Source organism: Leuconostoc pseudomesenteroides KCTC 3652, assembly GCF_014634745.1.
GTDB lineage: Bacteria > Bacillota > Bacilli > Lactobacillales > Lactobacillaceae > Leuconostoc > Leuconostoc pseudomesenteroides.
Window position 1 is genome coordinate 1 of sequence record NZ_BMBP01000004.1, and the last position, 57,368, is coordinate 57,368.

The following is a 57,368-nucleotide window of genomic DNA, read 5'->3' on the forward strand; positions in this document are numbered from 1 at the left end:
TACAGGCAAGGTATCAACGATAGTGTTGTCCATATCAATGAATAATTTAGTTTTGATGATAGTATTCTCCTTTATTGAAAACGCTTACATTTTCGGAATAGACAAAATTATACAGCGTCGGAATAAAAAAATCAAATGTATACCAATTTTATACATTTGATTTTTTGTGAATGCGTTGTGTGATAGTTTCAGAGGTTGAAGTAGGATGATAAAAATGTTGCGACACCATTTTCCTCATTGCTACTGGTGATATCCGTGGCTGCCGATTTAATTAGTGGAATAGCGTTAGCCATGGCTACTGATACAGTGGCGAGTTTAAACATAGATAGATCGTTAGCCTCATCCCCAAAAACAATCAAATCTTTTGAAGTTAGGGACAATTTTTTTAGTAACACTTTGAGTGCAGCGCCTTTACTGACGTTGCTAGGCACAAATTCTAGCAGTGTTCGCCGAGATCTTGTAAATGAAATATTCTTGGTTAACACGGGTGTGTGATTAAGAATATTTTCGAGATAGTTCAATTTGTCTTCTGTTTCGCAGACGACAAATTTGTTAAATGTCAACGTTGTTGGCAAATCAGTGATACTGACTTGCTGATAATGCAGCAGTTTACCAATTAAGTTAACATAGTTAGACTGCCCAAAGTCTGCAATAGAATAGACAATTTCTGGACAAACAATATCAATGGGCAAATTAAGATTATGGATTAAATTGAAAATCTCAGACATATCACTAAGCGTGAAACGTTTGTTTAAAAGCGTTTCATTTGTATTAATATTTTTAACCACACCACCATTGAACAAGATGACATAGTCATCATTTTTGTTTAGCTCTAGTTGTGTTAAGAAGGGTTGTACGTTTGGGAATGGGCGACCGGTTGTTAAAACAATATGATGGTTATCAGCATGTAATTTTTTCAAAATCGTAGCATTTTGGTGGGATAGCGTACGGTCTGATTTGAGTAATGTATTGTCCATATCCAAGGCAATTAATTTTGGCGTCATGTTAGGCTTTCCTCTTTCTTGGTAACGTTAATTTGTGATATTACCATTTTTAGTCGGTCAAACTCACTATCCGACAGCTCACTGTCTATCAGAAAAGTAGGTTGTTTCGTCGCAATTTCAGTCGATTCCGTAATAATCAAATCAAACTGATTGGGTTCATTTGACGAGTTTTCAAAATCATTAAGTGAGACAATTGATAATTCGCATGGTGCAGAACTACTACGTTTGATTAATGTTTCAAAAAGATTTTGACTATAAATCGGAAGTGACGTCACCATTAAAATGTGTAATTTATGCATTTTTTCGTGGGACAAGCTAAAATTGTAAAAAATCATTGCTAGAATGCTAATCTGATCGGTTAGTAGTCCAAAAGGGAACAAACGTTGATACAGTGATCGATTAGTGATTTGACTCAGTGCGTCGGTGACGTATTTTTCAAAGGTTTCGTTGTGATATAAGTAGTCATATACGGTAATACTTTGGTACTTAGATGAATACCAAAAGGGCTTGAGCTGTGTTTGTATTTTGCGTGTTAAAACTTCTTGCTCAGCTTGACTGATCTTAATATCTGAAGTGAGGACAAAGGCTTTAACGATTTCATGACTGACAACTAAAAGATCTTGAAAGGCACGTGCACTGAAATGGTTATCCTGTTCTTTCGTCACACTCAGTAGTTGCAAGGTTAGAAATAATTTGACGGCGTCTGGCATCTCTAATGAAAAATTTGTTTTGGTAATCATTGAGAAGTCATTGATAATATCGTTTTCTTTGCGTTTGGTAAAAGAAACCACGTCAGCGGATGTAAATAAACTTTCCTGTGCAATAGGATCTAGCTCACTATACAGCGAAGCAAGCGTTGAAAAAATAGTTAACGTTAAAGCATTGGAAATTGATATCTTTTTGCCTAGAGAATCTTGATACATATTTTTTAATTTTTCGCTGATTAATAAAAATTTTGAGTAAGGTATGTGTTTATCCAGTGACCGTATAAAATACGATAGTGCATTCTTGTGACTCTGCAGTAAGGCTAGGCCGTTATAGGCATGCACGAATGAGTCGTACAACGGTTCTGCAAACTCAAAACCTGATTTTTTCGAAAAAACGGGTTTAAATGTCTCTCGCTTTTTGAGATCTGATATATCACGGAGAACTGTATTTCTAGAGACAGAAAATAATGTTTGAAAAGCAGATAATGTCCATTTTTTAAGTGGTAGTGCCAAACAAATATCAATAATCAGTTGCCGTTCATAGGAATTAATATAATCATCTGAAGGAACATGAGACAATTTTGCTTTCAAAACGGTAATTTGGTTTTGTGTGATTCTGGTGTTTGGCGCCAAAAAAGGGAGATTTGATGAACGCAAATCAGAATTGGCGCTTTGTAATAAGTAATAGATTTTACGACTAGATAAATTGAGCCGGTTAGACATCGTTTGAACATTTGGGAGCAGATCTTGATTGGCTATGTAGTTAATGAATGTGGTGTAATTCATATTTGGTACGCTCATAATTAGTGTTCCTTTCCAAAACGTGTATTCACTTTGATTTTACAATGAGCAAGTGATTGATTACAGTCTCATTCAAGCATTTTCATTGTGAGGTAATGGGACTGTTTATTTTTTTAATTCTCAACCATAATGTAATTGTACCAGCAAATGTAAGCGCATACATTTTAAAAAAGTTTGGAAGAAGGTTTAAAGAAATGGCAAAAGCAACAACAATTCAAGAGGCAACACGAGAAAATTGGATTCAGAATACATTCCCAGAGTGGGGCACTTGGTTAAATGAAGAAATTGAACAATCAAAAGTACCCGAAAAGAATTTCCGGATGTGGTGGTTAGCCAATAATGGTATTTGGTTGAAGACACATGAGGACACCAATATTTTAGTTGATCTCTGGAATGGTACTGGTAAACAAACACATGGTTCAGGTTTGATGAAGCAAGGACATCAAATGATGAGGATGAGTGGCGTGCAAAAGATGCAACCGAACTTGCGTCTACAACCATTCGTTATTGATCCCTATGCTGTTAAAAATGTCGATGCCTTATTGGTGACACATATCCATTCAGATCACCTAGATATCAATACAGCAGCGGCTGTGTTACAAAATAGTGGCCCAGAAACGAAGTTTATTGGTCCTCAAGCGGTTGTTGACATTTGGAAAGGTTGGGGAGTTCCTGAAGAACGCACAATTGTTGTTCACCCAGGAGATGAAGTGACCGTGAAGTCGGTTACGATCAAGGCTTTGGAAGCTTTTGATCGGACAGCGCTATTAACTGTCGATAACGATGTCACAATCAAAGATTCGCTACCACAAGACATGGATGAAATTGCTGTCAATTATCTATTTAAAACATCTGGTGGAAATCTATATCACGCCGCCGATTCGCACATGTCAAATATGTTTGCTAAACATGGGAATGAGAATCATGTTGATGTTGAAATTATTAACTATGGTGAAAATCCGCGAGGCATAACAGATAAAGTTACATCAATTGATGTTTTGCGATCAGCTGAGGACCTGAAAGCCAAAGTTGTGATTCCTGTACATTATGATATTTGGTCAAATTTCGATGCTGATCCGCAAGAAATCGTTAAGTTATGGGAAATGAAAAAAGACACACTTAACTATCAATTCCACCCATTTGTATGGCGTGTTGGTGGTAGTTACACTTTCCCAGAAGATCAAAACAAGATTCAATATCATTATGACCGTGGCTTCTCAGATGTCTTTTCAAAAGATAATGATGTGCCATTCCCTTCATTCTTATAAGGAGTAATCAAAATGACAATGCTTAATTACTTTTACGACAACGACTTGGTAAGAATTTACCATGACACGCCATCAAGTTGGCGGGAGTCGTTGCGTGTTGCGGGTGAAAATCTCAAAGAAAAGGGAATTATTACCGAGCAATATATTAATGAAATTATTAAAAATGTTGAAGACAATGGCGCCTATATTGTCATTGTACCTGGTGTGGTGATGCCACACGCATTAGCTACGGGACCAGGTGTTTTAGGAACAGGTATTAGTTTCACCAAATTTAATGAAGCTGTTTCGTTTGAAGATGGCAATGTTGAAAAACAAGGGAAGCTATTTTTCACGCTAGCAGCTAAGGATGAAAAGCAACACCTAGAGAATATTCAAAATTTAATGTCGTTATTGATGACAGATGGTGTGATTGAAGCGTTGTCAGATGTTGAATCAATGGACGATTTCGTTCAAGTGATGAATCAATTTGATAAAATCCCTGCTGAGCAATGAGGAGAGCATGATGAATAATATATTCGCAGGAATATTAGCTATTTGGGAATTTTTTGCCAATAACATTTTGACCCAACCAGCCTACATGATTGGTTTCATTGTCTTGATTGGTTACATGTTAGAGAAAAAGCCATGGTATGAAAGTTTGGCTGGTTTTCTAAAAGCCACGATTGGTTACATGATCTTAATTGTTGGCTCAAACGGACTGGTAACAAGTTTCCGACCGATACTAACAGGACTGAAAGACCGCTTTCATTTAACGGCAACTGTGATTGATCCTTACTTTGGTCAAAATGCTGTGACAGATGGATTAGAAAAAACGTTTGGCCGTTCATTTGGCGACGTCATGATTTTATTGCTAATTGCCTTTGTCTTTAATATTTTATTGGTAAGATTTTCTAAATATACAAAATTACGTGCAGTATTTACTACTGGAAATGTTCAGGTACAGCAAGCAGCAACAGCATTTTGGATTTTACTATTTGCGATTCCGAGTCTTGGACGAATTGAAGTTTTGCTTGTTATGGGTGTGTTACTTGGCTTATATTGGGCTGTTGGATCTAACATGACAATCAAGCCAATTCAAAGGCTTACTGATGGTGGCGGTTTCGCAATTGCCCATCAGCAAATGTTTGGGATTGCATTGGTTGCATGGTTAGCAGATAAGATGAGTTCTTCTGAAAAAAAGAAGAACAAGCCAGCTTCTAAGCGCTTGGAAGATATTACTTTACCTGGTTTTTTGAAAATATTTAATGAGAATATGGTGGCCACCGCGATATTAATGTTTCTATTCTTTGGCATCATTATGTTCGTATTAGGAGAAAATTATTTCCATCAACTATTCATTACTAGTAAAGGGACCTCTGGTTTAGCTCAGGGTGCGAGCTTCTTCTTCTACATTCTCACAACATCCCTTGGCTTCGCTGTTAACTTAGCAATTTTGCAACTGGGTGTTCGAACATTCGTTGGGGAACTAACTGAAAGTTTCACTGGTATTAGTGATACGATCCTACCAAATTCTGTGCCTGGTATTGATGTTGCGGCGACATTTGCCTTTGGTGAACAAAATGCCGTGACAATTGGTTTCTTGTTTGGCGCATTAGGACAATTTTTAGCCATAGGGGCACTGATGATTTTCCACTCGCCAACTATTATTATTGCCGGATTCATTCCGTTGTTCTTCGACAATGCCGTGTTTGGTGTTATTGCCAACAATCGAGCTGGCGCTAAAGCAGCCATGATTTTGCCATTTTTCTCAGGCATTATACAAGTTGTCGGCGCAGCCCTAATCTCAACTTGGATTGGTATGTCAAAGTTCGGTGGTTACTTGGGTATGTTTGACTGGGATACTGTTTGGCCAGGATTCACAGTTATCTTGAAGTATCTAGGTTACTTCGGTGTTGTCGTGGTAGCTGCAATTCTACTGCTAATTCCACAACTGGAATATCGTAAGGATCCTAAAAATTATTTCTTGATGGTTGAAGATTATGATGCCTATAAAGAAAATAAGGGTCTTGAATAAAAATTAATTTGTTTTAATAAAGGAGAATAATAATGAATATTTTAGTTTCTTGCGCTAATGGTTCGGGTACAAGCTTGATGATGATGAAAAGTGTTGAAAAATCAATGAAAAAGCTTGGCATTCCGGTATCAAAAATTAACCACACAAGTATTGCCGAAGGAAAGTCAACGGCAAGCCAGTATGATGCCGTTTTCACACCACTTAACTTTGTGGACATGTTTGAAGATGCCGCAAAAAAAGGCGTGACAGTGGTCGGTGTCAAAAATGTTATGAGTGACAAAGAAATCACCCAACGAATTGTTGACGAAACTGATTTTGAAGAGAAATACAAGAAGTGAGGATAAAAAAATGACGAAGCCTAATCTACAAATTGCTTTAGATCAAAATACATTAGCTGATGCTGCAAGAATTGCGCATTTAGCAGGACCGATTGTTGACATTGTTGAAGTTGGTACGATTCTTGAATTGCAGGCGGGACAACAGGCCATTAGTGTTTTGCGAGAGATGTTTCCCGATAAAATTATTGCATCTGATACCAAGTGTGCGGATGCTGGCTCAACGGTGGCTCAAAATTCAAAAGACGCTGGAGCTGATTTGATGACAGTTATTGATTCAGCAACAATTGCTACAATGAAATCTGCAAAGTCGGTTCTTGATGGGATACAGGTTGAATTGTACTCAGCATGGAATTGGGATTTGGCGGAGAAATGGCAACAAATCGGTATTGAACAAGTCATTTATCACCAAAGCAGAGACGCCTTATTGGCTGGTGAAGTGTGGGGTGAAAAAGACCTCAACATTGTCAAAAAGTTTATTTCAATGGGATTCAAAGTTTCTGTTACCGGGGGACTTAATTTAGACACGATTAAATTGTTTAAAGATGTGCCAGTGTATACATTCATTGCTGGTAGAGCCATTACGGGTCAAGATGATCCCGCAGCAGCTGCACAAGCCTTCCAAGATGAAATTGGAAAGTACTGGGCATAACGATGGCGCGATTGGGCATTAATGAAAAATCCTTACCGTTCCAACTGTCATGGCGGGAAAAATTGGTATTTGCTAAGCAGCAAGGTTTCTCTTTTATTGAATTATCAATCGACGAAAGTGATGAGCGTATTGCGCGCCTAGATTGGTCGGACAATGACATATTTAGCCTACTAAAAAATTCGTATGAATCGGGTGTTTCAATCGACACAATGATGCTATCAGCATTACGTAAATTCCCTCTAGGTTCACAAGATCCTGTCCTTTATGATGCTGCATACCGTATGTGTCAAAAAGCAATTATCTTAGCTAAAAAATTGGGAATAAGAAATATTCAAATTGCTGGATATGATGAATATTATCATGCCAAAACAGCACTCACCCGTGAGAATTTTATTGAAAATTTACAGCGAGTAGTTGATTTTGCAGCGGCGAATCAGGTTATGATTGCGATTGAAACGATGGACGATGACTTTATTAATTCAATTAACAAGATCAGAAAAATCAAACAAAATATTTCGTCACCGTGGCTGCAAGCTTACCCTGACATTGGTAATATTTCAGCATGGCCACAGGTAAACCCTGGGGAAGATTTGACTGATGGATTTGAAAATATCGTTTCGGTGCATGTCAAAGATACCTTAGTTGTGACAGAAAATACATCCGGTAAGTTTAAAAATGTGCCTTTTGGAACAGGTAATGTTGAATTTTTAGGATTATTTAAAACATTGAAGCGGCTTGGTTATCAAGGCACATTTACGATAGAAATGTGGTCAGAACGAGACAAAGATTGTGTTGACCAAGTCAAAAAAGCACACGATTTCATTCTTGAATTATTGACCCAAGCAGGTATTTTAATAGAGGTAGTATGATGTTAGAAGAACTAAAAAATGAAGTATATCAAGCAAATATGTCTTTGCCTAAATTGGGATTGGTAACATTTACTTGGGGTAACGTGTCGGGAATTGATCGTGAAAAAGGATTATTTGTGATTAAGCCATCTGGTGTTGCCTATGAAGATTTGAAGCCTGATGATATGGTAGTGGTTGATTTAGATGGTAACGTTGTGGAAGGTGATTTAAACCCTTCTAGTGATACACCAACACATGCCTATCTGTATCGGCATTTCAAAAATATTGGTGGTATTACGCATACACACTCACCATGGGGTGTTTCCTTTGCGGCTGCTCAAATGGATATTCCTGCTGTTAGCACGACACACGCAGACACTTTCTATGGTGATATTCCGTGCACGCCAGCTTTGAGTCAAGAAGAAATTCAATCAGCTTATGAGTTAAATACAGGAAAAGTCATTGTGTCAGAATTTGAGCAAAGGCAGATTGATCCTGATGCGACCCCTGCTGTGCTAGTCAGCCAACATGGACCATTTACGTGGGGCGTCGATGCCTCAAAGTCTGTATATAATGCTAAAGTATTAGAAGTTTCAGCAGAAATCAGTTATCATGCGCTACAGTCGACACGTTCGGATATTCATGTGCCCCAATATTTACTTGATAAGCATTATTATCGCAAGCACGGTGTAAATGCTTACTATGGGCAAAAAGAAGCAGTTTCTGTTAATCATAGTTAATTCATGTCGCAAAATACCCCAAAAGCTATTATGCTTTTGGGGTATTTTGTATGCAACCGTGTTTGTCAAAATCTCAAAAGTCAATATAGAATAAAATCTTATCAATGATGTCTATCATGATAAGACAAATGGTAAAAAACACCTAGTTTTCAATTGATAATAGGGTGCAACTAACGGTTGCGACCTCCGCAAAAAAGTCTATACAGCACTTTTGTGAGAAAATGTTTATTGATTAAATTGTTCATGTATAATCATTTTTATCAGCTGATGAATTAAGATCACGGAGAATAATATTAAGTATGGAAAACATTTTCAAATCGCAGTTAAGCGCTTTGCGGCAAAAAAAGCACTTGTCACAAGAATTGTTAGCACAAAAATTATTTGTCTCTAGGCAATCAATCTCTAAGTGGGAGAACGGCGAATCCGAACCTAACATTGATAAGCTTATTTCTATTTCAGAAATATTTTCGGTCAACTTAGATTTTTTACTTGCTGGTCATACACATGGCGATGCTTTAATATTGGAGCTGAAAAATTTAAACAAATCATTCAAAAATCCTGTTTTAAAGGATGTCAATTTATCTATTTATGGTAGAGATCGTATCGCTTTGTTAGGCAGCAATGGATCAGGTAAAACAACAATTGTTAATACGATTTTGGGCAATATCATTCCGGATAAAGGTAGTGTCGTTAAACATTTTAATGCACAAGATGACCTCAGCGTTATGACGCAAGAAAATTGTTTGATTGCCTCTTTAAAGGTTCGCGAACAAATTGCTTTATCTTTGAAAATATATGATGCCTACTCAAAGATCAACATAGATGATTTGCTCAAAAAATTTAGATTGACTGAGCAATCTGAAGTGATCGTTGATCAACTTTCCGGCGGACAAAAACGGCGTTTAGCATTACTTTTGACGTTAATTAAACCATCAAAACTATTGATACTAGATGAACCAACAGTGGGCATGGATTTAGAATCAATTGATTTATTTTGGGATTATTTGGATCATGTGGGTGGCAGTGTCGTCACTATCACACATGATTTCAATCAAATTGATAACTACTTTACACGTGTCGTGTTACTAAAAGATGGTGTGATTAAGTCAGATGAATCAGTTGCCAATATTCACTCTAATAATCAGACGATTGAACATTGGTATCGTCTCATGAATCAATAATTAAAGGAGCTATTTAATGATTACTTGGATAGAAATTAAAGATACATTCAGAAATAAACGTTTTATTTTGTTTACAGTCGTTTTCCCATTAGCGTGGTATTTAATGATGCTAAGTGTTTTTAACGGCATGACACACAATCCTGTTAATCGTTATTTGTGGTTTACAATTGCTGCGATAATCGGTATTTCGGGTAATTCTGTTGTGACGTTTTCTAAAAAAATATGTGATACCTATCAGTTTTATAAATTACAATCTCAAACTTCGCATTATAGTATCAAACGTTGGATAACAGATCAGTTTATCGTGCAAGTTATTTTGAATGCCTGTATCGTTTTTGTTATTTTAGTTGCTGGCGCCTTATTTGGATCTTTGCCGATTAATTTGAGTTTAGGCATGTTAGTTATCTTGCTACTCATAATGGGACTGTATTTAAACGCAATCGGTTTTTTAATTGGTATTTATATGGATCAAAAGACAATTGCTGCGCTCAGCATGCCGTTGAGTATGGGATTTGGCGTTTTGATGATTCGCTGGGATACCGTAACGGCCGCTGACGGTATCTTAATAAAAATAATCTCGATTGTGCAACAATTTTTCCCTGGTTACTATATTTTTGACTATATTAAAAAAATTGGACAAAGCCAGTCAGTCAATCAATCTTTATTTAAATTTTTGTTGAGTGTTTTATTGATTGCCATTCCGTTTATTGTTATTTATTTGAAAAAACAGCAATTGGTATCACGATACCACGTGAAAAACTAAGCCCTTCTATTGAATAGGGTAGCCTCGAAAGTGAAAAAACTTGCGAGGTGTTTTTTATTTTATAAGTCTAAAGCGTTGTCCTCATCAAGTTCTCGTCATAAATTAAGGGGATATATTTTCAATAGAGACAAGTAAAGACCGTACTTTGAAAATAACCGGTTAAACCATTATAATAGTGAGTGACTAATAATAAATCAGTATTGAAACCTTAGTTAGGTTGATTTGATACGCTGGGGAGAATATAAATGCAAGTAGCAATCATTGGTGCCGGTCCGCGTGGTTTAGCGGTAGCTGAGCGCCTTATTAATTTGGATGACAGTGATAATCAACTTGATGTACAAATCTTTGATCCATACGCCATTGGTGGTCGTGTTTGGGACCCCACAATCAAACAAAACAACTTATTCTTGATGAATACAGTCATTGACCAAGTGACACTATTCAATGATGATTCAATTGAAAACGGAGGCAAACCTTTTTCAGGACCAAGTCTCTTTCAATGGTTAACCACCGAAGCGCCTAATTTTATTGCACAACACCCAGAATTTGATAGTGCCTATGCGAGTGAAATTTTGCAGCTGACACATACTGGTGATTTCGCAACGCGTGGTATCATGGGCATCTATGCGGCTTGGTTTTTTGAATGGTTAAAAAGACGTGTCAAAGGCAATCAAACGCTTAATTATACGAAACAAACTGTGGCCGATTTAGTTAAAATTGGGACAAAATTTCAAGTGACACTTGGTGATGGTACACAGATATTAGCAGACCAAGTTGTCATGGCACTTGGGCACGCTGATGATGAATTGACATCTGAAGAAGCTGATTTTAAGGCATTTGCCGATGAACACCACTTGCCTTATATTGGACCAACTCACCCATCAGAAGCTGATTTGTCAGGCTTGACAGAAAATAATCGCGTGATTATACGTGGCTTGGGATTGAGCTTTTTCGATTATTTAGCGGCACTTTCAATTGGCAAAGGTGGAACTTTTGTCCGTGATGATTCCGGAGAGTTAATTTATCAACCCTCTGGTCACGAACCACATATTATTGCAGGTTCGCGCGGTGGCTTCCCGCTACATGCGCGCGGTGTCAATGAAAAAGACACTAGTGAGTTATACCAGCCAACTTTCTTTACGTTACCTGCTCTTGAGGCGCTACGTGCTGCTGGAGACGGTAAAATGTCTTATGAGGCTTTTGAAAGTTTAGTGGTTAAGGAATTGACCTATAAACACTTGCTAAATCGTATTAATAGTGGGCAAAGTAATCTGACGTATGATCAATCCGAAGCGCTTAAAGTGGCATTACTCACGAGTGGTGACTTGAATGCCACAGCTGCCGAATTTGGTTTGAGTGATATACCATCATTAGATATTGATTTGGTACGTAATCCAGCTCGTGATTTGCCAAATGATGCCGATTATCGCACTTGGGTATTATCGTATTTAGCTGCGGATATTGCTGATGCACGGCTGGGGAACAAATCAGCACCATTTGCTGGCGCGTTTGATATTCTGCGAGATATGCGTGACCGTGTGCGCTATGTTGTGGAACATGATTATTTCTCAGTTGATGATTATGAAAAGTTTTTGACCAAATTCCGTCCGCTGGACGTTTTGGTATCAGTTGGACCACCATTATTACGTGTCGAACAGCTTCGTGCGTTGATAAAAGCCGGTATTGTTGATATTACCGCGTCACAAATCAAGGTGACAACCGAGGACGGTCAGTTTGTTGCACGAGACAGCCGACAACAAGAATACCGCGGCAATGCCTTAGTGGAAGCAAGGTTAGGTGCAACTAACATGGCAATCGCGGTCAATCCTATTTTAGTTAATTTGCGCGATAAAGGAACACTGGTATCGCCAACTTTGATGCGTCAAGATGGGACAAGTTGGACATTGGGTGCTGCTAATATTGATCGCCAAACATTAGAAGTTATTGATGCAAATGGGGATCACATTCCCAATTTGTACTTGTATGGCATTCCTGTTGAAGGGAAAAAATGGTTTGGCACAGTGATTCCTCGTCCGGGTGTTAACACGGTGATTTTGCGAGAAGGTGCTGTCATTGCACAACGTATTTTGGAGAACTTGTGATGGCAAAATTATTTACAAATGCGCGACTATACCAAGAAGATGAACAGGTTTTTAGACCAAACGCATGGTTCGTGGTAGCAAATGATCATATTGTTTCACGTGGAACAAATGATGTGCCAAGTGATTTTTCAAGCTTAGAAACGACTGATTTGCAAGATCACTATGTCATGCCAAGTCTGATTAATACGCATGTTCACATTGCTAATCGTGTATTTCCTGTTGGTGCTAATCAGTTGATCAAAACTGATGAAGAACGAATTCAAAATGGTTTGGCAAATCTTCAAACGTTGCAACAAAATGGTGTAGCGTTTGCTCGAGCATTAGCAACGACAAATGATTTAGATATTGACATTGCCAAGCGGGCTGAACAACAAAACTTGATTGGCTTACAAACTGCTGGGCGTGCAATTACAACAGTTGGTGGTCATGGTTCAAAGCAAGGGATCGTGGTTGCAACCCCTGCCGAGATGCGGGCTGCCGTGCGTGGTCATTTTCTAGCAGGTGTTGATAACATCAAATTGTTTGCCAGTGGGGGCATTGCTTTTAGTCCTAATGAGCAACCTGATGATGTGCAAATGTCATTTGAGTTAATACAAGCAGCTGCTCAAGCAGTTCATGAAAAATCTCATGCTCGTTTGGCAGTCCACGAAGAAGCGCTTGAAGGCGTTAAAATTGCTTTGCGTGCTGGCGCTGATGGCATTGAACATGCTTTTGATGCTGATGATGAAGCGATTAATTTGTTTCTTAAAACGAGCGCAACACTGACGCCAACGCTGACAGCACCCTATGTAATTGTCAAACGTGGGGATGGCATTTTACCAGAATGGATGGTTAAAACAGCTTATAAGTGGGCACCGCGACACATGCGTGCTTTGGGTCAATATGCAAAAGCCGGTGTTAAATTAACACTTGGGACAGATGCCGGATCACCGCTCAACGGCTTCAATGATACGGCATTAGAGGCACAATTGATGGTGATGGCAGGTGCAACACCGGCACAAGTGTTGCAAGCTGCGACGATTAATGGTGCTGAATTGCTACATATTGAATCAGAGTATGGGCACTTGAAGACGGGTGCGATGGCTAACTTTATCGTCATGGACCAGTCTCCGCTTGAAAATATAACGGCAGTAAATTTGCCAACCGTTTATTATAAAGGTAAACTAGTGTCAGAGGCACCAGACCGTTCTGGTGAATTACAATACCCATTGAATAAAGGAAGCTTGGACTATTGACAATTCAGCTTATTGCAACTGATTTAGATGGTACGTTTTTGACAGATGACAAGAAGTTTGACCAAACGTTATTTCGGCGTGTTTTGAGTCAATTAAAACGTCAAAATATTGCTTTTGCCATTGCAACTGGCGTTCATCAAGAGCGAATCAACGTTATTTTTAAAGACTTTTTGAATGAGCCGATTAATTTTGTGACCAATAATGGTGCGCGTGTCATTAAAAGCGATGGTTCAGTGCTGTTTTCAAAGGCTTTATCGTTGAAAACATTAGCACATATTCAAGATTTTTTAGTTAATTATGATGTTCAACCTGATCGTGGTTTGGTCTTTTCGACTGATGAGACGGCTTATTTGCCACGGTACGCTAACATTAAAAATAGTGAACGGTACTTCAAGCTTTTTAAAAATATTGTTCGGTTTGAAAATGTTTCAGATATTCCGGAGCCAATATATAAAGTAACAATGAGTTGGCAAAACTTTGACGAGTCTCAATTTTATCGTGACGCGCGGCTGGCATTAGGTGATGCTGTCCACATTACTGAAACAGGGACTGGAGCGATTGATATTATCGCGGCCGGTGTTAATAAAGCGTCTGCTCTCAATATGTTAGCGTCGAGCTATGGTGTTAATATGGTGGATGTTGTCGCTTTTGGTGACGGTGGCAATGATGTTGAAATGTTGTGCGCGGTTGGGCAACCGTTCAAAATGCCAAACGCACGCATCACGGGTGATTATCAAACAGCAGTTGATGATAATAACAACAGCGGTGTGTTGAAAACAATTCAGAAGATAACGCATTTATCATAAAAAAAGCATTGCAGGTGTGCAGTGCTTTTATAATACTTGTCAGGAGGTATTATTATGGCATTAGGATTTATTGGTACTGGTGTGATGGGAACGGGTATTATTAATAATTTACTCAAAGCTGGACATCATGTCACGGTTTATAATCGCACCCAATCAAAGGCAGATGAAGTGATTAGTCATGGCGCCGTGTGGGCGGATACACCAGCAGAAGTTGCTCAACAAGCCGATATTGTTTTTAGCATGGTCGGCTATCCCCAAGATGTTGAAGATGTTTGGACCCGAGATGATGGGATTTTTGCCGGTGCTAAACCAGGTAGTATTTTAGTGGATATGACCACTTCGACGCCACATTTAGCTGAGCAACTGGCACAAACTGGCGCGGATTTAGGCTTTAAAGTCTTAGACGCACCAGTATCTGGTGGTGATATTGGTGCAAAGTCTGGTACTTTAACTATCATGGTCGGTGGTGAGGCTGATGTGTTTGAAGCCGTTAAACCAGTTTTTGAAAGCATTGGGCAACAAATTGTGCATGTGGGTTCGGCCGGTAAAGGGCAACACATGAAAATGAGCAATAACATTGGCGTCGCAGCAACAGTCATAACGATGGCAGAATCTTTGGTGTATGCCAAAGCGGCTGGCTTAGATTTAGAAATGGCTTATAATGTTTGGCGTAAAGGGGCTGCTGGCTCTTGGTCAATTGATAACTATACGCCGCGTGTTTTAAAGGGTGATTTTGCTGCCGGATTTTATGCCAAACATTTGCTAAAAGACTTAAGAATTGCACTTGATGCCGCCAAGGAAATGGACATTGACCTCCCTAACACAGCCTTAGCGGAAAAATTGTTTGCAAAATTAAGTGTCGATCACGGGGATGAGGGCGTACAAGCAATTGTGAAATTGTGGGCGGTATTTTCGTCATAATTTGTTGCATTTTTAGTCAATAGTTGTTAATATGGTAGACAGTGTGTCAACACAAAATTTTCTATGTATACCGAGAGATACATAGTCGGAGGATATGATATGAAACGTTCTACCTTAGTCGGCGCAGTTGTCGCCGCTGTTGCAGTTATTGGCATTGGTGCCGCGGTTATCACCAACAATCAGGCTAGTAAAAAGGGCGCGTATAGTGTAGCGCTAGTGACTAGTACTGGTGGTGTTGATGATAAGTCTTTTAACCAATCCGCTTGGGCTGGTATTAAAAAATACGGTCAACAAAATGCACTCAAACAAGGCGTTAATGGCTATTCTTATTTTGTGTCAAACGATAGTTCAGAAATTAAGTCTAACTTGCAACAAGCTGTCAAAGCCAACTACAAATTAGTTGTTGGTATTAGTTTCATGGGTGGTCCGGCAATGAAACAAGTTGCCAAGGCAAACCCTAAAACGCAATTTGCCATGGTTGAAGCAGAAGTACCATATAAAAATGCTGTTTCAATTATGTTCAAATCAGAACAGTCATCTTATCTAGCCGGTGTCGCTGCCGCAACAGCCTCAAAGACAGGTAAAATCGGGTTTGTTGGTGGGGTCAAAGGTGAAGTGTTAGATCATTTTGAAGCCGGCTTTAAAGCAGGTGTCCTAGCCACTAACCCTAAGGCAACGTTCGTGTCACAGTATGCCAATACATTTACGGATGCAGCTAAAGGTAAGACAATTGCTGCTGCAATGTATGCGAGTGGTGTTGATGTGATATTCCAAGCTGCTGGTGCAACTGGTAACGGTGTTTTTGCTGAAGCTAAGGCTGAAAATCAAGCCACTACGGCAGACAAGAAGGTCTGGGTCGTTGGGGTTGATATGGACCAAAAAGCTGATGGTAACTACACAACCAAAGACGGTGAAAAGAGCAACTTTACACTAGCTTCAGCTATCAAACGTGTTGATAATGCAGTCGTTTTGGTGGCTAACCAAGGTAAAAAGGGTAACTTCCCTGGTGGCAAAACAGTCACTTACGGTTTGAAAGAAAAAGGTGTCGATATCGCACGTGACAGTATGCCAGATAACGCTTGGCAAGCAGCACAAAAGGCAAAACAACAAATTTTAGCTGGCAAAATTTCAGTGCCAACTGATCCAACAAAAGTTAAACAATAATTAAGGCTAAGTCAAAAACTTTGATTTACTTGTGCTTGGCTTGAATTCATGGTATGATTATTAGCGAATTGCAAAGTTTTTGCAGGTAAAAATCGCGATTGGAGGTGAACACACATGAAGCGTACATACCAACCAAAGAAGCGTCATCGTGAACGCGTACACGGATTCCGTAAGCGTATGAGCACGAGCAACGGTCGTAAAGTTTTGGCTCGCCGTCGTGCAAAGGGCCGCAAGGTTCTATCTGCCTAACAAGGTCGCTGCTCAGCAGTGGCTTTTTTATTTACAAGTTGAAGCTGATACCTGTATTCAGGCAGCTTTGGCAAATCTAATTTTGAATGCGGGTCAACCGCGTACATAATAGGGAGCCGCGTCACGTTATGAGAAAAACATTCCGTATCAAAAAACCAGAAGAGTTTCAACAGGTTTTTAATAAGCATCATTCGATAGCTAATAAGTATTTTATTGTCTATCAAATGACTAAAACTGATCAAAAGCACTTCCGTGTCGGTTTATCTGTTAGCAAAAAAGTCGGTAAGGCCCATGACCGAGTGTGGGTAAAACGTCGCATACGACAGAGTTTATTAGAATTAAAACCACAAATGCCTCAAGAATTGGATTTATTAGTGATTGCGCGACCAGCTGCCGCACATCAAAGTCAAAAGTTCTTAAAAGAGCAGATGATTCATGTGTTAAAATTGGCTAAGATATTGAAAGAAGAGAATGCATGAAACGTTTTGAGAATATTTTAAAGAGTATTGGCCCTATGCCATTAGTGATGTCAGCCGTGGCATTGGTTTTGATTATTGTTTCTGGTTTATCTTATGAAGGACAGGTTGCGTCCCATAGCTTCTGGAGTGCCATTGTTGCCGTCTTCACCCGTGCCATTTTAGGGGCATCGAGTTGGTTCGGTAATAATTATGGTATGGGTATTATCCTGTTCACGATTTTCATTCGCTTCTTGATTTTGCCATTGATGGTCTATCAAGTTCGTTCAATGATGAAAATGCAAGTGGTCCAGCCAGCATTGAAGGCCTTGCAAGCTAAATATCCGGGTAAGGATACGGAAAGTCGTCAATTAATGATGGCTGAACAACAAGCATTATATAAAAATGCTGGTGTTAATCCATTCGCCTCAATGCTACCATTGATTGTACAAATGCCAATTTTGATTGCGTTGTACCAATCAATCTGGAATTCACCCGTGTTGCGTTCAGGTAAGTTTTTGTGGTTGGAATTAGGTAGCAATGATCCATACTACATTTTGCCAGTGTTGGCGGCACTATTCACCTTTGCCTCATCATGGTTATCAATGCAATCCAATCCAGACCAAAATGGGATAACTAAGGCAATGCCTTACTTATTCCCAGTGATTATCTTTTTCTCAGCCTTGGCAGTGCCTAGTGCATTGTCACTTTACTGGGTGGTGGGTAATGCGTTCCAAACTGTACAAACGTTCTTCTTACAAAATCCATTCAAGATTCGTCGTGAACGTGAAGCAGCTGAAGCACTTGAAAAAGAAAAGCAACGTAAAATTAAAAAGGCACGTCGCGGTAAGCGTAAGTAATACTCAAAAGGGCAATCGGTTGGTTGCCCTTTTTGTATACAATCATGTTTGGAACCGATATATGATATAATATTGTGTAATATTGAAGAGGTAGAGTAAGTGAAAAATTTTATCAAAAATTGGGTTGTACCAATTGTTATTGGATTAGCCATTGCGATGTTAATTCGGACTTTTTGGTTCACATTGGTTAAGGTTGATGGTCCCTCAATGTTGCCTAATTTAGAAAATAGTGAACTTGTTATTGAAAATAAATTAGCAACGATTAAGCGCGGAGATGTGATTGTGTTTGATGCAACACATGAAGATCCGCAAATCAAGTCGGGACACAAAGACTATGTGAAGCGTGTTATTGCAGTGGCTGGTGACACAGTGGAACATCGCGGTGCTAACCTATATGTCAACGGTAAAAAGGTTAATCAGGACTATATTAGCAACGACCAGCGTACCAGTGGCACGTGGGGTGATTGGTCATTGAAGACATTATCATCTCGTGAGGATCTATGGCAAAAGAAAGATCGGAACAAAAGTGTGGTACCTAAAAATATGTATTTTGTCTTAGGTGATCATCGTTCCGTATCAAATGATAGCCGCATGTTTGGCTTTATTGAAAAGAAGCATATATTAGGTAAGGTTTACGTACCATTTTGGAATTCAGATACCAAAGCAAAAGAGAACGTTAATGGCCAATCAAAAGAGTTTTTTGTCAAATAAATTAGCGACCGAACTTGTACTACGCGCAATGCGACCTGAAGATTCAGACGCAGTTGCGCGTATTTATTTGGAGAGCCGACAACATCATTTTTCATGGGTGAAGCACCCTAAATTAGCTGACTTTGTGACCGATTCTCATGGTGAACGGGTGATGGTAGCTGTTTTTGGAAATGAGATTGTTGGCTTTGCGTCGTTATCTGAATGGGATCATTTTTTGCATTTGTTGTTTGTTAAAGAGGGCTGGCAAGGCTATGGTATTGGGGCACGTTTGTTAGAGTGGGCGCGTCAGGCTGTGAATGAACCTTTGGAATTAAAAGTGGTTGTGGCTAACCTTGATGCACAACGATTCTATGACCGCGAGGGTTTTGTCCCAGTCAGAAAATCTCAGCTGGCTAGACCACAAAATGTGACGTACAGGGATGGTAGAAAATGATTGACACAGTTAAAGCAGTTAAAAATTTTAAATGGTATCACGTGTCAAATTTGACGCCGGCGGAGCATCAACGATTGATATCAGAGCATCATTTGACCAATGAAATGATTAATTATGCGGTCGACCATAACGAAAGTGTCCGTATGGAGTATGACCATGCGGCTGATGAAGCCTTAATGGTGATTGATGTGATTTCTTATCATCCTAAAAATGTGGAAACGCGACCAATTGGCATTTTGTTTGCACATGGGGATGTTTATACTTTTACGCACGAGCCAACTGATTACATTAAAACGGTGCTTCTAGAACCACAAAATCAGCAAGTTCGTGCTGCTGATGACGATATCAGTGCTTTTGATTTCATTATGACGGGGCTTTATTCATTAATGACACGCTACGTTGATGAAATTACGGATATTAATCGCAAGAGACGTGTCATTCAAGCGCAATTTGCCGATAAAAAGCGGACAACACAGCAAATGAATGATTTGTTACATTTGCAAACGCAAATGATTTATATTCAAAATTCATTGGCTAATAACCATGCCATGCTGGATAATTATCGGACTGACTTCAAAAAAACGTTGCAAGATTTCGAGTTAGAACATATTGATGATGTTCGTGTCGAAGTTGGGCAAGCTGAGCACATGGCTAATTTGGCAATGGAAGTGATTAATTCAGTGAGTGATGCACTGGGAAATTTGAGTAATCGTGACCTGAACTGGACGATGAAAGTCTTAACAGTCTATTCTATTGTGTTGACTGTACCGACAATTGTCAGTGGCTTTTATGGTGAGAACGTCAAGTGGCTGCCATTTGCTGCGGCACAAAGTGGCTGGTGGGTCACATTAGTCATTACCGCTGCCTTGATGGCGATTGTGAGCCTGCTGTTGATGTTGAGTGGGTTCTTTAGGAAGTGAGTGATAAGGCGCATTGTGAACCAAGTGTGATAAAAAAGAGACTTCCGCGCAGTGGGCGGAAGTCTCTTTTTTATTGTTATTCAGGGCGTTGTTTCAAAAGACCATTCAATTGTTGATGTGAGTGTTTTTCCCAGTGCAGTAGATAAATTACTACCATTATCTAAGTTAATTGCAAATGACTTATTGCTATCATGATTATACTTGACTTTGAGTCGATCCGCGATTGAGTTTCCAGAAGCAAATGTAACGCGGCCGGAACTCAAATTCTGACCACCATAGGTTATTGGTAGATCACTGGCGTCTATTGTGACATCGCCGTCGCCAACCCATGGCTCCGCTTGAGTAACAGTTACATTATAGTTACCGTATAAATAATCTAACGTGATGCCATCGTTCACATCGTTGTTTAAACCTAATTGAAAAGAGGATAGACTGCCTAGGTTAGCCGTCGAAAAAGATAAATTATCAGCCTCATCAATGCGAGATTCTGGTTCTTGAGCCCAAACATAAGTTACGGGGCGTGAAATAAACGCTGATGACCACATATCAGATGTGGATACTAAATTACCCATTGGGTGGTGAACCGAACCGTTCCCAACAATTTGCCAACTTTGCAAACTAGTAGTAAAAGTAGTGTTTGGAATTGGTGTCGAGGCAGGAGGGGCTTCAGTAAAATCAGGAGAGGATTGGAACACAGTAGATACACCTAATTTAATCTGCCACAGGTTATTAGTATTCAGAAACATTTTTTTAACAGTTGCATCAGGTCTGATTATAAAAGGCGTTAAATCAAGTGTTTCTAATTTTTGGGTGAATTGAAACATACTATTATAATTACTGACCTTTTGTGTATTAAAAGACGATAAATTAATTGATTTTAAAGCCTGACAATCAAAAAACATGTTACTCATATCTTTTACGTTGCCTGTGTTAAATGACGTGAGATCAAGAGAAGTTATGTGTGAGCCAGAAAACATGTAAGTCATAGTAGTAGCTGAACTAGTATTCAAGTTTAGAGTTAATGATGTTAAAGCCTTCAATTCAGCAAACATGTATGACATGTCAGTTACTTTTTCTGTGTCTAAAAATGAGGTATTCAAGGTGGTCAAGGATGTGCAGAATCCGAACAAGCCAAACATATTAGTGGCTGATCGGGTGTTAAGAGACCCTGAAGTAAAGGACGTTAGGTTTTCATTTTTGGAAAAAGTTTGTGTCCAATTTTCGGTCTTGTCGCTGTCAACATTGGTACCATTAAAGGTGGTCAAAGAATCTAGACTCGAAAAAAGTTCAGTCACATCCATAGGAAATGTTACGGTACCGCTAAAGCTAATATCTTTAACAAGTGTTTCTGCGTCTGCGCCATAACTACTTAGATTATCTGTTACTGATTGAGAATTTTGCAAAGTACCTGTGTAAAAAACCATCTTGCCAGTGACAGGGTCTAGTTGCCAAGGCGCAGTGCCATGAACACCAAACAAATATTGACTGTTGGACCAAACAAAAGTTTCTGCCTGACCAGCGTTAACCTCCGGTGTGGCATCAGCGAGGCTGGCAGGAGTATCAAATGTTGCACCAGTGGGAGCGTGTGCAGTGCCACTATATACTTGTTGCCATTTGGATTCCTTGACATAGTAGGTGCTGCCACTATCGATTATGTTTGTGTTAATTGATGGCACTTGAAGTAGACCCCAATTATTGTTATAACTAGCGTTTTGAGACAAGGTGAGCTTCCAAAGCTTTGTAGTACCGGCAAACATGTTGGTATGAGTAGTTGTTGATTTTGTAGTCAGAAATGTCGATAGATCAAGCTTCTCAAGCTGAGAACAGTTTTTAAACATTTCAAACATCGTAGTGACTTTTTTTGTGTTCCATCCGGGAAACGAAACGGTGGTCAACTTGGTATCATTCTCAAACATATTACCAAAAATTTGTGCGTTTTCCGTCTTTAAATAATAATTACTATCAAAACTTGTTAAATTTGGTAAATTAGAAAACAAATAACTTGAATTGACAACTAAATTGGCGGTCCCAGTAAAAGAAATGCCTTGAACAAGTGTAGCAGGTATATTATAGCTTTCTAGATTAGCTTTAACCGATAGACCAGATTCAAATTCACCTATGGAGTTACCACCAAAAACCATTTTCCCGTTTGAGGGGTTAAGTTGCCAAAACACAGAGCCGTGATAACCATTGTAATTAGCGTCGTTATCCCAGACAACACTAACCGGCTGGTTGACTGAAATAGGACCAAGAGTTAACATCTGTTCAGTTGATACGGTTCCTCCTTGTGGGTTGTGGTCGTTTCCAGCAACCTCAACAATACGCCAAGAATTAGAGCGAGTAGTGTATAAATTGCCATCATCAGTTGATAATTTGGTACCAACGTTTGGTGCTTCAAGTAATCCACAAGGAGCCAGATCTGTATTTTTCCCGAATGTAATTTTCCATAAATTTGTTGTATTGGTAAACATGTCATTAGTGGCGGTAGTTGAACTGGACGTACGCATTGCACTTATGTCTACTGTTTGTAATGCTGAACAATTGCCAAAAATTCCTGCTACTGATGTTAAAGTAGTGGTTGTTTTGAAGCTAGTATTAGAAATTTTAAGTAGAGATGAATCATTATAAAAAAGTCTTGCTAGGTTCGTGGCGGCATCGGTTTGAAGATTGCGTGCATCAAATTGTGTTAAATTTGCTAAATCAGCAAATAAAGCTGAAGAATCAGAAGGGAGCTCGACTGTTTTTGTAAAGACAATTTTTTTAACAGCATCTGGGTTGACGGCGGCGTTTGTAAGATTTGTGTCTACTCTTTGTGCTAATGTGCCTGTTGAATTAAATGTGAGCAAGCCTGTAGTACTATCAAAAGACCATGAAACTGTACCATTTGTTCCGGATGAAGAAATCCGTAAATTGTTTGATGATTTTGGCTTAGCTTCATCGGCTTCAATTACATCTGCTGCCTGCTCAATTGGCGGTTCCACCGTTGTTTTAAAAGGACCATTGCTTGAATTGTCAGGTAATGTTACAGTCTTTGAATCTTTGGTATCTGTGGTCTTAGAGACAGGGGTATTCTGATTTTCTGGGGGGGTAGATGACGTTTGACTGGCTGACACCGAGATGAGTGGTGTTAGCAGATTCACAATGAGTAAACCAGTTAGAAAGAGATTTTTAAATTTCATAATGTTGCGATGCTCCCAAATGACTATAATTTCGATAAGTCTATTATCACTGTGAAAGATGTATAATTTGCGTGCTAAATATGAACAAATTGTAAACAATTAATGGCTGATTCTTTTAGGGAGAATATCATCAAAAACTTGCATTACTAATAGGTAATTTGATAAGCTATAAACATAAAATAATTGCAGATATAATTGGTTAAAAATGGTGACCTAGTTTCTACCGCACGCCAAAAGGTGCGACTATCGCAAGTTAGTATTCGATTCAAAGACAATGCTGGCCTTTTCTGATAGGGAAATGGTCAGTTTTTTTAATTGTAGCGAGAAATCGAGGGAAAAATGGATAACGCGGTGAAACAAAACAAAGTACAATCTTTGTTCTTAGGATTACAACATGTGCTAGCGATGTATTCGGGTGGTGTGTTGGTGCCTTTGCTGATTGGAACAGCCTTGAAATTTTCGGCGGCACAGATGGCTTATTTAATTTCAGTGGATATTTTAATGACTGGTGTGGCAACATTGCTACAACTGAAGCGAACGCCATTAACTGGTATTGCCATGCCCGTTGTGCTTGGTTCAGCCATTCAATCTGTATCACCCTTGATTAACATTGGTAGTACGCTAGGCATTGGTGCAATGTATGGTGCAACCATCTCTGCCGGCATTTTTGTTTTTCTAATTGGTGGGCTCTTTGCCAAATTGCGTGCTTATTTTCCGCCAGTTGTCACCGGTTCTTTGATTACAGTGATTGGTTTTACATTGATACCGGTTGCCTTACTGAATTGGGCTGGCGGTGATGCGAGTGCCAAAAGTTATGGTGATTTAAGCAATTTATTGGTTGGTTTAGTCACGATTATCATCATTTTAGGTTTCATGTTGTTTGCTAAGGGCTTCGTCAAAGCAATTGCTATTCTATTAGGCATTATCTTAGGTACTGTGTTTGCAGCCTTTTTAGGTAAAGTATCACTTGAACCTGTTGCTTCAGCTGCTTGGGTGCACGTGCCAACGCCATTTTTCTTGGGTGTTCCGACATTTCATACGTCAGCCATTATCACAATGATTGTGATTGTATTAACGAGTATGATTGAATCAACGGGTGTTTACTTTGCGTTAGCTGATTTGACTGGTCGTAAGCTAAGTGCACACGACATGGCCAATGGTTATCGAGCCGAAGGTCTAGGGGTCATTTTGTCTGGTATTTTTAACACATTTCCCTATTCAACCTTCAGTCAAAACGTTGGTGTGGTTAGACTTTCAGGCGTGAAAACGAAACAACCCATTTATTTTGCAGCAATCATTTTAATTATTATTGGTTTGCTACCAAAGTTTGGCGCATTAGCAACGATAATTCCAAGTGCTGTATTGGGTGGTGCAATGTTTGTTATGTTTGGGACGATTGGTGTGCAAGGTGTCAATATTTTACGCCATGTCAACTTTGATTCTGAGAAAAACTTAGTGATTGCGGCGTTATCAATTGGTGGTGGTATTGGTGTGACGGTCTACCCACAATTTTTCCAGCATTTGCCACAAACTATTCAACTGATTGTGACAAACAGCGTGGTCGTGACATCAATTTTAGCAGTGGTCTTGAACATGATTCTTAATGGTAAAATTAATGACGACGGCGAACAAGTAATGGATGGTAAAATAGTTGAAAAGGGGTTAGCACAATGAAATTGTTAGAAGAGCGCATTCAAAAAGATGGTCGGGTATTAAATGAAGACGTCTTAAAGGTCGATTCATTTTTGAACCATCAAATTGATCCAGAACTGATGCAAGCAATGGGACAAGAGTTTGCGCGTTTATTTGCTAATGAGAAGATTGATAAGGTCCTAACGGTTGAAACTTCTGGTATTGCACCAGCCGTTTTTGCTGGATTGGCGCTACACGTACCAGTTGTTTTTGCACGTAAAAACAAGTCATTAACGTTGCCAGATAATGTGTGGACTGCTGACGTCTATTCATTTACTAAGCAAACAACCAATCATATCATGATTGACAAGCGCTTTTTGACAGCAGGCGAGAATGTGCTCATTATTGATGACTTCTTAGCTAACGGTCAGGCGGTTGATGGTTTACTGACAATTGCCCAAGACGCTGATTTACATGTTGTTGGGGCTGGTATTGTCATTGAAAAAACTTTCCAAAAAGGACGCCAGCTACTAGATGAGCGAGGCATTCATGTGGAAAGTTTGGCGAGAATTAAAGCTTTTGTCAACGGTCAAGTTGAATTTCTATAATTGGCTGGCAATTTTTGCGAAATGTTTATGCCATTTTAGGACATCAGCACGATTTTCATGTGCTGAACGAATCAAATAAAATGAGCGATTAAAATTGCTATTTAAAGATTGATAAGGAACGCCATTGGGCAGTGTTTGAATACTGACAATCGACTTACCAAAGTTTTCCGCCAGCATTTTGACAATCACGTCGTTGTTGGCAATGGTTAAAAAATGGTCGGGCACAATGTCTTCTTGTTTGAAATATTGCTGTGTATAGTGGTATACACCAGAACCCTTTTCACGCACCAGCCATAGATCACTGTTAGGATTACCCGCTAACACTAACTGGTCGGTAGCAATGGCTTCACGCACAATAAAATCATGTGTAATCGGCTTTTCAATTAAGCCAATATCAAACTGATGATTCAATATGCCAGCTAGAATTTCCTCGGAATTATGCATTTCGATTTGGAAATCAGTGGTATTGAAATCATCTTTTTTAATATGAGCTACTATTTTAGGCAATAAGACGGTTGCTGAAGTTTGCGAGGCGCCAATCTTGATAGTGGTCCGTCGATTTTGAACAAGACTATCGGTGGTTTTTTGCCAATCATCTAAAAGCGCTAGCGCGCGTTGATACAACATACGGGCATTAGTTGTCGGTGCTAATTCAGTACGGCCATTTCGGTCAAATAGGGTTGTTTTTAACTCGGTTTCCAATTGTTTAATATGGACACTGACGCTGGGTTGCGAGATAAATAATTGGTCTGCTGCCTTTGAAAAAGACCGCGTTTCATAAACTGCAATGAAGGTTTGTAATAATTTGAACATAGTCCATTCCTATTAGTTTTTTTAATTGAATACATTATAAATATTTATTTTACAAATAGCAAACACGGGGGTAATATTAATTGTATTATAAGTTTAAGGATTGACGGGAGAAAACATGAAAATAAAAGCAAATATGGTATCGGGTATTATCATTACCTTAATTTTGTCTTTTGTCGCTAAAATTTTGGCGAATTGGTTACCTTTTTTGGGCGCAGAAGCGATTGCGATGTTGTTAGGTATTTTACTAGGCAACACTGTGTTAAATCGTGATTCATTTGCACCGGGGATGAAATGGGCGGAAAAATATCCGATTGAAATTGGTATTGCTTTGATGGGACTGACCGTAACATTGCGAACCATTGAGAATTTGGGTATCAACGGGTTGGCCTTTATTCTAATTCAAATGACATTAACAATTGTGATTGTGCTATGGATGGGTGGCCGACTGTTTAAGGTCAGTGATAAGTCAGCCATGTTAATGGGAGCTGGCAATGCGGTTTGTGGTTCAAGTGCTATTGCCTCGGTGGCGCCCGCCATTGGTGCCAATGATGATCAACGGCGAACAGCAGTTGCGACTGTTAGTTTAACTGGTGTGGTGTTGTTGTTATTGCTGCCAGTTGTTGGCCCACATTTAGTTGGCAATCATAATTTATTATTAGGTGCATTAGTTGGTGGTGTTGTTCAGTCAGTGGGTCAAGTTGTTGGAACGGCGGCCTTGATTAACCCAACAGTTGTGACCTATGCGACTTTGTTTAAAATGCTGCGGGTTATCTTGTTAACAGTCGTTGTTTTGGTATTTGCTAAGATGGCACAAAAGCGCGATCAAGGAAATGGCGAAGCAAAAGTTGCTTCAAAAGGAGTCAAAATCCCTTGGTTTATCATTGCTTTCGTTATTTTATTGTTAGCCAATAGTTTTTTGCCAATGCCACATTTGCTGACGTTAGGGGCAAAAGAAGTTTCTGGTTTCTTTGGTGTTGTTAACTTAGCAGGAATTGGACTAAACTTGAAACTGGATATTATTAAGAAATCTGGTAGCAAGTTCTTGAGTTATGGTTTGGTCACAGGTTTCGTACAAGTTGTTTTGGCGGTCATTTTAATTCATGTTTTGTTTTAATCGGCCCGAAAGGGAATGATCCTCTATCTCTGCGTTATCAGCGCAACGCTCTACCATTGAGCTACAAGCCTATGATGAAGATGTTTCATGTGAAACATCTTTTTTTGTTAGTCGACTTCGACAGTCACGGTACCAAAATCGTCACTAAATTGTGCTGACCAAGTACCAGCCGTCAAAGAGGGTGGTAGTAAAAATGTGCCGGTTGAAGCATGTGTTCCCGCAGGGAATTTTTTGCCTTGTGAAAATAATTTTCCTACTAACCACTTCAAAGAGAAAACAGGGTTGCCAAGTACTTCAGATCCTTGACCACTGGCTACTTCTTCACCATCGTGGGTGAGAACAGCTTTTACATCAGCTAGTGTTTTGAGCGTCAAGTCAGCGCCGTCACGTGCCGTTCCATAAACAACAGCACCACCAACAGCAGTGTCACTCAAAACCAAATATTTATCTAACTTTGGAAACCAATTGGCAAAGCGCGCGTCCGGCAATTCCAGTGCTGGTGCGACAGTTGTGTGTTGTAGCAATTCTTCCGGCGTCATGTCGGGTGTGAGATCTTCTTTGGCTGTGAAAAGCATTTCAACTTCCACAAGCGGTTCATTATAATCACTCAGGTGAAATTTGGTATTAGAAGGTAAGAATTTGTTAGCAAGTTGACCACCATAAAGTGGGGAATCTGAGTCGAACATCGCTTGTGTTTCAGGTGATGTCAAAGAAACTTTATAGCCGGCGACTGGTTCACCTTTTTGCTTAAGAACGGCATCTTGTACTTGATATGCCTCTTCAAAACTGTTGACAACGCCAACAAAAGCGTCGCGGTCAAGTGGCGTATTGGTGGCGAAAGCCTGATATAAATGGTTAGCTAATTCTTGTGATGTCGTCATAATTTTCCTCCGAGATATTGTGCTACCCAAGGGGGTAGTCACCGTGCTATGGCAAATAAAAAATCTCATTTAATAGCAGTTACGCTATCAAATGAGATTTAGGTCACTTGAAACCGTAACGACAGGCATACAGCGAGTCGTTACGCAAAATAACAACCCGATTACTAAATAATAATAATCGCGTTGATAATTGTGTTGTTTACTTGTGAAGTCATTTGCTTGTTCATGTGCTTAATTATAAAACAATAAAAAAAGAAAAGCAACGTTAATCTTACTTTTCTCATTTTATAATCATTTTTCGATATGATTTGGCAGATATTTTGTGAGGTCTTCCTCGCTCATAAAAGCCCAAACTTTGTCACCATAAGTGACTTGTAAGTGATTATCCTCGCGCATTAGTGTTTTAAAGCCAAGCTTGTGCGCTTGAATATAAGTTTTTTGTAGGTTTTTTGGTACAAAAACAAAATTATCTTTGGCTTGTTGACGTGCTTTTAAAATGGCTTGCCCACGCGTTACAGCGTAGGTGGTGAGTGAGTCATTTTTAATGAAGCTAGCGAGACGAGCACCAATCGTTTGTTTTGGATCATCTAATGCCGTTTTGGCATAATCTAACGCCTGATTAAAATCGTCACGCAAATCAGCTGGTGATACGGCAACAATTTCTGCTAAGCGTGTCAACAAATTACGAGTGTGTTGGGTAGCTGTGCTGCTGAGTGGTTCATCTGGGTGTGCCAATGCTACAACATGATTAAAGGCGCGTGCACCTTCGGCAGTGTGTTTTGGCCAAGGTTGTGGGTTAACAATTGCGTCGATAATCAGCAGATGTAGAAAACTCAAAGCGGTTTGGGAGATACCGTCTAATGAGAATGGATCTGTATCAAACATTCTAAATTCCATGTAATTAGCGCCATTTTGGATTAAATCTTCAATTTCTCCAGGGCCTTTAAGTCGGACTGGACCGTAAAACTCGCTTTTGTCATAGAAATCACCGTTGGCGATGTATTGTCTAATTTGGCGAATGTGGGTTTCAAAATCTGAATAATCCACTAAAATTTCAGGGCGATTGGCAAAACCAAAATCACTGGCGCGCCAAGAACGTACTGGTTGGATATCGAGTCGATTATTGGGTAAGTTGTCAGCACTATTTTCAGTGACAGGACTTGCGCCAAATAGATAGGTTAGCAGCCAACGATAACCAGTGACTTGTTGAGCAATTTGGAAATATAGTCGATTTTTGGCAGCTGGATAGGATTGAATATGATGTTGGGATCCAAACCAATCAATCAAATTATCAGCTGGTGAATAATTGACATGCACGCCGGTCATAATGTGTTGATAATAACCATAGCGAGCGATTAATTCTTCACGATATTCTTGATACCATGGGCGTTCAAAGTGTGTCAATAAGAAGTCAATATCGTCTTCATTGAGATGAGGTGGCATGGAAAGTGGCCAAATGATTTCATCTTCTGATAGTTCATTGCTCAAGATGGTTTGCAATTCATGTAGATGGGCTAAAGCATCCTTTGAAGCATGTTTTGGTGCGGTCACCAGCTCTTCTTGACTTTCTGAAAAATCAGTTTGGAAGTAAGGATTGGTTTTTCGAGTGCCAAGTTGGCGTGAGTGAGGATGCTGCGATAACCGCGGTTTTCCTAATTGGACGCGGTGTTCTTCAATTTCGATTCCAAAGCGCCCAGCAAATAATAGGTCAAGGAGATGATTGCGTTTTAAATGGTCAAGATTTTCGGACATATAATGTTACCCCAACAATGATATTTACCTCATTTTACCGCATTTACGTTTTAAAAGGGTGAAATATGTATTTTAGAATAGGCGTTTGATACGACTTTTGTAATCGAAATATTTGTATTAAGATACGCCCCAAACTATAATAAGGGTATGTTATTCAAAGATAAAATTTATCAATACGTTCCGGCTAAAGTGCCGGATAATGTAACGATTTTTCGTGATGTTGATTATGCTAGTGGTGCGCGTCATCAGCTTGATATTTACCGACCAAAAACGCAACATACAGTGGGGGTTATTGTAGATATTTATGGTGGGGGCTTATTACGTGGGGAAAAGTCTTCTTACAAGTTACAACCAAGTTTGCGATTTTTAGCTGATCATTACGCCGTTGTGAGTCCAAACTATTCACTCAATACCGTTCACACGAATCATTTTCCAAATCAAATTGCTGAAATTCGCGCGGTACTGTCATTTTTAGTTGCGCATGCCGAAACGTATGGGTTAAATATGACTGAGGTGGTGTTGATTGGTGAGTCAAGCGGTGCTCAACTGGCTGTTTTAACTGCAGCCAGTATTTCGGGTAGTGTTATGTTAGGTGAAAAACCGGCAGGTGCGACATCTGGTGAGCTACCTGAAATTTCTCATGTAATTGGCTTATACGGACCTTACCAAGTTGACCAATTTGTGCCACAGTTTGAAAAGTTAGGCATAACACCAAAGTTCACCGAGACTGGTTCAAAGTTGTCATTTGAAGGCATTATGTTAAATAATCAGCGACCAGCTGATGTGCCAGAACTGGTCGCACAAGCGAATCCGGCAACTTATTTTAGTCAAAAAATGCCACCGCTTTATTTGTTGGCAGGTACGGCGGATGACGTTGTACCGTATTTACAAAGTGTCAAATTAGCGCAAGAATATGACGATATCGTTGGTCAATCAGCCAAAACAACTTGGGTGTCTGGTGCTCACCACGGACCCAGTGATTTTGATACTGATGATATTTATCAGCAAAAGTTAGCGTTTATAAGACAATAAAAAAGATTGATGATTTAATACATCAATCTTTTTTTATTATGGACGATCAGTATCATCTGGTGTGACGTCTTTTCTCGTCTGGTCAGAATAATAGTGAGATTTTGTTGGTGCATCAGGCATTAAAATCCATGCTAGGATATAAACCAAAATGCCTGGGAACGCGGTTGAAAAGAATGATACAACCACGAAGATGACGCGAACGAGTGTTGCGTCCCAACCAAAATATTCAGCAAATCCGCCGAGAACACCACCAATTAAACGATTACTGCGTGAACGCGTTAATTTTTTATTTTTAGCCATGATGAAATTTCTCCTTGTTTAATGAATAACTTTTTGAACGACTTCAGCAATATAGTAACCAATGTAGCCCCAACTTAAGAACGCGTGCCACAAAGTTGACCACCAATCGTGAGATGTCGCAAATTGAATGCCGCCAGCTAATAGGAAACCAACGCCGTAAGCTTGCAGGCCATGATCGTGGCCTACGTGAATGTGATTGTAGTGTTCTTTCATGTGATGATGTTGTACGACTGACCGTACACTCCTTAATAAATTTTAACAGTGCCCGAATTAGCTTGCGCTTCGATGGCAAATTCGGGATCTGTTCCAACGAATCCGCGTTTATAGCTGCCATTGTTTTGGTCAAAATGAATATTGCTGCGTTCAACAGAAACACTGCCGGAATGCGCTGATAATTCAAAGTTGAAATCTTGATTGTTTGGCGCGGTAACGCGAATTGAACCCGAATTGGCTTTTAAGGTTAAATCACGCGTCAATTTTGAAAGGCGTAACCGGATTGCGCCCGAGTTAGCTTTAAAGTGACCGCCGCCAACAAAATCGTCAATACGAATTGAACCAGAATGTGCCGACACAGTGGCATCATTGATGACAGTTTTTTCTAATTTGATACTGCCTGATTTATTCTCAATTTCAGCAGTTTCAAACTTAACATCGCTGGCTTTGATCGTCCCAGAAGTGACCCGCCATAGACCACTTTTGGCTGTAATATGTTGTGCTTTGAAACTGCCAGAATACACACTGACGTTAAATTCTTCAAGTGCAACGCTATTAACATATAAACTGCCTGAGTGGTTGATTGTCGTCACTTTTCCAGTGCTGAAGTTCTGTGGTAAGCCAATTTGAATCGCAGTCTTGACATGGAAAAGCATTGGATGGTCGCCTTGTGAAATCAGAACATGATCATCTGTTTCTGAGATACGGGCAAAGTAACGGGCATTGTCACGACTGAAATATTCATCAACCGTGATTAAATCAGTTTTGTCATTGGTATAAAAACTGACGCTGGCGTCTTTGTAGTCAAAAATGAATGGTTTGTCGCTCGTTGGAATCGTGATATTATGATGTGCTTTGGTCCAGAAAGGTTCCTCAAGCGTATGTGTTTCAAAATTATAGTGACCTTGATCACTTTCAAATTGATAATACTTGTCACCAACTCGTGCACCTTCGTGATCCACGTGCAGCCAGTCGCCAAATTGCACTTTGTCGTGTTGACCGTCAATGACAATATCGTCACCAAGGCGAACCCCTTTGCTGTTAATATGAAGATTACCAATGTGTACGCCTTCATCAGAGATATCTACAAATGACCGTTTGCTGTTTTCGGTTGTATCTTCCTGCTCATCTGATTGTGTATCATCTTTGGTTGTTGATTTTTGTTCGCTTAATTCTTTCAAAACAGTATCAATATCACCGAGCTGATCAAAAGTATCATCCAATGCTTCGTCATGAGAACGGTCAGTTTTGGCAAAGTCTTGATAAGCCTCAATTAAATCAGCCACTAGTTCCTCTTTAAACTCGGTTAGCTGAGTGTTAGGTGTATATTTTGAAAAAATAACATCTAAACGTGTTCTGATTTCCATTTCTATTGATGTCATAATTCGATTCTCCCACTAATCAGATTGCTGATCACTTTTTTAGCAAATCGCCATTCATCTAGCGCCGTGGCTAGGTGCTGTTGACCTTGTGAGGTGATGCGGTAATATTTTCGACGTGCACCTTGTGTTTCGTCACCCCAATAGCTCTCAATGTCACCCAGCTTTTCTAGCCGGCGAAAAGCAGTATAAAGGGTTGCTTCATTGAGTTCATATTGTTGGTCGGATAATTGTCGAATAGATTTTGAAACTTGATAACCGTAAGAATCACCTTGATTTAAGATATTCAGAATAATCGTATCAGTGTGACCTCGAATGAGATCTTTTGATATTTCCATAGTAAATTACCTCGTATGCTTATATAATATAACAAACTACTATGCTTGTCAAAGTAATTTGTTTGTTTTTACAAAAAAATCATATTTTCTGTGTATAATAATGATCAAAAGGAGTTAGTCTTATGACACAACAAACAACACAAAATAACCATCCTCATACGCGGTATCCTGATTTGGCTGGGAAAACCATTGTAGTAACTGGATCGTCGTCCGGTATCGGTGAAGCTATCGCCAGACATGCCGGTGCTGAGGCAATGAACGTTGTCGTTAATTACTTAAACGCCAAAAAAAATGTCGTTGACGGATTGTTACAATTAATCGAGTCTGCTGGCGGTCGGGCGGTTGCGGTGCAAGCTGATGTTGGTACTGAGGCGGGCATTCAAGCAATTTATGACACCGCAATTCAACATTTTGGTGAGATTCATGTTTGGGTTAATAATGCTGGGTTTGAAATACAAGAAGCGACGCATTTGGTGAGTTATGATGATTGGCAGCGGGTATTACACGTTGACATGGATGGTGTATTTCTAGGGTCAAAAATTGCAATTAATCATTTTTTGACGCACAAAATTCAAGGTAACATTATTAATATTTCGTCGATACATGATACGATTCCGTGGCCAACATACGCGTCGTATGCCACAGCGAAAGCAGGGGTGTTGATGTTTACCAAGACAACTGCCTTGGAGTATGCTGAACGTGGTATCCGAATTAATGCGATTTCGCCGGGAGCTCTTGATACACCAATTAATGCAGAGCGGTTTAAAAATCCAGCCGTCAAGCAAGAAACGACTAATATGATTCCGATGAAAAAAATTGGTGACCCGATTGACGTGGCTAACGCGGCCATGTGGTTAATTTCCAAAGAGGCAAGTTATATTACAGGAACGACACTTTACATTGATGGCGGGATTACCTTATATAATGAATTTCAAGGTGGTAAAGGTTAAAAAAAGCCTTGTGATTGCTCACAAGACTGTACTCGTATCATTAACATGCTGCGTATCTCTTAAACCACGTAGGCTTTGATAGAATGAAGCATTGACTGCTAAGAAATAAGGTGTGGTAAAGATAGCCAAAATGCCACCAGTTAGGGCTGTCAAAATTGACCAACCAATCAAACTTAAACTAAGCAAGAAACGACGTCCCTTATAACCATTCATCATCTCAGCTGATGCTTTCAAATATTGACGTGCTGTACGAATGTCACGATTGTTTTTGACATCATCACGGTAAATTAAGATTGCCTGTGAATAGCTAAATGACTTGATAATACCAGGAATAAAGAATAACAATGCCCAAAGCATTGAATAGATGGCACGAATATAAGCAATTTTATAAACTGTCCCATTGATTAGTGTTAAGCCACCAATGAAAGGCTTGACGGGTTTCTCGTCTTCTTCAGACCAAGTAAGGAAACCAACGGTCGAGCTCTCTGCAAACATTTCAATTAAGGCAATGAACAATGCTAAAATTGCAAAGACAATGATTAGGCTGATTAAAACAGCGACAATAATTGTGATAATGGTACCAGCATCAAACGCTACACTTTTACCAATACTGCCACTAGTTGATGTGACAGTATTGGCATTGCGTAACTGGTCTCTTGCAGTGGCAGCACTACTGCCAAATTCTAAAATAACTGGAATAAGTGCTAGCAAAAACGCTGCCCCAAAGCTTTGCGTCACGCGCGACCAAGCTGCGTGTTTAATTTCTCGAATTGAATTCATATCAGTTCTTCCTCTGACTTAATATATTCAATTATAACATAGTCGAAAATAGTCACAAAAATACTACCAGTTAATTAAAGATTAAAAATTACTATTTAGAATGAAATTCTGGTATAATAAAAATATTCATTACGTTGATAAAGGCAATATTAGGCGTGTATCAGAAAGTTAGCGGTTGCTGTGAGCTAATCCGAAAATATTGTTGAGTTACACAACGTTTAGACAATGACGTAGGCCGCGATAAGGCAATATTAAGTGGTGAGTCCGATGACTTACAATTTAGGTGGTACCACGGTGAAAATCGTCCTATTCTATTCAGATTAGGGCGATTTTTGCTGTTAAAAATGGTTTTAAAATAAGGAGATACTGATGAATTTTATTGAAGACTTGAAATGGCGTGGCGCCCTCAACCAAGTAACGGACGAAGCCGGTTTGTTAGAAGCAATGAGCAATGACAAGATTGGTGCTTATGTCGGAACTGACCCGACGGCACCATCACTACACTTGGGACATTTGATTCCATTTATGGTGCTAAAGCGTTTCCAAAATGCTGGTGGTAAAGCAGTTATCATCATTGGTGGTGGGACAGGCGCTATTGGTGATCCACGTCCGACAACTGAACGTAAATTGTTGTCACCAGAGCAACTCGCTGCTAATGAACAAGGCATTACAGCGCAAGTGACGAAGTTATTTGGTACTGGCGACACACAAATTGTTAACAATAACGACTGGTTGGGTAAGCTGACACTGACGGACTTTTTGCGTGATTATGGTAAGTTATTCTCAATTAATGTCATGTTGAAAAAAGATGTCGTTGCTTCACGTTTAGAAACGGGTATTTCATTTACTGAATTTACCTACCAAATTCTGCAAGGTATTGATTTTCATGAATTGTGGCGTCGACACAACGTTCAATTGCAAATTGGTGGTTCAGATCAGTGGGGCAATATCACGTCCGGGATTGATTTAATTCATGCAATTGAAGGTAACGAAGCAAAGGCGTTTGGCTTGACCATTCCTTTGATGACGGACGCAACGGGTAAGAAGTTTGGTAAGTCTGAAGGCAATGCCATTTGGTTAGATGCTGAAAAAACGTCACCCTATACGTTCTACCAGTTCTGGTATAACCAAAGTGACGCTGATGTTGTGAAATACCTCAAATACTTTACTTTCTTATCGGTTGATGAAATTAATGAACTTGAAAAAGTGTCACAAGAAAATCCGGGTGCGCGTGAAGCACAACGTCGTTTGGCGCAAGAAGTGACAAAGTTTGTTCATGGACAAGCTGCTGTTGAAGAGGCAGAACGTTTGTCCGCAGCTTTGTTTAGTGGTGATGTTGCTGACTTGTCAGCTGATGAAATTGCGGATGCCTTTGGCGGTGTACCAAGTTTTGAGATTGAACAAGCTCCTAAAAATATCGTTGATTTTTTGGTTGATGGGCAGATTGAAAGCTCTAAACGTCAAGCCCGTGAAGATGTAACCAATGGTGCCATTAGAATTAATGGGGAACAGATCAAAGACCTTGAGGCAGTGATTGATCCTGCAAGTCATTATGACGGTCAATTTGTGTTGGTGCGTCGTGGTAAGAAAAAGTATTTCTTGGGTAAAGTACAATAACTTTTAGCATGGCCAACTTAACGGTCGTGCTTTTTTGAAAGGATAATATCATGAAAATTTTAATGTATAACGCCGTAGCGGATGAATTGCCATACGTTAAGCAGTGGTCTGAAAAAACGGGGCACGAAGTGGTCACAATCGACCAACCACTCAACGAAGAGACCGTTGATCGTGCTAGTGGTTTTGATGCAGTCTCAACACAACAAACGACATCAGTTAATCCACCAGTTTATGAGCGATTATCACAACTTAATATTAAACAAATCGCCTTGCGTCAAGTGGGTTATGATGTTTTTGATTTGCCCGCCGCCTTTGCCAATCATGTGCGCTTATCAAATGTTGCGGCCTACTCGCCACGTGCCATCGCTGAGTATACGTTAACGCAGTTATTTAATCTGATTCGTCATAATAAAAAATTCGATCGTGCTATGGCACAAGGGGATTACACTTGGGCAGCCGGTGGACAGGCGCGGGAAATTCATGACCTAACAGTGGCAATTATTGGTGTGGGTCGCATTGGTACTGCTTTGGCAGAAATGTTGCACGCGCTTGGCGCGCAAGTATTGGGAGTAGATCCCGTTTACCGCGCTCAAAATGAACCATTTGTAACGTATACGACATTAGATGAGGCGTTGCGTCGGGCCGATGTGATTAGCTTTCATACACCATTAAATGATGAGACACGTGGATTGGCAGATCGCGCATTTTTTGAAAAAGTACAGCCGGGTACCATCATGTTGAATTTTGCACGTGGTGAAATTGTTGATATGTCAGCTTTGGAATTAGCACTAGCCAGCGGTCAATTAGCGGGCGCTGCCTTTGATGTGGCACCAAATGAAAATGACTTCATGGACCAAAAGCAAACAGTTGATGAATTGCCAGAAAATATCCAACGGTTAGTGGCTTATGATAACTTTCTGTTGTCACCACATATCGCTTTTTACACGAATACGGCGATTAAAAATATGGTTGAAATGGCACTAAATGATGCAGTCATCATAGTAAATGGCGGTTTCACCGAAAATGAAATTTTGAGATGAGCTGTGTAAGCCCAAAAAGAGCGCAACTAGCAGTATCGTTGATAATACAGGGTTTTCAAGCACAAACGCAACCTGTTGTTGCGCACGTTTGCATTGCTAGTTGCTGATTTGATGGCTTTAATTGCTAGTATTGGCCAGTGATTTGAATGATAATGACAGTATCAAATCAAGAGGAGAGCGGATACATGGAATTACAATTTCCAAATCAATTAAAAAGGTTCAGGACAGACAAAGGTTTGTCACAAGAAGATGTAGCCAAACAGCTTTATATTTCGCGACAAGCAGTTTCACGTTGGGAATCAGGCGATGCGACACCTGATTTGCCTAATTTGATTAAATTAGCAGAAATATTTGATTGCTCACTCGATACATTGGTTTTGGGTATTACACCACAGACTGACAGTATTGAGGATAAAATTGATCATAGTGAATTTACTTTTGATCCACGGCGAGGAGAATATATTCGCAGGAGGCGAGACGGAATGAATTTTTGGGAATTTATGTCGTCTTATTGGTGGGCATTGATTCCTATCATCGCCGTTTTGGGTGGTGTTTTACCAGATATTATTGACTCGATTAAATCTCTGTTTAATTGAATATTACAACTCTGAACTGCAATAACTAAAAAAGAATGATTATTGGCTAACAATAATCACTCTTTTTTGTCGACGCTTAAAGTTTAATGTCGTTTTGTAAAAATGGTAGCTTATCGCGTAGGAATGGGGTTACCCAGCGGTCCAAACCAATCTTTCCTGAGTTGTAACCACCAATTAACAGCAAAGCACCAATGAAAATAAAGGTTGGATTCACTGATACAACGCCGGCGCCAAGGTATGAAAAATTCATAACGAGACCGAAGAAGGCAGCTGCTAAGGTTAGCGTACCAAACACCAAGCCTAAGCCAACTAGCAATTCACCCCAAGCGACTAAAAATGAAAAGGCAGCTGTTGATTGACCATGATTGGTCGCAACGTTTAAGAACCAATCATACCAAGGGAAAGCAGCTGTTTTATCTGGGGTTAACACAGGGTTTTTAATGGCACCCATAATCAAACCAGATGCATCGAAACCACCTTTGGCTGTGATTTTTCCCCAGCCATCAAGTGTCCATTGGTAGCCTAAGTAAACGCGTAAAACCGTCAAAATTCCCATTGCAATTTTGGAATTGCGTAGCCATTGAATCATAATATTCTCTCCTAATATCTACAATTTCTATCCGTAATACCTATTACAATTAGTAAGTATACAGAGTGTCTTGTGAAATGTCAAACAATTTGTTTTCAGCTTTAAAATTTCGTGATTATTGCGTAAAAATGTTTTAAATTGACGCTACTTTGTTAGTCAAATGTGACTGAATCATGATTGAATTTTTCACAAAGTAGTCACAATAAGGTTAACTTTTTTCGATACACTTGAAGTAATGAACGTGAATGGGGATAGAATATATGGTAAAAAATCACGTAACCAATTTAGATGAAACTTTGATGGACGATCAAGCCCGTGGTAGCGCTGCTGAGGTTTTGGCAGATATGACAGAATCAGGACGCAGTTTGACTAAAGCAGCAACTGACGCTAAAAAACAAATCGCTACACGAGAAGGCTGGACTTGCACAGTCTTGCAACCTGCTGAATTGCGACAATTTGCTGGTGGCCTATTACGGGGTATTGATGATTTTGCTATGCGACGTCAAGTTGCTGAAAATCCTGAATATTTAACGCTTTATCATCAATTAATCACAGAGGTAAGTGCACTTGGAGATAAAAATTCGGTTGATCAAGTTTCATCTCATTTAAAAAAGTTGCGAACTTTGGTTGAACAGTTATCACTTTCTCAAAATGTGACGGCTACTCAGTTGCGTCGTGTCGCGGCTGATATTTTAGCTGCATTTGAACCGGCCAAGGGCGATCCATTGCTCGCTGCACAATATAATGCTTTAAGGGCTGGGTATACAACACCAAGAACACTTACCATGGATGAATGGCGTCAGTTGATTAAACAGTTTCATGACGTGTTGCCACAGTTTAAACAGGAAATGCGCGGTTATTTATTTGACGTTTTAGCTGAATTACACGAGCAAGTGGTTTATTATGATGCTGAAAGTTTGCCTGAAGTTGTGGAATTTTTCCAAGAAATCGATATGATGATCCATACAGCAGCTAGACCGTCAGACTTTATTGGCGTGATGGCGCGTTTTGATGATGTGGAAGGTGTCATCGCGACGATGATTACCCAAGATGCCTCTTTAGAGCGCATAAGAGAATTCACACATAATATTTTAGAATCACTAGACGCAGCAATGGCTGCGGGAATTGCATTGACAAGCGCTGGACAAGAAACACTAGCGATATGCAAAAATGACTTTGAACAAGAAGACTTGGATCGCGCGCAATACTGTAATCTCGTCAAGAGATTACAGAGTATTCGTTTGTCTTGATGCGTTAAAATAAAATTTTAGGTTGACAGTAAATGTAAAAGATGTTTTACTATAAGTGTAAAACATGTTTTACATTTTTGTTTTGTAGGGGAAAAAGATGAAAAATTATATCAAAGATTTTAGATCGACCAATAAAATATCTCAGGCAGAACTAGCAACCTTGACTGGCGTGACACGGCAAACAATTAATGCCATCGAAAATAATAAGTACGATCCGTCACTCAAGCTTGCTTTTGATTTGGCTAATATTTTGCATACGTCGGTTGATGAATTGTTTGTTAATAATGTGGAGGAATAATAATATGAGTGATAGTAAAAAAATAGTCCGTTTTACGTTCTGGATGAACAAAATGTGGCAAATAGGGTTTGTTTTGTTTTCTATTTTGATGATTAATAATATGCGCCAAACAGCCATGGTGACAATATTAGTGTCAGTTTTAGCATCCCTCTTTGAGATGATTTATGTCTCAAGAAAATATCATGTTCAAGTGTTCAACCAAAAAGATGAATTGTATTTTGCCAAGGATGAGCGGGATCGGGACATTGCACTTAAAGTGCATAGTGCGCTCATTAATACTTTTATTTTGCTAGTTATAGCATTGTGGATACTATTAAGCATCTTATGGGGTATGAATAGTTTGTCAATGGCAGTATTATTTTATGTTTTAAATGGCTGGATTGCCTGCGCATTTATCATTCCGGATATTCAATACTATATATTGTGGCATAAATATGATCAGCAATAGCCTATCAGAAAAAGCAACTAATGGATAACGAAGCGACGAAACGCTTGCTATCAATTAGTTGCTTTTTATCGTTAAAAGTTATTTATTGGTGCTTTTATGATTAACCCACAGTAGCAAACCAGCACAAATAAAAGACCACCATGGGTTGCCCTTATTCCAAAGTAGGCAAATGATGCCGAATAAAAATGACATAATAGGCAGTATTAATGTATAAATAGAACCCATGTCACCAGCAATATATTTTTGCCATTTGTACTTTAGTCCCAGAGTGCTGTTCCTATCAAACTCTCCAATATTATCTAGTGTCATTGCGATAGCAATAAACACGAATAGAAATGGTATATAAAATATGCCTAAATGGACGATATCTAATACATTAGCAATAAACAACAAGAGTAAGATGAAAAAACAAAGCTGTAATTTCCAGTATATTTTTTTCATATTCACCGTTACATACTTTTTTTCCAAATCTTCGCGCATACCAGTATCTTCCTTGAGTAAAGTATCTAAAGAAATCTGATAGTAATTGCTTAATTGAATTAAGCTAGAAATATCCGGATAAGTTTTTTCATTTTCCCAACTAGAAATAGTTTGCCTAGTAACATAAAGTTCATTTGCGACATCTCCTTGTGTTAAATTCATATCTGATCGTGCTTTTTTTAGCCGTTCACCAAACCGCATAACTTGTCCTCCTTTGTTTTAGATATAGTCTGAATGTAAACTGTAAATAAGGCAAGCAATGATTCATTGCTTACCTTATTTAGGTGGAGGATAAGCACTAATTTCTAGTCACTCTGATGCTTAATTCTTGTAATGCGCGTACATCGTCTAAAGATAATTCTGACTTAGGAATATAAATTGCGCGCCGTTTTAACATTAGCACGTATGGCACTTCCAACATTAGGTGAATGACAAAATGATTGTCAAACTCTAAAACGTACAGAAATTGCCATGATTGATTGACAGGAACGTTATCTTTGGGCCATTGAAAGCCGTTTTGGTGATAATCAGCAAATAAAAAAATACCTTTCTTCAATAATCTGTATTGCCTTAATCGGAAAAGCGCTAAGCAAATCACAACGCCGTATAGCATCATTGATAACATTATTAAGCTGAATTTTAGTTGCCCATTGATTAACCAAAACATCATTAAAGTGGTGACTAGCACCGTTTCCATTAAAAAAACTAGGGCAATTTGATGCCATTTTTTCTTTAAAAAGGTGGCGTATGTTGGATTAACTCGCGGTAGTTCTGACATAAATTGCAAATACAGGCTTTCTAATTTGTCAGTCATTGAAGCGTCGACGAAAAAAATGGTGACTTTATCTTTGATAGAAGTTATTGGTAAGGATGTATAGAGGTTATCAATCATAAATGGTCTTGCTCCAATTAATCGTATTTATCAAATAGGTGTGAATAGTGTGCAAACTGATTATTAGCCGTTATTGTCGGCTTCAATTTTTTAGCACCAATGCGGGTCTTTGTGTCTGACTGTATATTTTCCGGTGTCGAGGTTAAAATCTTCATAGATTTTCGTGAGTATGCCCGAGCCTGTGAACGAGCCGTAGCCTTGTTAATCGGGTGTTACTTAACACGACAAAAAATGGCAATCCAAATTGATGGTTTGTCATCATGCCATATTATTCAAGATTTTTTTCAACGGCAGACTAATATTTTTAGTTTTTATTACAGACCACCAGTGGGGAGCCAGGGGAAAAATAGAGTCATTAAAAAGTGCATACGATATACCTCTCTTCATGTGCTTTTTGCAAATAAACTGTATAAGTGTATGATATGCTTTAAGTAATAACGCACAACATTTTATGCAAAATCGGATAAAATTTATTGTGAGGGTGGGGATGAGTATGAACCAAGGACAATTGTTGAAAAAAATCAGAGTCTCTAGAAGATTGAGTCAACAGCAGTTGGCCCAAAATATTACATCACAAGCAGCATTATCGCGAATGGAGAAATCTGGCAATATTGATGCCAATGTTTTATTACGTTTTTTGGATAAACTTGATATTCATCCGACGGAATTTTTTATGTTGGCCAATCCTGATGGTTGGATTGATTCTCAGGACTATCAAAAAAAGTTGTATGCAGCTTATTATAATGAACAAAATAGTCAAACCCTAATCAATCAAGAGTTGCTTTTATATGACAAGACGAAAATTAAAAAGCACCAAATCAACGCATTACGCGTTCAAGCGGTCTATGCTAAAATTAATAATTTGCCGTTAGAAAATCGCGAAGAAATAACGTATGAGATTCAGAATTATTTATTTGGGTTTGAAACGTGGTTTTTAAGTGACATTTTGATGTATCTTGATGTCTTGTTTTTGTTTGATGATACTTTTATTCGGAGCTACCATAACAGAATGATCCGTTCGTTAGATAAACTGCCTTTTAGCGCTGTGCAAAAGCATTATTTGCAAATAGCGTACGCCCATAATGCCACGGTTCTAGCATTTGACAGAAATAATATGCAGGATGCGCAATTGTACTTGCAAGCCTTTGAAAAATTTGTCTCCCTAGACACTAGAACCTTGACCGACACAATCTACTACTTAACCTACTCAAAACTTTTTAGTTTAAAACAAGGATTTGATCAACAAATATACGATGATATGCTTGATGATTTAGCGGTATTTAAACGATTTGGATATACGAAAGAATATCATGATATTCTTTATTTTATAGAAAGTATACTCAAGCCAAATAAACCATAGGGAAGTAGATGATTAGTATTAAGGTGTCAGAATGAGAGAGGCGTAATTATGAAAAATTACAAAAAGAGATATATTATCATTGCTGGATTAATAATTGGCATATTAATTTTTATGGCATTGAAATCTTGGCAAGATACCATCAGTAGTCAGAAAATGGATCAAGAGATGAGCCAAAAGGTATCTCGTGAAAATGCGGCAATTCCTGGACCAAAAGGAACTAAGCGACCAAAAAATGTTCCAGAAACATCTGGTAAAAGTTTTGCTGCGTCTACGTCCGTTACAGCGTCTGAATTGGGAAATGATGCTAGCCGAAATGCTAGTCCAGTGTATTTAATGCAGGAAGATGGCGTTTGGATATTTCGAAACTTTGAGACTGGAAAAAATCATGTTTTGACTAAAGAGGAAATTCAAAAGTATGTAACTGATCAATGAATGATTGTTAATAAGATATTTTTCAATTGAAAAAGTCACTCCTAAGAAATTAATCATTGGATTAATTTTTTTGTTAAAAGAATCAATCGCTTTACTTTGGTCATGCACATTCTGATAAGTTCGCTTCTTTTAATGTGTGTTTTGCTTTTTACCTTGAAAAATACTATAAAGTTTTTCGCTTATAACTTAATACCATAGCAATGAATATGAGTGCAAGTGACCAGGAGAGTACACATCTATAAAGATTACTAACCACAGGATAGTTATAACATTGGTTAGTAATACATAAATAATATAAGACATAACAGGTATATCCTTTGCTGGAATTATTTCTCTTTTTTTATTATTGGTTGACTGTGATAATCGATATTTAAATATAAAAAATTCACAAAAGTGTTATATTTAATTATATAAGGTGCATATTGTGTAGTTAGGCGGTTTAACGCTAAAGGAGAACACAAATGAAAGATCAAAAAACAGTAATGAAAAATCCGCCTATTTTGTCAGTTCCTGATAATCTGGTGTTGGTTTATGATCACTTTATTGAGTTGTGGGCGATGCAACTCAATGGGCAGTTTTACCCTGATAATGGTACGTTTTCAAAGATTTTTAATCGATTCATGAGTGCAACTATCACGACCGATAAAATAATAGTGAATGAAAAAAATAAAGAAAAGTTGTCAATTGATATAGCAGATGTGTCACAAGCTACTGTTTTAATTAAAAAGGTTAATTATCAAAATTTTATGGCTGGTGGCGCTAATGAAGGACCGATGTATTTAACCTTGCTGATCATTGAAGACAAAAGTGGTCATAATTATTATTTCAATTTTATGAGTGCATTAGGTGCTTGGCAACTTGTCACGAATCCACCGAAAAACCTAAAAGTGGTGGATCCTCTAAACATTAAACGACTACCGTCATTTAAAAACGAGTATGAGATTGTTGCTGCAATCAATGATCTAGGATTTGCAAAATTTATTGCAGGAACAGGATATGAGTTTTTGGATTTGAAACCTTCAGAGGTGATAAAACAAAAGGATTAAGTACTTTGCATATAAAAAACTCGTGATATTAATATCACGAGTTTTTTATGAGAACGATATTATAGTCAACGATGTACTGACTAATTTGATAATAAAACTGCTCCACCTGGATTCGAACCAGGGACCTGCGCATTAACAGTGCGTTATTCTACCGCTGAACTATGGAGCAATTAGTTGAATAATCAACTATTAAAGTATATCAAGATTAAAAATATTTGTCAACGTTTATTATTTTGAAAGAGAATTTTTAATAATATCCAAACCGATTAACAATTGTTCAGTTGGAATGGTCAAGGGAGGTAGGAGCCGAAGTGTGTTGTGACCGGCACTGAGGGCCAAAACATGTTGTTGCTGTAAATCAGATACAACTTTTGCGACAGGTACATTTAATGAGATTCCTGCCATCATACCCAAGCCACGGACATCATTTACAGTCTCTAATTGAGAAAAAGTAGCCAAATTCTTCCATAAAATGGCAATTTTATCAGAAATAGTCGGTAAAATTGTGTTGAGCTCATCAAGTGTGGCACTGGCAGCAGCCATGACCAAAGGGTTACCACCAAAAGTTGATCCGTGTGTGCCATAGCTGAAGGCTGGTGCAAATTGGTTTTTGGCAAGCATTGCGCCCACTGGTATGCCATTTGCTAAAGCTTTAGCGCTAGTTACAATATCGGGTGTAAACCCAAATTGTTCATACGCAAATTTAGTCCCAGTGCGCCCAATGCCTGTTTGAACTTCATCCACAATGATCAACGTGTGGTGTTCGTGTGCCAGAGCAACAAGGTCATTGACAAAATTTGAATTGGCAGGAACAACGCCACCTTCACCTTGCACCAGTTCTAACATAATGGCAGCCACATCATCATTTAACAACGCCTTAACGCTTTCAATTTTGTTGAATTCGGCGTACAAAAAACCGTCCAGCATAGGCAAACCTTGATGGATACTGTCTTGACCAGTTGCTGACATGGCTGCATAAGTTCGGCCATGAAACGAATTAGTAAAAGAGATGATGTTTGGGCGCTTGGTGACCAAACGGGCTAATTTGATGGCTGCTTCATTGGTTTCAGCACCGGAATTTGCAAAATAAACAGTATACTCTGAACCGCCGAGTTTATTGGCGACAGTTTCTTGTAGTGGATTATCATAAAGATTAGGCAAATGCCAAAAAAGATCTGCTTGCGTTTTTAAAGCATTAACAACAGTCGGGTTATTAGCACCAACATTATAGACACCAATACCGCTGGATAGGTCAATATAGTCGGCGCCAGTTTGATCAGTCCAAGTTGCATTGGACATTTTGGCAAATGTAATCGGCGCGCGTTTGTAATTTGGGAAAAGGGTCATTGAGATGCCTCACATTGAAATGGTTGTGCCATGACTGGCGATTGTATTAGTTATATGAACCGCGTTAACACCGTTTTTAACGGCAGAAAAAGCGCTGTTGACTTTTGGTAACATGCCACCATGAATGACAGATTCAGTCTGTAATTCAATAGCACGTTGTGGTGTGAGTTGCTGCAAAATGTTGCCGTGGACTTCAATGCCAGACACATCAGTTAACAAATAAAGTTCATCAGACTTCAAAAACTTTGCAACCGTAGTTGCGGCGCTATCGGCATTGACATTAAGCCACTGGCCTTGATTAGTGATGGCTAGTGGTGCAATGATTGGAATCAAGTTTTGCTGCCAAAGCGATTGAATTAGTTGGGTATTAACTTGATCAATTTGTCCTACCAGACCAAAAACTTCCTGATTGATATAATGACCAGTCAAAAGTTGATTGCTCTCGGCATTGAGACCAATGGCGCTCAAACCATGATGACGGAATGCTTCAACTAAATCTGGCTGAACTTGTCCTAATAATGCCATCTTCGTGATAGCGAGTCCAGTTGGTGTTGTTTGACGAATACCATCAATTTTGACAACAGGTTCGTTAAGTTGGGTCATCAGGGTTGAAATACTGTCGCCGCCACCATGAACGATTGTGATGTTGTAATTATTTTTTTGCCAATGCTTAATTGTTTCAAAAAAAGCAGGTGTGAGTTGGCTGGCAGCGTTACCGCCGATCTTAATCAGAATATTTTTCATAGTTTTTTCCGTCCATGTGTGATGACTTGGTGGGTTAGGTGGTGTATAAGGCGTTTATTTTGACGTAACCGTATGTGAGGTCACTGCCCCAAGCTTGACCTGTGGCAGTGCCGTCATGTAGATCAATGGTAATATCAATGTCGTGTTGTGCTAATTGCTCGCTCATTTGTTGCGCGTCAAAGTCAATAGGAGCGCCAGCCGACATTACGGTGATGTCATTTAAAGCAATGTCGATGCTATCGGGATTGATGTTAACACCGCTAGCACCAATTGCTGCGATGATACGTCCCCAGTTAGGATCTTGACCAAACATAGCTGTTTTGACGAGGGACGAGCCAACGATTTTTTTGGCAACCATGCGTGCGCCAAGACCATCCTGTGCGTGGTTGACGGTGACTGTTAGCAGTTTGGTTGCACCTTCGCCGTCGTTAGCAATGGCAATCGCCAGTGCCGTAGTGACAGTGTTAAGCATAATCTTGAACTGGGAAAAATCATCATTTTCTGTTGTGATAGGTGGATTTTGAGCGCCGCCATTAGCCATCACAAGGACCGTATCGTTAGTTGATGTATCACCATCGATGGTGATTTGATTAAAACTAGTTTCGACGTCAGCTGACAATGCAGTTTGTAGAAGAGAAGGCGTAATACTGACATCTGTTGTGATAAAACCTAGCATTGTCGCCATATTGGGGTGGATCATGCCAGAGCCTTTGGCTACACCGCTCATAGTCACTTGATGCCCTGCAATTTCTGATTGAATTGTGATGGTTTTTTTGACCGTATCAGTGGTTTTAATTGCTTCGGCAAAGCTATCTGCATCACCGTCAATATTGAGTTTTGCAATGCCGGCGGTGACAGTGTCGATAGGCAGTGGCTGACCAATCACGCCCGTTGACGAAACAGCTACTAATTCTGGTGAAATATTGAGTTGCGTAGCAGTAACGGCTTGCATCGTTTTGGCGTGAGTCAAGCCAATGGCGCCAGTTACGGCATTAGCGTTGCCAGAATTAACAACGATGGCTTGTATTTGACCGTTTTGGATCACGTTTTTGTCAAGCTGAACCGGTGCGGCTTGCACTTGATTGATTGTGAAAACACCAGCCACACTAGCAGGTACATCACTATAAATCCAACCAAGATCCTTTGATTTATGTTTGAGTCCAACATGCTGACCGTCAGCATGAAAACCTTTTGGTGTGGCAATATTGCCATCAGTGATGGTGTGAATTTGTGAGAGAAGTTTTGTCATAAGTAGTCCTTAAGCATATTGTGCAATGAGATTTAGACCGATTGATTCGGTAAAACCGAAAAAGTGATTAGCATTTTGAATTGCTTGACCGGCAGCGCCTTTGATCATGTTGTCAATGACGCTAACAATAGTGAGAAATTGTGTCTCTGGGTTGTAAGTTAACCCGATATCCGCGAAATTAGTGCCAACAACTTGCTTGATATTTGGTAATTCATTGCTAGGCATGACACGTACAAACGTTTTGTCAGCATACGTGTTTTCAAATAGTTCTTGTAGTTGCTGCGGTGTTCGAGGTTCTTTTAATTTGACATAAGCACTGACGAAAATACCGCGATTAATTGGCAATAATGATGTTGTGAACTGAATATGAGCAATATCTGGTTGCCAAATATGTAACTGCTGGGTGATTTCGGGAATGTGTTGATGTGAATTTGGTTTATACATTGTGAAATTATCGCTGACATTGACAAAATGGCTGGCTGTGGTTAATGATTTGCCAGCCCCAGACAAACCACTTTTGGCATCAATCACGATACTATTTTGATCGAGTAAATGATGTTGGGCTAGTGGTGCTAATGCTAACAGTGTTGCTGTTGCATAACAACCCGGATTGGCAATGTAACTTGTCGTTTCGTTATCATAAAAATCAGCTAAACTGTACTGACTTTTTGCTAACAATGCTGGTTCTGCAGGCGTTTTGTGATACCATTTTTGATAATCATCAGCAGTGAGACGGAAATCACCAGACAAATCAATCACTGGAAAGTTAGCAAGAATAAAGGGCTCCGCGAGATCCTTACTGATACCACTGGATGTTGCAAAAAAAACAATGTCAGTTTTTTGCATAATATGCAAGGCGTCAAACGCTTCAGGTGACAAATTATACATTCCAGAAAAATGTGGGAATTGTTCACTGATGTCATGACCATCCGGTTGTGTGTTGGTAATGATAGCAACGTCAATAAAGGGATGAGAATAAAGAAGACGCAGCAATTCAAGTCCGGCGTATCCTGTAACGCCGACAATTGTCGCTTTGATTTTTTGTATTGTCACTGCAAATCTCCTATCTCATTTAATGATTAAATATTAAATTAAAATGAATTTTAATTCAATAAATATGCATGATAAAGGTGAATAAGCGTTGAATTATTGCATAAAAAAAACACTTCCGAAGAAGTGTTAAGCGCGAGCGGGTAAATCAAGAATTGCAGTTGCAAGCACGTGGTTTTGACTTTTGTTACGCAGCTCATTCAGAAAGAATCCGTCTTGTAAATCTAATTTGGTGTCTAAGGCAAACACAGTTAGCGTATATTGGTGTGTTTTGTCGGGTGGCATTGGGCCAATATAAGCTTGGTTGATATCAGGATTAGCTGTTTCACCCATTTTTTGGACATTGTGCCAAGTAGAATTTGTACCAAAAGTAGCTGTCCCGGTTGCACGCAAATTTTCTGGAATATTGGCAACGGGTAAGTTAGCAGCTAACCAGTGAATCCAAGGGAAACCAGTTACAGGTACAGCGTCGTAATCAATTAAACTCACTGATAATGATACGGTGCCCGTGGGAATGTCGCTAATATTGACTGGAAAGTTAACAGTAGGCATGCCATTGGTACGATAATTATCTGGGGCATATTTAGCATAAATATTGGGTAATAATTGATTTTCTAATGTAACGTTAAGTTTCATTTTGTTTCTCCAATCAAATTTTTTTTGGCTTGTGCGAGACGGGTGCGAACTTGGATTGGCATGTCAGCGTTATATGCGCGGACGGTTGCAATCGCTTTAATAATGGCATCAGTCTGTTCATCTATGTCAGTAACTTTGGTAATTTGACGTTGTGTTTCAACTTCAAAGCGGTCGATAAAATCCAGTTGAAGTTGGGTTTTGTCTGCGCGCAACGTTTCGGCTGATGCTGATTTACCTTCGGACTCAAGCGCCTTAATGGCTGCTTGATAACCCTCAAAAAATTCATTGGCATCGCTAGTATTGCGCCATGTTTTAGGCGCTTGTGGTTCGGGTTCAGATATTGTATCAAGCTTTTTCTCAGTGGGCTTTTTTTTGAAAATATCGAATAAAGACATTATATGTCCTTTCTCCTGAAAATGCAGGGAACATGCTTATCTAAGATGGGAATGGTTGTTTTTGTCATGAGACTGGAATAGCGAACAAACGTTTTATTTGATACAATAAAACTAGTTTTTGAATCGGGGAAAATCATGGCAGCACGGAAAACAATTTTTAATGACAAACAACGCATCTTACGCTTATATTCATCACTCATTAGTCATCGTGAGCTTTCAATAGAAGAAATCGAAGACATGTTTTTTGTTGGGCGCAAGACAGTTCAACGCGATATTTCAGAAATACGGACTTTTTTGCATGACTTACAAATTGGTGAACCAGTTAAGTCTGAAATTATTTTTGATCGTAATTCTAAAAAGTATCGTTTAACCGAAATGGATAATTTGTTTGCCGTGTTTGATAAGATCAATCAGCTAGATGAGGGCATTTAATTAAGTTGATTGGTAATTTGGTCGAAGTCATCAACCATATCTTTAGGACCAACGACTGATACAATGTCTTTTTCTTGAAGGGTGTAGCTTGCCTCTGGGGCAACGATGACTTCGTTAGCATGCCTGACGGCAATCACATTCAGACCAAATTTTTTGCGGATGTTGAGGTCTTTGATCGAACGACCGTAAAAAGCAGGATTGACAATTTGTATTTCTGCCATTGAATAGTCATCAGATAACTCTATAAAGTTTAACATGTTGGGCGCTAATAGTTTGCGTGCCACTCGTTCGCCCATCTCGCGTTCCGGTTGCACAACGACATCAGCGCCTATTTTTGTGAGCACACGCAAATGGGTATGATTTTCCGCTTTAGCAATAACATTTTTGGCGCCTAAATCTTTGGCGTTGATGGTAGCTAGAATGCTGGCTTGCATGTTATGACCAATGGCAATGATAACGTGATCAAAGCTTGCAATGTCAAGCTTTCGTAAGACATCATCTTCTTGTGCATCTGCGACAACTACCTGTGTGGCAATATCACGATAATCGTTGACATTTTCTTCATTAATATCAATACCCATCACATCCTGACCGTTAGCGATCAGTGTTTGTAAGAGGGCACCGCCGAATCGACCAAGTCCAATAATAGCGTAAGTTTGTTTCATAATTTACCTCAAATTTTTTATCCGATAATGACTGATTCTTCGGGATAGCGATACGGTGCGGCTTCGTCATGAACATTCAAAATTGAAAACATAACGGTATAAATACCAACACGACCAATGAACATTGCTAACATGATGACCAATTGCCCAAAAGTCGTCAAATGTGGCGTGAGACCAAGTGTCAAACCAGCAGTGGCAAAGGCACTGACCACCTCAAAAATAACATATTCCAGACCGTGGTTGGCGGCATGACTTTGAGTGAGCATCAACATAAACGACAGAATACCAAGAAAAACAAGTGACACACAAACTAATAACAACGCTCGCATGATATTTTCTTGGGTCAAGCGCCGATGAGCAAATGTGACATCTTTTTTGCCACGTAAAGCAGCATGCGTTTGTAAAATTAAGACACCAAGAGTTGTTGTCTTAATACCGCCGGCGGTCGAGCCCGGCGTACCACCAATATACATTAACATCATGGTCAATAGAATAGTGGCAGACCCAAGACCACCGACATCAAACTGTGTAAATCCGGCGGTACGATACGAAATAGACATAAATAGCGTATCAAAAACACGCATGACGGGTGACAAGCCACTGGCAAACGCTAAGTTGCGTTCAGTTAATTCGAACAAAAGCCAACCACCAATGATTAAAGCGCCGGTCATGACCAAAGCTAACTTTGAATGAAGTGTTAGACGATGCGTTTTTTGATACAATAACACGTCACGCCAAACCAAAAATCCTAACGAACCAGCAATGACTAAGGCCGCAATAATCGCTAACACAAAGGGTTGGTTGACATACTCGGCAGTGTTTTTTGGCAAAATGGAAAAACCTGAATTACCAAAAGCAGAAATGGCATGGAAGATTGCATAAAAAGCACCACGGCCCCAACCAAAATCATGAATAAAAAAGGGTGCTAATAATATAGTGCCAATGAATTGAATTGCAATCGAAAGTTTAATCACATAGCCAAAGACGGCACGTGTGTCATATAGACTTTGTAAATTATAGACCTCTTGCACCATCATTTTACTGCGCAAGTCCATCTGCCGACGAGTGGCCGTAAATAACAATACTGAAAAAGACATAAATCCAAGAGCACCAATTTCGATTAAAATCATGATAATGGTTTGCCCGAACGTAGTCCAATGGGTTGCTGTATCAACAACGGTGAGACCAGTAACAGATGCAGCAGAAGTGGCAGTGAATAAGGCATCCATAAATGTATGATCACGACCACCAACATAACTGATGGGTAGCATCAATAATAGTGCGCCAACTGTAATCACGGTTAAAAAACCTAACGACAGTCGTTGCGGCATTGAAATACGCGACCAAAAAAAACGTCGCTGTGAATAATCATGGAATTTCCGCATTTCCGCAGCGGAGGGCAGGTCGATTTTTCTAGACATGCTCTTATTATAACGCATCTAATAAGGTTGATGAGGGTTTATTAGTTGGTATGGGGGAATATGTTGAGTCACTTTATTGCCATTTTCACGATTGAAAAGCGTTTAGCAATAGGTAAAAATAATGAAATATATGTGTTTATAGAACATGGTATAATATTCTTTAAGGAATTTCCGCGAACAGCATTTGTCCGCGGAATTTTTACAAATGAATAGAAAGAAGTGGATGATATATGACCGAATCAACACCAGTCATTGAAATGCGACACATCGTCAAAAAGTTTGGCGATTTTGCTGCCAATGATGACATCAATTTACAAGTCCAACAAGGTGAAATTCACGCGTTACTTGGTGAGAACGGTGCCGGCAAATCGACATTAATGAATATTTTAACAGGGTTGTTGCAACCAACTAGTGGGGACATTTTAATTAATGGACAACCAGTAGTGGTAGATTCACCCTCAAAGTCAGATTCGTTAGGTATTGGTATGGTTCACCAACATTTTATGTTGATAGATGCTTTTACAGTGACGGAGAACATTGTTTTAGGATCGGAAATTACAAAAGGACTCTCATTAGATACCAAAACGGCGGCTAAAAAAATCCAAAGTTTGTCAGACCAATATGGTTTGGCAGTTAATCCAATGGCTAAAATCTCAGACATATCTGTGGGACAACAACAGCGTGTTGAGATTTTAAAGACCTTATATCGCGGTGCTGATATTTTGATTTTTGATGAGCCTACGGCGGTTTTGACACCACAAGAAATTGATGAATTGATTGCAATTATGCACAATTTAGCCAAAGAAGGCAAGTCAATTATTTTAATCACCCATAAGCTGGATGAAATTCGTGCTGCCGCTGACCGCGTAACGGTTATCCGTGCTGGTAAGTCTATCAAGACATTCCCAGTTGCTGGTGTTTCATCACAACAATTAGCTGATTTGATGGTTGGACGTGAAGTGAGCTTCAAAACGGAAAAAGAACCTGCGCACCCAAAACAAACAGTGTTGGCGATTGACAATATTGAAGTAGATGATGCACGTGGCGTTGCCGCTGTAAAAGATTTCAGTCTTGAAGTTAAAGCTGGTGAAATTGTTGGTTTGGCCGGTATTGATGGTAATGGTCAAACTGAACTAATTCAAGGGATTACAGGGTTAACCAAGGTTAAGTCCGGCCATGTCACATTGAATGGTAAGGACGTGACGAACAAAAAACCACGTCAAATCACGGAATCTGGCGTTGGGCATATACCGGAAGACCGTTTACGTTTTGGCATGGAAGTTGACATGACCTTGTCAGAAAACTTGTCATTACAAACTTACTATAAGCAACCAATTTCCAAATCTGGTGTCTTACAGCCAGCAGAAATGGATAAGTTGGCTAACAAATTAGTCAAAGAATTTGATGTTCGTGCAGCAAGTATTCATGTGACAGCAGGTTCAATGTCAGGTGGTAATCAGCAAAAAGCTGTTGTCGCGCGAGAATTAGATCGTGACAATGACTTGATTATCGCAGCTCAGCCGACGCGTGGTTTGGATGTTGGTGCAATTGAATATATTCATCGGCGATTGATTGATCAACGTACCGCTGGAAAAGCGGTTCTGGTAGTGAGTTTTGAATTAGATGAAATATTAAATTTGTCAGACCGGATTGCTGTCATTAATGCTGGTAAAATTGTTGGTATTGTAGACGCCAAGGAGACAAATAAACAAGAATTAGGTTTGTTGATGACTGGCATGAGTTTGGAAGCAGCGCGTGAAGCGTTGAAAGAAGAGGTGACAGTCTAATGGTGGTGCAAAAAAATAATTTTTCAGTTGCACTGTTTTCTGTATTGTTTGGGTTGATTGTCGGCGCTATCATTATGTTAGTGTTCGGGTATAACCCTATTTCAGGTTATATTGCGCTAATTAGTTCGGCGTTCGGGTCAATGCAAGACATTGGTGGCGTCCTGACGCAAATGACACCGTTGATATTGACTGCCTTGGGATTCACGGTTGCATCAACGGCGGGATTCTTCAACATTGGCTTATCTGGGCAGGCATTAGCTGGTTGGGTAGGCGCTGTATGGTATGCGCTAAGTTTCCCTGATATGCCAGCATTTGTGATGATTCCCAGTGCGTTAATTTTAGGTACTGCTTTGGGTGCCGTTGCTGGATTAATTCCGGGTTGGCTACGCGCACAGTTTGGTGCTAGTGAAGTGATTGTCACCATCATGATGAACTATATTTTGCTCTTTTTGGGTAACAATATTTTGCAAAATACGATGGCAAAAAGCATCAAAGAATCTGCTGAAACGACGAAACAAGTCGGGCATAATGCCTCACTTCAATTAAAATGGCTGACAGATTTGACACAAGGTTCAAGCGTTTCGACGGGCATCTTTATCGCGTTAATTATGATAGTGGTAGTTTGGTTTGTCATGAAAAAGACAACATTAGGCTTTGAAATTACCGCTGTTGGCTTGAACCCCGACGCCGCTAAATATGCTGGTGTTTCGGCAAAAAGAACAGCAGTTGTTGCGATGGCAATTTCTGGTGGTTTAGCTGGTTTAGCAGGTACAATCGAGGGACTTGGCAACTATCTTAACTTCTTCACACAAAATAGCTCACCATCTATCGGATTTGATGGTATGGCCGTTGCATTGTTGGGCGGTGGTTCATATTTGGGTATCTTGGGTGCTGCTGCGCTATTCTCAGTGCTCAAAATTGGCGGCCTAGGTATGCCAATGAGTTCAGGTGTGCCATTTGAATTAGTAGATATTGTGATTGCCTCAATCATTTTCTTCGTTGGCGCAAACTACTTAATCCGTCTGATTCAAAAGCGCATTAAAGCTATGGATGAAAAGGCAGCAACTCAAGACGCTGCTAAAAAGTCGGCCAAAGTTGCTAGCAAACAAGCGAAAGGTGGTGAATAAACATGTCATTAGTAGCGATTCTTACATTAGTTGTGTCAAGTACATTGGTTTATTCAGCACCACTGATATTTACATCAATTGGTGGCACATTTTCGGAACGTAGTGGTGTGGTCAACGTTGGTTTGGAAGGTATCATGGGTATGGGTGCATTTGCGTCCGTTGTGTTCAATCTTACGTTTGCAAATACTTTTGGCACGTTGACCCCTTGGCTTGGTCTGGTTGCTGGTGCGATTGTTGGATTAGTCTTTTCACTCTTACATGCAGTGGCGACGGTCACTTTGCGAGCTGATCACATTATTTCTGGTACTGTTATTAATTTGATGGCGCCAGCGTTGGGTGTCTTTTTGATTAAAGTCATCTATGGCAAAGGACAAACCGAACCTATTTCGCAAGACTTTGGTTATGCTAACGTACCTGTTTTAGATAAAATCCCGTTTATTGGACCAATCTTTTTTGAGAAAACATCAGCACCGGCATGGTTAGCAATTATCGTGGCTGTTCTATCATGGTATATCATTTTCAAAACAAAATTTGGCTTGCGCTTGCGTTCAGTTGGTGAAAATCCACAAGCAGCGGATACGCTAGGTCTAAATGTTGCCCGCTTGCGATATTCTGGTGTGATGATTTCTGGTGTTTTAGGTGGTGTTGGTGGTGCAGTAGTTGCTCAGTCAATTTCACTTAATTACAGTGTCGGCACTATCGTGGGACAAGGATTCGTGGCTATGGCGGCCATGATATTTGGCCGATGGAATCCATTAGGTGCCATGGGCGCTTCATTATTTTTCGGATTATCACAGTCACTTGCAGTTGTGGGTGCACAATTGCCGGGATTGAAGAATGTCCCATCAATCTGGTTACAAATTGCACCTTACGTACTGACAATTGTCGTGCTTGTCTTCTTCTTTGGTAAGACACGAGCGCCAAAAGCAGATGGTGTTAATTATATTAAAGCAGCTTAATACCCTTCAAAGCATGTCAAAATGGCATGTTTTTTTGATGTAAAAAACCCTTCGCGAGAAGGGTTTACGATTTAAGAATAATCTGTGGTTTTGGTTTGAATAGCTTTCGCGCTGGCTGCCAACTTGTCTTGTTCTTCGGGAGTTAGTGGCAAATCAAAGTTAGCGACAACACCGCCACGACCAATAATCGCTGGAGATGAAATATAGCCATCAAAATCCTCGTTATAGTGAGAAACAATCGCTTCTTTTCGTGCATCAGACAAAATGATTTGTAGCAATGAAACAGCAGCGTGGGCAATGGCAAAATTCGTATAGCCTTTACCAGAATGAACAGTGAAGCCACCGACGCGAGCGTCATTTTCTAATTT

The 57,368-nt window shown here is 39.5% G+C and carries 61 protein-coding genes, 2 tRNA genes and 1 riboswitch (1 of these 64 running past the window's edge); of the genes, 38 read left to right on the top strand and 25 right to left on the bottom strand.

Annotated elements, in window-relative coordinates:
• Positions 1-188: 188 nt before the first annotated feature.
• Together IEU65_RS05495 and IEU65_RS05500 are read right to left on the bottom strand one after the other, a co-directional pair.
• A complete protein-coding gene (locus IEU65_RS05495; protein WP_010292474.1) occupies positions 189-1,004 on the bottom strand; it encodes a Cof-type HAD-IIB family hydrolase in 816 nt (271 codons plus the stop codon).
• Positions 1,001-2,497 carry a BglG family transcription antiterminator gene (locus IEU65_RS05500; protein WP_242455652.1) on the bottom strand — a complete coding sequence of 499 codons (1,497 nt, stop codon included), beginning with the start codon at positions 2,495-2,497 and terminating at the stop codon, positions 1,001-1,003. The genes IEU65_RS05495 and IEU65_RS05500 overlap by 4 nt, the downstream gene beginning before the upstream one ends.
• Before the next feature lie 209 nt (positions 2,498-2,706).
• Between IEU65_RS05500 and ulaG the strand changes: the two genes are divergently transcribed.
• The 20 genes from ulaG (at position 2,707) to IEU65_RS05600 (ending at position 20,169) form a co-directional block, all read left to right on the top strand.
• On the top strand, positions 2,707-3,780 hold the full coding sequence (ulaG, locus tag IEU65_RS05505; RefSeq protein WP_004914196.1) for an L-ascorbate 6-phosphate lactonase: 1,074 nt from the start codon (positions 2,707-2,709) through the stop codon (positions 3,778-3,780).
• A 12-nt stretch (positions 3,781-3,792) separates the two neighbouring features.
• A complete protein-coding gene (locus IEU65_RS05510) occupies positions 3,793-4,272 on the top strand; it encodes a PTS sugar transporter subunit IIA (RefSeq protein ID WP_010292480.1) in 480 nt (159 codons plus the stop codon).
• A gap of 10 nt (positions 4,273-4,282) precedes the next feature.
• The gene (gene ulaA, locus IEU65_RS05515) at positions 4,283-5,794 is read left to right on the top strand and encodes a PTS ascorbate transporter subunit IIC (RefSeq protein WP_031941304.1); all 1,512 of its coding nucleotides are present in this window, start codon (positions 4,283-4,285) and stop codon (positions 5,792-5,794) included.
• Between the two features lie 32 nt (positions 5,795-5,826).
• Complete coding sequence (locus IEU65_RS05520; RefSeq protein ID WP_004913450.1) at positions 5,827-6,132, top strand: PTS sugar transporter subunit IIB; 306 nt, start codon at positions 5,827-5,829, stop codon at positions 6,130-6,132.
• Between the two features lie 10 nt (positions 6,133-6,142).
• The gene (locus tag IEU65_RS05525) at positions 6,143-6,781 is read left to right on the top strand and encodes a 3-keto-L-gulonate-6-phosphate decarboxylase UlaD (protein WP_010292489.1); all 639 of its coding nucleotides are present in this window, start codon (positions 6,143-6,145) and stop codon (positions 6,779-6,781) included.
• 2 nt (positions 6,782-6,783) lie between these two features.
• On the top strand, positions 6,784-7,650 hold the full coding sequence (locus IEU65_RS05530; RefSeq protein ID WP_010292492.1) for an L-ribulose-5-phosphate 3-epimerase: 867 nt from the start codon (positions 6,784-6,786) through the stop codon (positions 7,648-7,650).
• Complete coding sequence (locus IEU65_RS05535; RefSeq protein WP_010292494.1) at positions 7,650-8,369, top strand: L-ribulose-5-phosphate 4-epimerase; 720 nt, start codon at positions 7,650-7,652, stop codon at positions 8,367-8,369. Before IEU65_RS05530 ends, IEU65_RS05535 begins: the two co-directional genes overlap by 1 nt.
• A gap of 299 nt (positions 8,370-8,668) precedes the next feature.
• Positions 8,669-9,550 carry an XRE family transcriptional regulator gene (locus IEU65_RS05540; protein ID WP_010292496.1) on the top strand — a complete coding sequence of 294 codons (882 nt, stop codon included), beginning with the start codon at positions 8,669-8,671 and terminating at the stop codon, positions 9,548-9,550.
• A 16-nt stretch (positions 9,551-9,566) separates the two neighbouring features.
• Positions 9,567-10,313 (top strand): hypothetical protein, encoded by a 747-nt coding sequence (locus tag IEU65_RS05545; protein WP_010292497.1) that lies wholly within the window; start codon positions 9,567-9,569, stop codon positions 10,311-10,313.
• A 245-nt stretch (positions 10,314-10,558) separates the two neighbouring features.
• A complete protein-coding gene (locus IEU65_RS05550; RefSeq protein WP_010292499.1) occupies positions 10,559-12,415 on the top strand; it encodes an FAD/NAD(P)-binding protein in 1,857 nt (618 codons plus the stop codon).
• Complete coding sequence (locus IEU65_RS05555) at positions 12,415-13,650, top strand: metal-dependent hydrolase family protein (protein WP_010292501.1); 1,236 nt, start codon at positions 12,415-12,417, stop codon at positions 13,648-13,650. The genes IEU65_RS05550 and IEU65_RS05555 overlap by 1 nt, the downstream gene beginning before the upstream one ends.
• Positions 13,647-14,456 (top strand): HAD-IIB family hydrolase, encoded by an 810-nt coding sequence (locus IEU65_RS05560; protein ID WP_010292503.1) that lies wholly within the window; start codon positions 13,647-13,649, stop codon positions 14,454-14,456. Before IEU65_RS05555 ends, IEU65_RS05560 begins: the two co-directional genes overlap by 4 nt.
• Positions 14,457-14,510: 54 nt before the next feature.
• Entirely contained in the window at positions 14,511-15,377 is an 867-nt protein-coding gene (locus tag IEU65_RS05565; protein ID WP_010292505.1) for an NAD(P)-dependent oxidoreductase, read from the top strand.
• A gap of 99 nt (positions 15,378-15,476) precedes the next feature.
• Complete coding sequence (locus IEU65_RS05570; RefSeq protein ID WP_010292507.1) at positions 15,477-16,541, top strand: BMP family lipoprotein; 1,065 nt, start codon at positions 15,477-15,479, stop codon at positions 16,539-16,541.
• A gap of 114 nt (positions 16,542-16,655) precedes the next feature.
• Positions 16,656-16,790, top strand: a complete 135-nt coding sequence (gene rpmH / locus IEU65_RS05575; protein WP_002816117.1) for a 50S ribosomal protein L34 — start codon at positions 16,656-16,658, stop codon at positions 16,788-16,790.
• Positions 16,791-16,918: 128 nt separating this feature from the next.
• Entirely contained in the window at positions 16,919-17,269 is a 351-nt protein-coding gene (rnpA, locus tag IEU65_RS05580; RefSeq protein ID WP_010292508.1) for a ribonuclease P protein component, read from the top strand.
• Positions 17,266-18,105 carry a YidC/Oxa1 family membrane protein insertase gene (locus tag IEU65_RS05585; protein WP_010292510.1) on the top strand — a complete coding sequence of 280 codons (840 nt, stop codon included), beginning with the start codon at positions 17,266-17,268 and terminating at the stop codon, positions 18,103-18,105. The genes rnpA and IEU65_RS05585 overlap by 4 nt, the downstream gene beginning before the upstream one ends.
• Positions 18,106-18,204: 99 nt before the next feature.
• Entirely contained in the window at positions 18,205-18,816 is a 612-nt protein-coding gene (gene lepB, locus IEU65_RS05590; RefSeq protein WP_010292512.1) for a signal peptidase I, read from the top strand.
• Positions 18,785-19,249, top strand: coding sequence for a GNAT family N-acetyltransferase (locus IEU65_RS05595; protein ID WP_010292516.1), 465 nt, complete (start codon positions 18,785-18,787; stop codon positions 19,247-19,249). Before lepB ends, IEU65_RS05595 begins: the two co-directional genes overlap by 32 nt.
• Positions 19,246-20,169 carry a magnesium transporter CorA family protein gene (locus IEU65_RS05600; protein ID WP_010292518.1) on the top strand — a complete coding sequence of 308 codons (924 nt, stop codon included), beginning with the start codon at positions 19,246-19,248 and terminating at the stop codon, positions 20,167-20,169. The genes IEU65_RS05595 and IEU65_RS05600 overlap by 4 nt, the downstream gene beginning before the upstream one ends.
• Positions 20,170-20,249: 80 nt before the next feature.
• On the opposite strand, the gene IEU65_RS05605 is transcribed toward IEU65_RS05600, so the two are convergent.
• Entirely contained in the window at positions 20,250-23,348 is a 3,099-nt protein-coding gene (locus IEU65_RS05605; protein ID WP_010292521.1) for a BspA family leucine-rich repeat surface protein, read from the bottom strand.
• A gap of 167 nt (positions 23,349-23,515) precedes the next feature.
• Positions 23,516-23,613: riboswitch (purine riboswitch) on the top strand.
• 74 nt (positions 23,614-23,687) lie between these two features.
• Between IEU65_RS05605 and IEU65_RS05610 the strand changes: the two genes are divergently transcribed.
• A complete protein-coding gene (locus IEU65_RS05610) occupies positions 23,688-25,022 on the top strand; it encodes a nucleobase:cation symporter-2 family protein (RefSeq protein ID WP_010292523.1) in 1,335 nt (444 codons plus the stop codon).
• Positions 25,019-25,588 (top strand): xanthine phosphoribosyltransferase, encoded by a 570-nt coding sequence (locus IEU65_RS05615; RefSeq protein ID WP_010292525.1) that lies wholly within the window; start codon positions 25,019-25,021, stop codon positions 25,586-25,588. The genes IEU65_RS05610 and IEU65_RS05615 overlap by 4 nt, the downstream gene beginning before the upstream one ends.
• On the opposite strand, the gene IEU65_RS05620 is transcribed toward IEU65_RS05615, so the two are convergent.
• Positions 25,583-26,401, bottom strand: a complete 819-nt coding sequence (locus IEU65_RS05620; protein ID WP_010292527.1) for a LysR family transcriptional regulator — start codon at positions 26,399-26,401, stop codon at positions 25,583-25,585. The two genes, IEU65_RS05615 and IEU65_RS05620, sit on opposite strands and share 6 nt — an antisense overlap.
• A 115-nt stretch (positions 26,402-26,516) precedes the next feature.
• On the opposite strand from IEU65_RS05620, the gene IEU65_RS05625 reads away from it, so the two are divergent.
• The gene (locus tag IEU65_RS05625; RefSeq protein WP_010292528.1) at positions 26,517-27,515 is read left to right on the top strand and encodes a YeiH family protein; all 999 of its coding nucleotides are present in this window, start codon (positions 26,517-26,519) and stop codon (positions 27,513-27,515) included.
• Here the strand turns inward: IEU65_RS05625 and IEU65_RS05630 are convergent.
• From IEU65_RS05630 to IEU65_RS05640, 3 genes are all read right to left on the bottom strand, one after another.
• A tRNA-Ile gene (locus tag IEU65_RS05630) sits at positions 27,516-27,586 on the bottom strand.
• Between the two features lie 36 nt (positions 27,587-27,622).
• Positions 27,623-28,396 (bottom strand): 2-keto-4-pentenoate hydratase, encoded by a 774-nt coding sequence (locus IEU65_RS05635; RefSeq protein WP_010292529.1) that lies wholly within the window; start codon positions 28,394-28,396, stop codon positions 27,623-27,625.
• 291 nt (positions 28,397-28,687) lie between these two features.
• The gene (locus IEU65_RS05640; protein WP_010292531.1) at positions 28,688-30,148 is read right to left on the bottom strand and encodes a glutamate--cysteine ligase; all 1,461 of its coding nucleotides are present in this window, start codon (positions 30,146-30,148) and stop codon (positions 28,688-28,690) included.
• A 147-nt stretch (positions 30,149-30,295) separates the two neighbouring features.
• Here IEU65_RS05640 and IEU65_RS05645 point away from each other — a divergent pair, with 147 nt between their 5' ends.
• Complete coding sequence (locus IEU65_RS05645; RefSeq protein ID WP_010292533.1) at positions 30,296-31,180, top strand: alpha/beta hydrolase; 885 nt, start codon at positions 30,296-30,298, stop codon at positions 31,178-31,180.
• Between the two features lie 36 nt (positions 31,181-31,216).
• Here the strand turns inward: IEU65_RS05645 and IEU65_RS05650 are convergent, their stop codons facing one another.
• The 4 genes from IEU65_RS05650 to IEU65_RS05665 are packed head-to-tail and all read right to left on the bottom strand — an operon-like array spanning position 31,217 to position 33,410.
• Entirely contained in the window at positions 31,217-31,480 is a 264-nt protein-coding gene (locus IEU65_RS05650) for a PspC domain-containing protein (protein ID WP_010292537.1), read from the bottom strand.
• 18 nt (positions 31,481-31,498) lie between these two features.
• Positions 31,499-31,693 (bottom strand): hypothetical protein, encoded by a 195-nt coding sequence (locus tag IEU65_RS05655; protein WP_004915105.1) that lies wholly within the window; start codon positions 31,691-31,693, stop codon positions 31,499-31,501.
• 32 nt (positions 31,694-31,725) lie between these two features.
• A complete protein-coding gene (locus tag IEU65_RS05660; protein WP_010292540.1) occupies positions 31,726-33,075 on the bottom strand; it encodes a DUF4097 family beta strand repeat-containing protein in 1,350 nt (449 codons plus the stop codon).
• Positions 33,072-33,410 carry a PadR family transcriptional regulator gene (locus tag IEU65_RS05665; RefSeq protein ID WP_010292543.1) on the bottom strand — a complete coding sequence of 113 codons (339 nt, stop codon included), beginning with the start codon at positions 33,408-33,410 and terminating at the stop codon, positions 33,072-33,074. Before IEU65_RS05665 ends, IEU65_RS05660 begins: the two co-directional genes overlap by 4 nt.
• A gap of 122 nt (positions 33,411-33,532) precedes the next feature.
• Between IEU65_RS05665 and IEU65_RS05670 the strand changes: the two genes are divergently transcribed.
• Positions 33,533-34,360 (top strand): glucose 1-dehydrogenase, encoded by an 828-nt coding sequence (locus IEU65_RS05670; protein ID WP_010292545.1) that lies wholly within the window; start codon positions 33,533-33,535, stop codon positions 34,358-34,360.
• An 18-nt stretch (positions 34,361-34,378) separates the two neighbouring features.
• Here the strand turns inward: IEU65_RS05670 and IEU65_RS05675 are convergent, their stop codons facing one another.
• Positions 34,379-35,140, bottom strand: coding sequence for a DUF975 family protein (locus tag IEU65_RS05675; protein WP_010292547.1), 762 nt, complete (start codon positions 35,138-35,140; stop codon positions 34,379-34,381).
• A 369-nt stretch (positions 35,141-35,509) separates the two neighbouring features.
• On the opposite strand from IEU65_RS05675, the gene tyrS reads away from it, so the two are divergent.
• From tyrS to IEU65_RS05690, 3 genes are all read left to right on the top strand, one after another.
• The gene (tyrS, locus tag IEU65_RS05680; protein WP_010292550.1) at positions 35,510-36,757 is read left to right on the top strand and encodes a tyrosine--tRNA ligase; all 1,248 of its coding nucleotides are present in this window, start codon (positions 35,510-35,512) and stop codon (positions 36,755-36,757) included.
• A gap of 50 nt (positions 36,758-36,807) precedes the next feature.
• Complete coding sequence (locus IEU65_RS05685; protein WP_010292554.1) at positions 36,808-37,797, top strand: D-2-hydroxyacid dehydrogenase; 990 nt, start codon at positions 36,808-36,810, stop codon at positions 37,795-37,797.
• A gap of 185 nt (positions 37,798-37,982) precedes the next feature.
• Positions 37,983-38,393 (top strand): helix-turn-helix transcriptional regulator, encoded by a 411-nt coding sequence (locus tag IEU65_RS05690; RefSeq protein WP_010292557.1) that lies wholly within the window; start codon positions 37,983-37,985, stop codon positions 38,391-38,393.
• Positions 38,394-38,469: 76 nt separating this feature from the next.
• On the opposite strand, the gene IEU65_RS05695 is transcribed toward IEU65_RS05690, so the two are convergent.
• A complete protein-coding gene (locus IEU65_RS05695) occupies positions 38,470-38,982 on the bottom strand; it encodes a DoxX family protein (protein ID WP_010292560.1) in 513 nt (170 codons plus the stop codon).
• Between the two features lie 260 nt (positions 38,983-39,242).
• Between IEU65_RS05695 and IEU65_RS05700 the strand changes: the two genes are divergently transcribed.
• From IEU65_RS05700 to IEU65_RS05710, 3 genes are all read left to right on the top strand, one after another.
• Positions 39,243-40,232, top strand: a complete 990-nt coding sequence (locus IEU65_RS05700) for a hypothetical protein (RefSeq protein WP_010292563.1) — start codon at positions 39,243-39,245, stop codon at positions 40,230-40,232.
• A 97-nt stretch (positions 40,233-40,329) separates the two neighbouring features.
• Complete coding sequence (locus IEU65_RS05705) at positions 40,330-40,530, top strand: helix-turn-helix transcriptional regulator (RefSeq protein ID WP_004910360.1); 201 nt, start codon at positions 40,330-40,332, stop codon at positions 40,528-40,530.
• 4 nt (positions 40,531-40,534) lie between these two features.
• Positions 40,535-40,978 (top strand): hypothetical protein, encoded by a 444-nt coding sequence (locus tag IEU65_RS05710; RefSeq protein ID WP_010292567.1) that lies wholly within the window; start codon positions 40,535-40,537, stop codon positions 40,976-40,978.
• A 78-nt stretch (positions 40,979-41,056) separates the two neighbouring features.
• Here the strand turns inward: IEU65_RS05710 and IEU65_RS05715 are convergent, their stop codons facing one another.
• Positions 41,057-41,659 (bottom strand): helix-turn-helix domain-containing protein, encoded by a 603-nt coding sequence (locus tag IEU65_RS05715; RefSeq protein ID WP_004910362.1) that lies wholly within the window; start codon positions 41,657-41,659, stop codon positions 41,057-41,059.
• Positions 41,660-41,756: 97 nt separating this feature from the next.
• On the bottom strand, positions 41,757-42,350 hold the full coding sequence (locus tag IEU65_RS05720; protein ID WP_147651135.1) for a hypothetical protein: 594 nt from the start codon (positions 42,348-42,350) through the stop codon (positions 41,757-41,759).
• 487 nt (positions 42,351-42,837) lie between these two features.
• Here IEU65_RS05720 and IEU65_RS05725 point away from each other — a divergent pair, with 487 nt between their 5' ends.
• The 3 genes from IEU65_RS05725 (at position 42,838) to IEU65_RS05735 (ending at position 45,188) form a co-directional block, all read left to right on the top strand.
• Positions 42,838-43,710, top strand: a complete 873-nt coding sequence (locus IEU65_RS05725; RefSeq protein WP_228934883.1) for a helix-turn-helix domain-containing protein — start codon at positions 42,838-42,840, stop codon at positions 43,708-43,710.
• Between the two features lie 48 nt (positions 43,711-43,758).
• The gene (locus IEU65_RS05730; RefSeq protein WP_010292579.1) at positions 43,759-44,142 is read left to right on the top strand and encodes a hypothetical protein; all 384 of its coding nucleotides are present in this window, start codon (positions 43,759-43,761) and stop codon (positions 44,140-44,142) included.
• A 461-nt stretch (positions 44,143-44,603) separates the two neighbouring features.
• Positions 44,604-45,188, top strand: a complete 585-nt coding sequence (locus IEU65_RS05735) for a hypothetical protein (protein ID WP_010292583.1) — start codon at positions 44,604-44,606, stop codon at positions 45,186-45,188.
• Positions 45,189-45,285: 97 nt separating this feature from the next.
• Here IEU65_RS05735 and IEU65_RS05740 read toward each other — a convergent pair.
• From IEU65_RS05740 to IEU65_RS05770, 7 genes are all read right to left on the bottom strand, one after another.
• Positions 45,286-45,357 (bottom strand) — tRNA-Asn (locus tag IEU65_RS05740).
• A gap of 59 nt (positions 45,358-45,416) precedes the next feature.
• The gene (locus tag IEU65_RS05745) at positions 45,417-46,535 is read right to left on the bottom strand and encodes an aminotransferase class III-fold pyridoxal phosphate-dependent enzyme (protein WP_010292586.1); all 1,119 of its coding nucleotides are present in this window, start codon (positions 46,533-46,535) and stop codon (positions 45,417-45,419) included.
• 9 nt (positions 46,536-46,544) lie between these two features.
• Positions 46,545-47,279, bottom strand: coding sequence for an acetylglutamate kinase (gene argB, locus IEU65_RS05750; protein ID WP_010292589.1), 735 nt, complete (start codon positions 47,277-47,279; stop codon positions 46,545-46,547).
• A gap of 34 nt (positions 47,280-47,313) precedes the next feature.
• Positions 47,314-48,528 (bottom strand): bifunctional glutamate N-acetyltransferase/amino-acid acetyltransferase ArgJ, encoded by a 1,215-nt coding sequence (argJ, locus tag IEU65_RS05755; RefSeq protein WP_010292591.1) that lies wholly within the window; start codon positions 48,526-48,528, stop codon positions 47,314-47,316.
• A 9-nt stretch (positions 48,529-48,537) separates the two neighbouring features.
• A complete protein-coding gene (argC, locus tag IEU65_RS05760; protein ID WP_010292593.1) occupies positions 48,538-49,581 on the bottom strand; it encodes an N-acetyl-gamma-glutamyl-phosphate reductase in 1,044 nt (347 codons plus the stop codon).
• 126 nt (positions 49,582-49,707) lie between these two features.
• Positions 49,708-50,214 carry a YbhB/YbcL family Raf kinase inhibitor-like protein gene (locus tag IEU65_RS05765; RefSeq protein ID WP_010292595.1) on the bottom strand — a complete coding sequence of 169 codons (507 nt, stop codon included), beginning with the start codon at positions 50,212-50,214 and terminating at the stop codon, positions 49,708-49,710.
• Positions 50,211-50,609 (bottom strand): hypothetical protein, encoded by a 399-nt coding sequence (locus tag IEU65_RS05770; protein ID WP_010292597.1) that lies wholly within the window; start codon positions 50,607-50,609, stop codon positions 50,211-50,213. Before IEU65_RS05770 ends, IEU65_RS05765 begins: the two co-directional genes overlap by 4 nt.
• A 135-nt stretch (positions 50,610-50,744) precedes the next feature.
• Here IEU65_RS05770 and IEU65_RS05775 point away from each other — a divergent pair, with 135 nt between their 5' ends.
• Entirely contained in the window at positions 50,745-51,041 is a 297-nt protein-coding gene (locus IEU65_RS05775) for an HTH domain-containing protein (protein WP_004911862.1), read from the top strand.
• On the opposite strand, the gene IEU65_RS05780 is transcribed toward IEU65_RS05775, so the two are convergent.
• Complete coding sequence (locus IEU65_RS05780) at positions 51,038-51,706, bottom strand: potassium channel family protein (RefSeq protein WP_010292599.1); 669 nt, start codon at positions 51,704-51,706, stop codon at positions 51,038-51,040. The two genes, IEU65_RS05775 and IEU65_RS05780, sit on opposite strands and share 4 nt — an antisense overlap.
• A 17-nt stretch (positions 51,707-51,723) precedes the next feature.
• A complete protein-coding gene (locus IEU65_RS05785) occupies positions 51,724-53,127 on the bottom strand; it encodes a TrkH family potassium uptake protein (RefSeq protein WP_031941306.1) in 1,404 nt (467 codons plus the stop codon).
• A 230-nt stretch (positions 53,128-53,357) separates the two neighbouring features.
• Between IEU65_RS05785 and IEU65_RS05790 the strand changes: the two genes are divergently transcribed.
• Genes IEU65_RS05790 through IEU65_RS05800 form a run of 3 tightly spaced genes read left to right on the top strand, consistent with a single transcriptional unit; the run spans position 53,358 to position 57,000 of the window.
• Positions 53,358-54,914: an ABC transporter ATP-binding protein gene (locus tag IEU65_RS05790; RefSeq protein WP_031940967.1), complete on the top strand. Its 1,557-nt coding sequence runs from the start codon at positions 53,358-53,360 to the stop codon at positions 54,912-54,914.
• On the top strand, positions 54,914-56,041 hold the full coding sequence (locus IEU65_RS05795) for an ABC transporter permease (RefSeq protein ID WP_010276210.1): 1,128 nt from the start codon (positions 54,914-54,916) through the stop codon (positions 56,039-56,041). The genes IEU65_RS05790 and IEU65_RS05795 overlap by 1 nt, the downstream gene beginning before the upstream one ends.
• Before the next feature lie 2 nt (positions 56,042-56,043).
• A complete protein-coding gene (locus tag IEU65_RS05800; RefSeq protein WP_004911876.1) occupies positions 56,044-57,000 on the top strand; it encodes an ABC transporter permease in 957 nt (318 codons plus the stop codon).
• A 71-nt stretch (positions 57,001-57,071) separates the two neighbouring features.
• Here IEU65_RS05800 and IEU65_RS05805 read toward each other — a convergent pair whose 3' ends face one another.
• A protein-coding gene (locus IEU65_RS05805) for an L-lactate dehydrogenase (RefSeq protein ID WP_010276205.1) crosses the window boundary here: on the bottom strand, positions 57,072-57,368 show its final stretch. 618 nt of this gene lie beyond the right edge of the window; 297 of the gene's 915 nt are visible here — the last part of the coding sequence; the start codon falls outside the window, past its right edge; it ends in the stop codon at positions 57,072-57,074.

Coding starts and splice junctions, on each gene's coding strand:
- IEU65_RS05495 (WP_010292474.1), bottom strand. CDS start 1,004: ATGACGCCAAAATTAATTGCCTTGGATATGGACAATACATTACTCAAA.
- IEU65_RS05500 (WP_242455652.1), bottom strand. CDS start 2,497: ATGAATTACACCACATTCATTAACTACATAGCCAATCAAGATCTGCTC.
- ulaG (WP_004914196.1), top strand. CDS start 2,707: ATGGCAAAAGCAACAACAATTCAAGAGGCAACACGAGAAAATTGGATT.
- IEU65_RS05510 (WP_010292480.1), top strand. CDS start 3,793: ATGACAATGCTTAATTACTTTTACGACAACGACTTGGTAAGAATTTAC.
- ulaA (WP_031941304.1), top strand. CDS start 4,283: ATGAATAATATATTCGCAGGAATATTAGCTATTTGGGAATTTTTTGCC.
- IEU65_RS05520 (WP_004913450.1), top strand. CDS start 5,827: ATGAATATTTTAGTTTCTTGCGCTAATGGTTCGGGTACAAGCTTGATG.
- IEU65_RS05525 (WP_010292489.1), top strand. CDS start 6,143: ATGACGAAGCCTAATCTACAAATTGCTTTAGATCAAAATACATTAGCT.
- IEU65_RS05530 (WP_010292492.1), top strand. CDS start 6,784: ATGGCGCGATTGGGCATTAATGAAAAATCCTTACCGTTCCAACTGTCA.
- IEU65_RS05535 (WP_010292494.1), top strand. CDS start 7,650: ATGTTAGAAGAACTAAAAAATGAAGTATATCAAGCAAATATGTCTTTG.
- IEU65_RS05540 (WP_010292496.1), top strand. CDS start 8,669: ATGGAAAACATTTTCAAATCGCAGTTAAGCGCTTTGCGGCAAAAAAAG.
- IEU65_RS05545 (WP_010292497.1), top strand. CDS start 9,567: ATGATTACTTGGATAGAAATTAAAGATACATTCAGAAATAAACGTTTT.
- IEU65_RS05550 (WP_010292499.1), top strand. CDS start 10,559: ATGCAAGTAGCAATCATTGGTGCCGGTCCGCGTGGTTTAGCGGTAGCT.
- IEU65_RS05555 (WP_010292501.1), top strand. CDS start 12,415: ATGGCAAAATTATTTACAAATGCGCGACTATACCAAGAAGATGAACAG.
- IEU65_RS05565 (WP_010292505.1), top strand. CDS start 14,511: ATGGCATTAGGATTTATTGGTACTGGTGTGATGGGAACGGGTATTATT.
- IEU65_RS05570 (WP_010292507.1), top strand. CDS start 15,477: ATGAAACGTTCTACCTTAGTCGGCGCAGTTGTCGCCGCTGTTGCAGTT.
- rpmH (WP_002816117.1), top strand. CDS start 16,656: ATGAAGCGTACATACCAACCAAAGAAGCGTCATCGTGAACGCGTACAC.
- rnpA (WP_010292508.1), top strand. CDS start 16,919: ATGAGAAAAACATTCCGTATCAAAAAACCAGAAGAGTTTCAACAGGTT.
- IEU65_RS05585 (WP_010292510.1), top strand. CDS start 17,266: ATGAAACGTTTTGAGAATATTTTAAAGAGTATTGGCCCTATGCCATTA.
- IEU65_RS05595 (WP_010292516.1), top strand. CDS start 18,785: ATGGCCAATCAAAAGAGTTTTTTGTCAAATAAATTAGCGACCGAACTT.
- IEU65_RS05600 (WP_010292518.1), top strand. CDS start 19,246: ATGATTGACACAGTTAAAGCAGTTAAAAATTTTAAATGGTATCACGTG.
- IEU65_RS05605 (WP_010292521.1), bottom strand. CDS start 23,348: ATGAAATTTAAAAATCTCTTTCTAACTGGTTTACTCATTGTGAATCTG.
- IEU65_RS05610 (WP_010292523.1), top strand. CDS start 23,688: ATGGATAACGCGGTGAAACAAAACAAAGTACAATCTTTGTTCTTAGGA.
- IEU65_RS05615 (WP_010292525.1), top strand. CDS start 25,019: ATGAAATTGTTAGAAGAGCGCATTCAAAAAGATGGTCGGGTATTAAAT.
- IEU65_RS05620 (WP_010292527.1), bottom strand. CDS start 26,401: ATGTTCAAATTATTACAAACCTTCATTGCAGTTTATGAAACGCGGTCT.
- IEU65_RS05625 (WP_010292528.1), top strand. CDS start 26,517: ATGAAAATAAAAGCAAATATGGTATCGGGTATTATCATTACCTTAATT.
- IEU65_RS05635 (WP_010292529.1), bottom strand. CDS start 28,396: ATGACGACATCACAAGAATTAGCTAACCATTTATATCAGGCTTTCGCC.
- IEU65_RS05640 (WP_010292531.1), bottom strand. CDS start 30,148: ATGTCCGAAAATCTTGACCATTTAAAACGCAATCATCTCCTTGACCTA.
- IEU65_RS05645 (WP_010292533.1), top strand. CDS start 30,296: ATGTTATTCAAAGATAAAATTTATCAATACGTTCCGGCTAAAGTGCCG.
- IEU65_RS05650 (WP_010292537.1), bottom strand. CDS start 31,480: ATGGCTAAAAATAAAAAATTAACGCGTTCACGCAGTAATCGTTTAATT.
- IEU65_RS05655 (WP_004915105.1), bottom strand. CDS start 31,693: ATGAAAGAACACTACAATCACATTCACGTAGGCCACGATCATGGCCTG.
- IEU65_RS05660 (WP_010292540.1), bottom strand. CDS start 33,075: ATGACATCAATAGAAATGGAAATCAGAACACGTTTAGATGTTATTTTT.
- IEU65_RS05665 (WP_010292543.1), bottom strand. CDS start 33,410: ATGGAAATATCAAAAGATCTCATTCGAGGTCACACTGATACGATTATT.
- IEU65_RS05670 (WP_010292545.1), top strand. CDS start 33,533: ATGACACAACAAACAACACAAAATAACCATCCTCATACGCGGTATCCT.
- IEU65_RS05675 (WP_010292547.1), bottom strand. CDS start 35,140: ATGAATTCAATTCGAGAAATTAAACACGCAGCTTGGTCGCGCGTGACG.
- tyrS (WP_010292550.1), top strand. CDS start 35,510: ATGAATTTTATTGAAGACTTGAAATGGCGTGGCGCCCTCAACCAAGTA.
- IEU65_RS05685 (WP_010292554.1), top strand. CDS start 36,808: ATGAAAATTTTAATGTATAACGCCGTAGCGGATGAATTGCCATACGTT.
- IEU65_RS05690 (WP_010292557.1), top strand. CDS start 37,983: ATGGAATTACAATTTCCAAATCAATTAAAAAGGTTCAGGACAGACAAA.
- IEU65_RS05695 (WP_010292560.1), bottom strand. CDS start 38,982: ATGATTCAATGGCTACGCAATTCCAAAATTGCAATGGGAATTTTGACG.
- IEU65_RS05700 (WP_010292563.1), top strand. CDS start 39,243: ATGGTAAAAAATCACGTAACCAATTTAGATGAAACTTTGATGGACGAT.
- IEU65_RS05705 (WP_004910360.1), top strand. CDS start 40,330: ATGAAAAATTATATCAAAGATTTTAGATCGACCAATAAAATATCTCAG.
- IEU65_RS05710 (WP_010292567.1), top strand. CDS start 40,535: ATGAGTGATAGTAAAAAAATAGTCCGTTTTACGTTCTGGATGAACAAA.
- IEU65_RS05715 (WP_004910362.1), bottom strand. CDS start 41,659: ATGCGGTTTGGTGAACGGCTAAAAAAAGCACGATCAGATATGAATTTA.
- IEU65_RS05720 (WP_147651135.1), bottom strand. CDS start 42,350: ATGATTGATAACCTCTATACATCCTTACCAATAACTTCTATCAAAGAT.
- IEU65_RS05725 (WP_228934883.1), top strand. CDS start 42,838: ATGAGTATGAACCAAGGACAATTGTTGAAAAAAATCAGAGTCTCTAGA.
- IEU65_RS05730 (WP_010292579.1), top strand. CDS start 43,759: ATGAAAAATTACAAAAAGAGATATATTATCATTGCTGGATTAATAATT.
- IEU65_RS05735 (WP_010292583.1), top strand. CDS start 44,604: ATGAAAGATCAAAAAACAGTAATGAAAAATCCGCCTATTTTGTCAGTT.
- IEU65_RS05745 (WP_010292586.1), bottom strand. CDS start 46,535: ATGACCCTTTTCCCAAATTACAAACGCGCGCCGATTACATTTGCCAAA.
- argB (WP_010292589.1), bottom strand. CDS start 47,279: ATGAAAAATATTCTGATTAAGATCGGCGGTAACGCTGCCAGCCAACTC.
- argJ (WP_010292591.1), bottom strand. CDS start 48,528: ATGACAAAACTTCTCTCACAAATTCACACCATCACTGATGGCAATATT.
- IEU65_RS05765 (WP_010292595.1), bottom strand. CDS start 50,214: ATGAAACTTAACGTTACATTAGAAAATCAATTATTACCCAATATTTAT.
- IEU65_RS05770 (WP_010292597.1), bottom strand. CDS start 50,609: ATGTCTTTATTCGATATTTTCAAAAAAAAGCCCACTGAGAAAAAGCTT.
- IEU65_RS05775 (WP_004911862.1), top strand. CDS start 50,745: ATGGCAGCACGGAAAACAATTTTTAATGACAAACAACGCATCTTACGC.
- IEU65_RS05780 (WP_010292599.1), bottom strand. CDS start 51,706: ATGAAACAAACTTACGCTATTATTGGACTTGGTCGATTCGGCGGTGCC.
- IEU65_RS05785 (WP_031941306.1), bottom strand. CDS start 53,127: ATGTCTAGAAAAATCGACCTGCCCTCCGCTGCGGAAATGCGGAAATTC.
- IEU65_RS05790 (WP_031940967.1), top strand. CDS start 53,358: ATGACCGAATCAACACCAGTCATTGAAATGCGACACATCGTCAAAAAG.
- IEU65_RS05795 (WP_010276210.1), top strand. CDS start 54,914: ATGGTGGTGCAAAAAAATAATTTTTCAGTTGCACTGTTTTCTGTATTG.
- IEU65_RS05800 (WP_004911876.1), top strand. CDS start 56,044: ATGTCATTAGTAGCGATTCTTACATTAGTTGTGTCAAGTACATTGGTT.